Origin of the sequence: Nitrosomonas communis (genome assembly GCF_900114745.1) — a bacterium.
GTDB classification, from domain to species: domain Bacteria; phylum Pseudomonadota; class Gammaproteobacteria; order Burkholderiales; family Nitrosomonadaceae; genus Nitrosomonas; species Nitrosomonas communis_A.
Genome location: NZ_FOUB01000024.1, coordinates 1 through 56976, shown reverse-complemented (window position 1 = coordinate 56976; position 56976 = coordinate 1). Strand labels below are relative to the sequence as shown.

Annotated in this window: 64 protein-coding genes, 2 tRNA genes and 3 pseudogenes; 19 read left to right on the top strand and 50 right to left on the bottom strand. The window is 41.8% G+C overall.

Translation table 11 applies throughout. The annotated features are described in order from the left end of the window. From BM122_RS10430 to BM122_RS10410, 5 genes and pseudogenes are all read right to left on the bottom strand, one after another. Positions 1-794 (bottom strand): hypothetical protein (locus tag BM122_RS10430; protein WP_074905508.1); only part of this gene is annotated, 794 nt, incomplete at its 3' end. Continuing rightward, positions 794-2095: pseudogene (gene pglZ, locus BM122_RS10425) on the bottom strand (BREX-3 system phosphatase PglZ). The gene BM122_RS10430 and the pseudogene pglZ (BM122_RS10425), both read right to left, overlap by 1 nt. Positions 2096-2196: 101 nt before the next feature. Further along, complete coding sequence (gene pglZ, locus BM122_RS10420) at positions 2197-2868, bottom strand: BREX-3 system phosphatase PglZ (RefSeq protein WP_074905507.1); 672 nt, start codon at positions 2866-2868, stop codon at positions 2197-2199. 155 nt (positions 2869-3023) lie between these two features. Next, entirely contained in the window at positions 3024-3575 is a 552-nt protein-coding gene (locus tag BM122_RS10415; protein WP_074905506.1) for a type II toxin-antitoxin system VapC family toxin, read from the bottom strand. Further along, positions 3565-3783, bottom strand: coding sequence for a hypothetical protein (locus tag BM122_RS10410; protein WP_074905505.1), 219 nt, complete (start codon positions 3781-3783; stop codon positions 3565-3567). Before BM122_RS10410 ends, BM122_RS10415 begins: the two co-directional genes overlap by 11 nt. A gap of 21 nt (positions 3784-3804) precedes the next feature. On the opposite strand from BM122_RS10410, the gene BM122_RS25075 reads away from it, so the two are divergent. The 4 genes and pseudogenes from BM122_RS25075 (at position 3805) to BM122_RS10400 (ending at position 5289) form a co-directional block, all read left to right on the top strand. Continuing rightward, a complete protein-coding gene (locus tag BM122_RS25075; protein WP_371264916.1) occupies positions 3805-4044 on the top strand; it encodes an outer membrane beta-barrel protein in 240 nt (79 codons plus the stop codon). 19 nt (positions 4045-4063) lie between these two features. Beyond that, positions 4064-4834, top strand: a complete 771-nt coding sequence (locus BM122_RS10405) for a porin (RefSeq protein ID WP_256211990.1) — start codon at positions 4064-4066, stop codon at positions 4832-4834. Between the two features lie 180 nt (positions 4835-5014). Then, positions 5015-5164 (top strand): annotated as a pseudogene (locus tag BM122_RS26570) (IS982 family transposase); the annotation flags it as partial. After that, on the top strand, positions 5161-5289 hold the full coding sequence (locus BM122_RS10400) for a winged helix-turn-helix domain-containing protein (protein WP_371264915.1): 129 nt from the start codon (positions 5161-5163) through the stop codon (positions 5287-5289). The pseudogene BM122_RS26570 and the gene BM122_RS10400, both read left to right, overlap by 4 nt. 36 nt (positions 5290-5325) lie before the next feature. On the opposite strand, the gene BM122_RS10395 is transcribed toward BM122_RS10400, so the two are convergent. Beyond that, the gene (locus tag BM122_RS10395; protein ID WP_074905504.1) at positions 5326-5694 is read right to left on the bottom strand and encodes an Mth938-like domain-containing protein; all 369 of its coding nucleotides are present in this window, start codon (positions 5692-5694) and stop codon (positions 5326-5328) included. A 233-nt stretch (positions 5695-5927) separates the two neighbouring features. Between BM122_RS10395 and BM122_RS10390 the strand changes: the two genes are divergently transcribed. The 8 genes from BM122_RS10390 to odhB all read left to right on the top strand — a co-directional run bounded on the left by BM122_RS10390 (position 5928) and on the right by odhB (position 16799). Further along, positions 5928-7163 (top strand): pyridoxal phosphate-dependent aminotransferase, encoded by a 1236-nt coding sequence (locus BM122_RS10390; RefSeq protein WP_074905503.1) that lies wholly within the window; start codon positions 5928-5930, stop codon positions 7161-7163. 96 nt (positions 7164-7259) lie between these two features. Then, positions 7260-8573: a homoserine dehydrogenase gene (locus BM122_RS10385; RefSeq protein WP_074905502.1), complete on the top strand. Its 1314-nt coding sequence runs from the start codon at positions 7260-7262 to the stop codon at positions 8571-8573. Positions 8574-8671: 98 nt separating this feature from the next. Next, positions 8672-10093 (top strand): threonine synthase, encoded by a 1422-nt coding sequence (gene thrC, locus BM122_RS10380; protein ID WP_074905501.1) that lies wholly within the window; start codon positions 8672-8674, stop codon positions 10091-10093. 108 nt (positions 10094-10201) lie between these two features. Continuing rightward, positions 10202-10897: a succinate dehydrogenase iron-sulfur subunit gene (locus tag BM122_RS10375; protein WP_074905500.1), complete on the top strand. Its 696-nt coding sequence runs from the start codon at positions 10202-10204 to the stop codon at positions 10895-10897. Continuing rightward, complete coding sequence (locus BM122_RS10370; RefSeq protein WP_074905499.1) at positions 10894-11127, top strand: FAD assembly factor SdhE; 234 nt, start codon at positions 10894-10896, stop codon at positions 11125-11127. The genes BM122_RS10375 and BM122_RS10370 overlap by 4 nt, the downstream gene beginning before the upstream one ends. A 68-nt stretch (positions 11128-11195) precedes the next feature. Further along, a complete protein-coding gene (gene gltA, locus BM122_RS10365; protein ID WP_074905498.1) occupies positions 11196-12497 on the top strand; it encodes a citrate synthase in 1302 nt (433 codons plus the stop codon). Between the two features lie 180 nt (positions 12498-12677). Continuing rightward, positions 12678-15533, top strand: coding sequence for a 2-oxoglutarate dehydrogenase E1 component (locus tag BM122_RS10360; RefSeq protein ID WP_074905497.1), 2856 nt, complete (start codon positions 12678-12680; stop codon positions 15531-15533). 15 nt (positions 15534-15548) lie between these two features. Then, complete coding sequence (odhB, locus tag BM122_RS10355) at positions 15549-16799, top strand: 2-oxoglutarate dehydrogenase complex dihydrolipoyllysine-residue succinyltransferase (RefSeq protein ID WP_074905496.1); 1251 nt, start codon at positions 15549-15551, stop codon at positions 16797-16799. An 18-nt stretch (positions 16800-16817) separates the two neighbouring features. On the opposite strand, the gene dnaE is transcribed toward odhB, so the two are convergent. Further along, positions 16818-20357, bottom strand: coding sequence for a DNA polymerase III subunit alpha (dnaE, locus tag BM122_RS10350; RefSeq protein ID WP_074905495.1), 3540 nt, complete (start codon positions 20355-20357; stop codon positions 16818-16820). Positions 20358-20489: 132 nt separating this feature from the next. Between dnaE and trhP the strand changes: the two genes are divergently transcribed. After that, positions 20490-21845, top strand: coding sequence for a prephenate-dependent tRNA uridine(34) hydroxylase TrhP (gene trhP / locus BM122_RS10345; RefSeq protein ID WP_074905494.1), 1356 nt, complete (start codon positions 20490-20492; stop codon positions 21843-21845). Between the two features lie 36 nt (positions 21846-21881). Here trhP and BM122_RS10340 read toward each other — a convergent pair whose 3' ends face one another. Continuing rightward, positions 21882-22856: a hydrolase gene (locus tag BM122_RS10340; protein ID WP_074905510.1), complete on the bottom strand. Its 975-nt coding sequence runs from the start codon at positions 22854-22856 to the stop codon at positions 21882-21884. Positions 22857-23163: 307 nt separating this feature from the next. Between BM122_RS10340 and BM122_RS10335 the strand changes: the two genes are divergently transcribed. After that, positions 23164-23240, top strand: a tRNA-Val gene (locus BM122_RS10335). Positions 23241-23554: 314 nt separating this feature from the next. Here the strand turns inward: BM122_RS10335 and BM122_RS22400 are convergent. From BM122_RS22400 to BM122_RS10325, 3 genes are all read right to left on the bottom strand, one after another. After that, entirely contained in the window at positions 23555-23761 is a 207-nt protein-coding gene (locus BM122_RS22400) for a hypothetical protein (RefSeq protein ID WP_143083396.1), read from the bottom strand. Next, the gene (locus BM122_RS10330; RefSeq protein WP_074905493.1) at positions 23736-24434 is read right to left on the bottom strand and encodes a restriction endonuclease; all 699 of its coding nucleotides are present in this window, start codon (positions 24432-24434) and stop codon (positions 23736-23738) included. The genes BM122_RS22400 and BM122_RS10330 overlap by 26 nt, the downstream gene beginning before the upstream one ends. Before the next feature lie 128 nt (positions 24435-24562). Then, complete coding sequence (locus BM122_RS10325) at positions 24563-25492, bottom strand: HNH endonuclease (RefSeq protein WP_074905492.1); 930 nt, start codon at positions 25490-25492, stop codon at positions 24563-24565. A gap of 734 nt (positions 25493-26226) precedes the next feature. Here BM122_RS10325 and BM122_RS10320 point away from each other — a divergent pair. Both BM122_RS10320 and BM122_RS10315 read left to right on the top strand, forming a co-directional pair. Further along, positions 26227-26520, top strand: coding sequence for a GYD domain-containing protein (locus tag BM122_RS10320; protein WP_074905491.1), 294 nt, complete (start codon positions 26227-26229; stop codon positions 26518-26520). A 212-nt stretch (positions 26521-26732) separates the two neighbouring features. Continuing rightward, positions 26733-27224, top strand: a complete 492-nt coding sequence (locus BM122_RS10315) for an ATP-binding protein (RefSeq protein ID WP_218152058.1) — start codon at positions 26733-26735, stop codon at positions 27222-27224. 22 nt (positions 27225-27246) lie between these two features. Here BM122_RS10315 and BM122_RS10310 read toward each other — a convergent pair whose 3' ends face one another. The 8 genes from BM122_RS10310 to rnr all read right to left on the bottom strand — a co-directional run bounded on the left by BM122_RS10310 (position 27247) and on the right by rnr (position 38974). Continuing rightward, the gene (locus BM122_RS10310) at positions 27247-27582 is read right to left on the bottom strand and encodes an STAS domain-containing protein (RefSeq protein WP_074905489.1); all 336 of its coding nucleotides are present in this window, start codon (positions 27580-27582) and stop codon (positions 27247-27249) included. Positions 27583-27587: 5 nt separating this feature from the next. Next, a complete protein-coding gene (locus BM122_RS25070; protein WP_074905488.1) occupies positions 27588-28691 on the bottom strand; it encodes an amino acid ABC transporter ATP-binding protein in 1104 nt (367 codons plus the stop codon). Then, positions 28688-31690 carry an ABC transporter permease subunit gene (locus BM122_RS10300; RefSeq protein ID WP_074905487.1) on the bottom strand — a complete coding sequence of 1001 codons (3003 nt, stop codon included), beginning with the start codon at positions 31688-31690 and terminating at the stop codon, positions 28688-28690. Before BM122_RS10300 ends, BM122_RS25070 begins: the two co-directional genes overlap by 4 nt. Beyond that, positions 31687-33648: a SpoIIE family protein phosphatase gene (locus BM122_RS10295; RefSeq protein WP_074905486.1), complete on the bottom strand. Its 1962-nt coding sequence runs from the start codon at positions 33646-33648 to the stop codon at positions 31687-31689. The genes BM122_RS10300 and BM122_RS10295 overlap by 4 nt, the downstream gene beginning before the upstream one ends. After that, positions 33632-34666: an ABC transporter substrate-binding protein gene (locus tag BM122_RS10290; RefSeq protein WP_218152057.1), complete on the bottom strand. Its 1035-nt coding sequence runs from the start codon at positions 34664-34666 to the stop codon at positions 33632-33634. Before BM122_RS10290 ends, BM122_RS10295 begins: the two co-directional genes overlap by 17 nt. A gap of 835 nt (positions 34667-35501) precedes the next feature. Beyond that, a complete protein-coding gene (locus tag BM122_RS25065; RefSeq protein WP_256211989.1) occupies positions 35502-35786 on the bottom strand; it encodes a hypothetical protein in 285 nt (94 codons plus the stop codon). A gap of 76 nt (positions 35787-35862) precedes the next feature. Beyond that, entirely contained in the window at positions 35863-36606 is a 744-nt protein-coding gene (rlmB, locus tag BM122_RS10280) for a 23S rRNA (guanosine(2251)-2'-O)-methyltransferase RlmB (RefSeq protein WP_074905484.1), read from the bottom strand. 190 nt (positions 36607-36796) lie between these two features. Then, positions 36797-38974: a ribonuclease R gene (rnr, locus tag BM122_RS10275; protein ID WP_074905483.1), complete on the bottom strand. Its 2178-nt coding sequence runs from the start codon at positions 38972-38974 to the stop codon at positions 36797-36799. A gap of 56 nt (positions 38975-39030) precedes the next feature. Here rnr and BM122_RS10270 point away from each other — a divergent pair. Continuing rightward, a tRNA-Leu gene (locus BM122_RS10270) sits at positions 39031-39115 on the top strand. Positions 39116-39724: 609 nt separating this feature from the next. Here the strand turns inward: BM122_RS10270 and BM122_RS23275 are convergent. Beyond that, positions 39725-39868 (bottom strand): hypothetical protein, encoded by a 144-nt coding sequence (locus BM122_RS23275; protein ID WP_177198096.1) that lies wholly within the window; start codon positions 39866-39868, stop codon positions 39725-39727. 214 nt (positions 39869-40082) lie between these two features. On the opposite strand from BM122_RS23275, the gene BM122_RS10265 reads away from it, so the two are divergent. Together BM122_RS10265 and BM122_RS22395 are read left to right on the top strand one after the other, a co-directional pair. Beyond that, positions 40083-41066, top strand: a complete 984-nt coding sequence (locus tag BM122_RS10265; protein ID WP_177198095.1) for a BRO-N domain-containing protein — start codon at positions 40083-40085, stop codon at positions 41064-41066. A 411-nt stretch (positions 41067-41477) separates the two neighbouring features. After that, positions 41478-41747: a hypothetical protein gene (locus tag BM122_RS22395; RefSeq protein WP_143083394.1), complete on the top strand. Its 270-nt coding sequence runs from the start codon at positions 41478-41480 to the stop codon at positions 41745-41747. An 873-nt stretch (positions 41748-42620) separates the two neighbouring features. On the opposite strand, the gene rplQ is transcribed toward BM122_RS22395, so the two are convergent. The 30 genes and pseudogenes from rplQ to tuf all read right to left on the bottom strand — a co-directional run. Beyond that, positions 42621-43016, bottom strand: coding sequence for a 50S ribosomal protein L17 (gene rplQ, locus BM122_RS10255; protein WP_074905481.1), 396 nt, complete (start codon positions 43014-43016; stop codon positions 42621-42623). Then, positions 43006-44007: a DNA-directed RNA polymerase subunit alpha gene (locus tag BM122_RS10250; protein ID WP_074905480.1), complete on the bottom strand. Its 1002-nt coding sequence runs from the start codon at positions 44005-44007 to the stop codon at positions 43006-43008. The genes rplQ and BM122_RS10250 overlap by 11 nt, the downstream gene beginning before the upstream one ends. A gap of 34 nt (positions 44008-44041) precedes the next feature. Further along, the gene (gene rpsD / locus BM122_RS10245; protein ID WP_074905479.1) at positions 44042-44668 is read right to left on the bottom strand and encodes a 30S ribosomal protein S4; all 627 of its coding nucleotides are present in this window, start codon (positions 44666-44668) and stop codon (positions 44042-44044) included. A gap of 12 nt (positions 44669-44680) precedes the next feature. After that, positions 44681-45070 (bottom strand): 30S ribosomal protein S11, encoded by a 390-nt coding sequence (gene rpsK, locus BM122_RS10240; protein WP_074905478.1) that lies wholly within the window; start codon positions 45068-45070, stop codon positions 44681-44683. Between the two features lie 35 nt (positions 45071-45105). After that, entirely contained in the window at positions 45106-45465 is a 360-nt protein-coding gene (gene rpsM, locus BM122_RS10235) for a 30S ribosomal protein S13 (protein ID WP_074905477.1), read from the bottom strand. A gap of 41 nt (positions 45466-45506) precedes the next feature. Continuing rightward, a complete protein-coding gene (gene rpmJ / locus BM122_RS10230; protein WP_074905476.1) occupies positions 45507-45620 on the bottom strand; it encodes a 50S ribosomal protein L36 in 114 nt (37 codons plus the stop codon). A gap of 47 nt (positions 45621-45667) precedes the next feature. Continuing rightward, the gene (gene infA, locus BM122_RS10225; protein WP_074905475.1) at positions 45668-45886 is read right to left on the bottom strand and encodes a translation initiation factor IF-1; all 219 of its coding nucleotides are present in this window, start codon (positions 45884-45886) and stop codon (positions 45668-45670) included. Between the two features lie 15 nt (positions 45887-45901). Next, positions 45902-47224 carry a preprotein translocase subunit SecY gene (secY, locus tag BM122_RS10220; RefSeq protein ID WP_074905474.1) on the bottom strand — a complete coding sequence of 441 codons (1323 nt, stop codon included), beginning with the start codon at positions 47222-47224 and terminating at the stop codon, positions 45902-45904. Positions 47225-47238: 14 nt separating this feature from the next. After that, a complete protein-coding gene (rplO, locus tag BM122_RS10215) occupies positions 47239-47670 on the bottom strand; it encodes a 50S ribosomal protein L15 (RefSeq protein ID WP_074905473.1) in 432 nt (143 codons plus the stop codon). Further along, on the bottom strand, positions 47671-47862 hold the full coding sequence (rpmD, locus tag BM122_RS10210) for a 50S ribosomal protein L30 (protein WP_074905472.1): 192 nt from the start codon (positions 47860-47862) through the stop codon (positions 47671-47673). It lies immediately after the preceding gene. Further along, entirely contained in the window at positions 47859-48398 is a 540-nt protein-coding gene (gene rpsE, locus BM122_RS10205) for a 30S ribosomal protein S5 (protein ID WP_074905471.1), read from the bottom strand. The genes rpmD and rpsE overlap by 4 nt, the downstream gene beginning before the upstream one ends. 14 nt (positions 48399-48412) lie before the next feature. Further along, positions 48413-48769, bottom strand: coding sequence for a 50S ribosomal protein L18 (gene rplR / locus BM122_RS10200; RefSeq protein WP_074905470.1), 357 nt, complete (start codon positions 48767-48769; stop codon positions 48413-48415). A 14-nt stretch (positions 48770-48783) separates the two neighbouring features. Next, positions 48784-49320: a 50S ribosomal protein L6 gene (rplF, locus tag BM122_RS10195; RefSeq protein ID WP_074905469.1), complete on the bottom strand. Its 537-nt coding sequence runs from the start codon at positions 49318-49320 to the stop codon at positions 48784-48786. 12 nt (positions 49321-49332) lie between these two features. Further along, entirely contained in the window at positions 49333-49728 is a 396-nt protein-coding gene (gene rpsH / locus BM122_RS10190; RefSeq protein ID WP_074905468.1) for a 30S ribosomal protein S8, read from the bottom strand. 88 nt (positions 49729-49816) lie between these two features. Continuing rightward, a complete protein-coding gene (gene rpsN, locus BM122_RS10185) occupies positions 49817-50122 on the bottom strand; it encodes a 30S ribosomal protein S14 (protein WP_074905467.1) in 306 nt (101 codons plus the stop codon). A 7-nt stretch (positions 50123-50129) separates the two neighbouring features. Next, positions 50130-50669 carry a 50S ribosomal protein L5 gene (gene rplE / locus BM122_RS10180; protein WP_074905466.1) on the bottom strand — a complete coding sequence of 180 codons (540 nt, stop codon included), beginning with the start codon at positions 50667-50669 and terminating at the stop codon, positions 50130-50132. A 15-nt stretch (positions 50670-50684) separates the two neighbouring features. After that, positions 50685-50999, bottom strand: coding sequence for a 50S ribosomal protein L24 (gene rplX / locus BM122_RS10175; protein WP_074905465.1), 315 nt, complete (start codon positions 50997-50999; stop codon positions 50685-50687). A gap of 18 nt (positions 51000-51017) precedes the next feature. Continuing rightward, positions 51018-51386, bottom strand: coding sequence for a 50S ribosomal protein L14 (gene rplN, locus BM122_RS10170; protein WP_074667399.1), 369 nt, complete (start codon positions 51384-51386; stop codon positions 51018-51020). Positions 51387-51515: 129 nt separating this feature from the next. Beyond that, positions 51516-51770, bottom strand: coding sequence for a 30S ribosomal protein S17 (gene rpsQ, locus BM122_RS10165; RefSeq protein ID WP_074905464.1), 255 nt, complete (start codon positions 51768-51770; stop codon positions 51516-51518). Further along, complete coding sequence (gene rpmC, locus BM122_RS10160) at positions 51767-51961, bottom strand: 50S ribosomal protein L29 (RefSeq protein ID WP_074905463.1); 195 nt, start codon at positions 51959-51961, stop codon at positions 51767-51769. The genes rpsQ and rpmC overlap by 4 nt, the downstream gene beginning before the upstream one ends. Positions 51962-51965: 4 nt before the next feature. Next, entirely contained in the window at positions 51966-52382 is a 417-nt protein-coding gene (rplP, locus tag BM122_RS10155; RefSeq protein WP_046851100.1) for a 50S ribosomal protein L16, read from the bottom strand. Positions 52383-52460: 78 nt separating this feature from the next. After that, complete coding sequence (gene rpsC / locus BM122_RS10150; RefSeq protein WP_083398442.1) at positions 52461-53186, bottom strand: 30S ribosomal protein S3; 726 nt, start codon at positions 53184-53186, stop codon at positions 52461-52463. 31 nt (positions 53187-53217) lie between these two features. Continuing rightward, positions 53218-53547, bottom strand: a complete 330-nt coding sequence (rplV, locus tag BM122_RS10145; protein ID WP_074905462.1) for a 50S ribosomal protein L22 — start codon at positions 53545-53547, stop codon at positions 53218-53220. 11 nt (positions 53548-53558) lie between these two features. Further along, positions 53559-53843 (bottom strand): 30S ribosomal protein S19, encoded by a 285-nt coding sequence (rpsS, locus tag BM122_RS10140; protein ID WP_074905461.1) that lies wholly within the window; start codon positions 53841-53843, stop codon positions 53559-53561. 5 nt (positions 53844-53848) lie between these two features. Next, positions 53849-54682: a 50S ribosomal protein L2 gene (gene rplB, locus BM122_RS10135; protein ID WP_074905460.1), complete on the bottom strand. Its 834-nt coding sequence runs from the start codon at positions 54680-54682 to the stop codon at positions 53849-53851. A gap of 3 nt (positions 54683-54685) precedes the next feature. Continuing rightward, positions 54686-55018, bottom strand: coding sequence for a 50S ribosomal protein L23 (rplW, locus tag BM122_RS10130; RefSeq protein ID WP_074905459.1), 333 nt, complete (start codon positions 55016-55018; stop codon positions 54686-54688). Continuing rightward, the gene (rplD, locus tag BM122_RS10125; RefSeq protein WP_074905458.1) at positions 55015-55632 is read right to left on the bottom strand and encodes a 50S ribosomal protein L4; all 618 of its coding nucleotides are present in this window, start codon (positions 55630-55632) and stop codon (positions 55015-55017) included. The genes rplW and rplD overlap by 4 nt, the downstream gene beginning before the upstream one ends. A gap of 53 nt (positions 55633-55685) precedes the next feature. Continuing rightward, a complete protein-coding gene (gene rplC, locus BM122_RS10120) occupies positions 55686-56339 on the bottom strand; it encodes a 50S ribosomal protein L3 (protein WP_074905457.1) in 654 nt (217 codons plus the stop codon). Positions 56340-56411: 72 nt separating this feature from the next. Next, the gene (gene rpsJ, locus BM122_RS10115; RefSeq protein ID WP_074905456.1) at positions 56412-56720 is read right to left on the bottom strand and encodes a 30S ribosomal protein S10; all 309 of its coding nucleotides are present in this window, start codon (positions 56718-56720) and stop codon (positions 56412-56414) included. Between the two features lie 70 nt (positions 56721-56790). Next, positions 56791-56976 (bottom strand): annotated as a pseudogene (gene tuf / locus BM122_RS10110) (elongation factor Tu); the annotation flags it as partial.

Sequence of the window (56976 nt, the reverse complement as noted above, 5' to 3'; positions counted from 1 at the left end):
GCATTGCAGAGATGAATGCTGCACCAGTTATCTACCGATGGCGCAACTTCGATTTTGCCGCATAATGTATCTATTTTTGTGAAACGATATACTAGTCGATCATTGCATTGAGAAACGTAATCCCCGCTTATGAGCGGGAGCTGGAATGGAAAAAATGCTGGGTTATTTAACAACGAGCCTAGTGCCACCTTGCCTTCTGGGGTAGCATGAAGTACGGACTCAAACATCAGAATGGCTAGATCAGGATCAGCAACACTGATTGGCACCGATTTCTCATAACAACCTTTGTTCTCAGCGTCCTTAAGTATTCCCCAAGCCACAAAGGAGCGCACGGTATAACGTGCATTTCTAGCAACGGTTTCTCTATCTCCATATTGTTCCTTGATGCGCTCAAACACTTGAACCTGGGTTATCTGATCTTGAAGATTAAAAAGCCTTCCCACCTGCTTAGCGACATTAAACCAGAAAGGGTATGAAGCAGATATTATTATCCAGTGAAGCGGAAGCCACTCCTCAGTTGATAAACTTCTTGCAAACATTAGTGCTTCATCACGAAATGGAACTAAATCAGAATCGGGAACAAACCAGGAAGCCAAAATACCGATTGCCATTCCGTAGGTTTTTTCGCCTCTCTGACCTGTACCACCACTTTGCTTTTGCGTTTTCAGAAATTCATCCAATTCCGCTCGTATTTCTTTTTCGGACATCCCGGCTAGCATCATCTGAACAGTACGATCCATCCAGTATTTTTGAATCGTCTGTTTGACACCTAATTTCTCATGCCTTTTGTCCATCACCGTATCCTCCTTTCAAACTTCACCAGGGGCACGATGACTTCTTCAATAGCTATACCGCCATGACCTACCATGGCCTCTGCAGGATTCACGAAGGCATCGCGGCCACCAGCCACCAGGGGAAAATATTCTGCTGGCAATCCGACCGGCTGCCACTCATGGGCAAATGGGAAGATTCCTGCGACCTGAGAACGGAGCTCCGGCGTGGGATACACACGAACCCGCTCACCGCGAGTTTCGGCAATCACACCTTCAGATGGGCGGCCTTTACCATCGCATTCGATGTTACCGTGATCGGACGTCAGCCAGACCTCATACCCATAGTCCAGCAGGTAGCTGACCAGCGCCGCAAGGAATCCACCTTGGCACCACTGCTTGATCTGATTGTGCATCCCAGCCGAGCCGAGTTGCATGCCGTGCATGATCTTGTCGACCTTGCCCACAACGAGACCCGCCACTTTGGTCTTACCGGGATGGATTACAGAGTCGAGTATACTGGACACATCGCCGTCTCCCAGGTTGCGTTGGTAGGCGATATCCAATCGAGACAAGCCATAATCTTCCCAGAATTGCTTTCAGAGCTTCTCTTCGCTGTTGGTCGAGTTGATAGATACCGGGAAATAGAATGGTAGCTTGCCTGAGAAGATGGCTTGTCTCGATACCGTGGTCAACGTTGGTATCCAAGCAAAAATCGCGGATTCACGCACGACCAAATCAACATCCTGCTTTTGCAGAAACTGACGGATGGTCACCCACTGATCCAGGGCAAGGCCGTCTATCACGATCAGGCCCACACGATTGCCCCTCAACTCCTCTATATCCCGAGCCAAGCGGCGGGGCACATGGTGCACCATAGCCGGATTTGTTGGCGGCAGGTTGATCAGGCTGGAATAGTGTTCGGCTAGCCAATCGGTAAAAATCGTATTCAAAGTATCACCGATTCCTCTTAGCCGGTTCTGATGCACGGTGTTGTTGCCGCAGTGGACCAGTGAAGAGAGCTCGGCCCATTTTAGCGCAAAGGCGGTCCAGTCAGAGTAACGCGCTTCTGCTGTCGGTAGCTCCTTTTCGACAAAGTCAAGCAGGCGGGAGATACGAAGCTCTTCATCATCCACACCGGCCATGGCGATGCCACTTCGAACCCAGGACCCAGCATCCACCTCGATGCCAGCGGCCTCGACAGGTATGAGTTTTCCCTCCAGGAACAAGTTGTCGACGTAAACCTTAATATCATGATGATCGAACGGCAAGAGATTAGGCCCTAAATACTTGAGACCATATTGAGGCTGACGCCCATCATGCATGGTTCGCACTGGCTGGGTACTGCTTTGCGGTAACCAAATCTGCTGCCCTACTGATTTGTTAGGTGAATCTTCTATGAGCTGATTAATCTTTCTCAAGCTATTCAGGAAAGGGGCCACCGCTCCTGCAGAAAGGCAAAAAATGCCTTCTCATTGGGAACAATTTCTTCCAAGGGCCAAACCTTGAATCCATCATGGCTTTTGAGAACCTGAACGAACCGCTGAGCCAGCATGAGCGGAATCTGAAGTTTCCCATAATGCAAATGAAGCAAAGCCCGCAGCAGCTCCACCTCGTTAACGATCAGCTCTGCGGCGATGCCGAACACATGGCGGAGAATGAAATCCTTGGTAGCGTTGTCGCCCATACGATCCAGCGGCGACTTGCGCTGTGCCTCAAAGAGCGCATCGAGCAGGCTCCGGTCGAGCTTCTCGATGACGGAATAGCTCAGATTAGGAAAGAGATCCCCCAGATTGAAGGAGAGCTTGCGTCCTGCCTGGAGCAGGTCGTAAGGCAAGGATTCCAGCTCGGTATCCTGCAAATGGAGGATCACCGCCAGATCGGTGTGCTCGCCCCGGTCCAAGATTGAGCGGTATAGGGACTCATAGGCGTATCTAAATTCGATCGGGTCATTGAACTCGATCAGGTCGAATCCGCGTCCGCGAAGCTCCAACGCCAGTTTCTCCTCGGTCAACAGACCGTCAGGGTCTGCGACCAGAGTCAGTTTGCTAACGTTGGGTACAAACTCGTTAAGGATGGCGTCTCGCCAACTACTCATTAAGCGCTTCCTGGTTGAACCACGAATAAACACGAACGGATATCACCTGAAATCACCCTGGTTAAGGCATGGATCTGGTGCGGCAAAGGGATGACATTGGATTCCACAAAACTCAGCATACCTCAAGCCAAGACGTTTTTTTCGAAGCGAATGCTTTATGGACACGCTCTCAGTAATCGGGGATTGGTGGTCAGTACTTCAATACCGCCATGTTGAAAGTCTGCATCGTTGGTCATCAGTTTCAGGTTTCGCTTTTTACAGAGATCTACGAGAAGTGCATCTTTGAAATCAACCAGCCCGGATTTAAAATCTGTTAGAGCCTGATTCAGATCCAGTTCATTAGCTGATATCGAGTGCATGTGGCAAAAGCTTAGAATTTTTGATGCAAACGTATAAGCCGAAGAAGCCACCGCATGAAAATCCGTAGACCGCCTAAAATTCTTGTATTTTGAATATTGGGATCTGAAATTGCCTTCCCATTCTAAACGACAATAACGGTTCAAATACTCGCTCAAAACAATCGGGTCCAGTATCAGCCGAGCCTTTGCCTGAATAAGTTTTGCAAAGGCTGAGGAATACTGATTTGCAAAATCATATTGTGGATTCCCCGGAGCTGGGAATAGATAGAGCCAAATGTTGGCGTCTAATAAAATCTCTTCTCCAGTTGTAAAAGAGTAGGAAGCGAGGTTATAAGCTTTATTGTTCATCTTCGTTATCCTCTTCCTGCCAAGCTGCATCATAACTCTTCGGGTTCGCGTAATATTTCTTGGCATTGTCCACTACGCGCTTCAGAAGCTCCATGTCTTCCCCGGAAAGCCCCTCAACCTGAATGGTAGAGATGAAAAAAGTTGTGAAAGTTGTATTAGCTGCTTGTTTGCTGACGAGCGTAAATGCTTTCGCGCAGGTTAACGCCAAAAATATAATTAACGCGATTGAATCTTTATCACCTTAACTCTTGGTCCATTCACCTTTGGTCTCTATGTCGAAAGCTATTATAGCTACGATTTCAATAACCTGATAAATAACACCAAGCCTTCATTTCTTTATAGTTTCAATAAAAATAATGAAGTTTCGGTAAATCTGGCTTCTATCAAGGCCTCTTACGCCGCAAGCAGGTTCAGGGCCAACCTGGCGTTGGCAGAAGGTACCTACATGAAAAACCAATTATGCAGCTGAACCCGGCATATTAGGAAATTTGTACGAAGGCAATGCCGGGGTAAAATTATCTGGTGAAAAGAACCTGTGGCTGGATGTTGGCGTATTTCCTTCACATATCGGCTTTGAAAGTGCTGTAGGGAAAGACAATTGGACTTTAACTAGAAGCCTGGGAGCGGATAACACGCCATATTTTGAATCCGGCACCAAAATCAGCTACGCTTCTAAGAATGACAAATGGTTTTTAAGCTCGCTAGTTCTGAATGGCTGGCAACACATTAAGCCAGTGGAAGGGAATACTCTTCCCTCATTCGGTACTCAAATTACTTATAAGTCTTCCCCAAGCGTAACCTTGAATAGCAGCACTTTTATCGGTAGTGACAAGCCTGATAGTGATAGGAGAATGCGTTATTTCCATAATTTCTATGCAATTTTTAAATTAAATAATAAACTCTCCACCACTATTGGTTTTGATATTGGCGTTGAGCAAAAAAACAAAGACTCGTCAAATATGAATATCTGGTTCAATCCTACCACCATTTTGAGATATACACCTACCACAAAAACTGCTGTTGCAATTAGAGCAGAATATTATCAAGATAAGCACGGTGTGATCATTGCTACAGATACTCCTAACGGATTTAAGACATGGGGGTTCTCTGCTAATTTTGACTACAGCATTACCAATTTTCTACTATGGAGAATTGAAGCAAGAACGTTAAAGAGTAAAGATGATATTTTCATTGCAAATAATGGCCACACCAGTAACATTAATACGTTCATCACCACATCATTAGCCATTAGCTTCTGACGAAATTATCTAGGATTTTAGATTTTGGTGACATTTCATATACAATCACGAAAATCTCAAAACATTTTCTGTGAGAATGACATTATTTTCCAATAGAGAAATGAGTCTGAAAGAAAATCAGTGAATTTGAGTATTTGAAGTTGATTCTGTTTTGGTCTAGTAAAAAATATCTTAAATTCAAGGAACAGTTCGCAAATCGAGCATTCTCGCCATCGCAGTCCATTTAACTTTTTTAATCTGATAGCCGGGCTGGTGACTTATACGTTCTGCGAGAAGAAACCTTCCCTTAATATTATACACACTCAGGCTCTTCCAGCCGTGATGCTATGATCCTTATGTCGTACTCACGTTATCTACGCATCTACATGAGGCACTTGCGGCAAAAGCTAGAGCGTAACCTAGCTCAACCCGAATTTCTGCTTACTGAACCCGGGGTAGGCTATCGGCTGATATAAGATAAAAAACGCTTACTTTCCGATCCAATTTCTAAACTAGATTATCAAAGCAGCGGCAACCCGCCGCCCTTCTGTAGACAAAATATTATAAGTTCGACAAGTCGCATGTGTATCCATCACTTCTAATCCAATCCCTGAAGAAATCATTACCTTCATCAACTTAGGATCAGGAAAACGCAGTGTTGCCCCTGTTCCGAGTAAGACGATTTCTGGTTGAAATGGTCGTATGCAATCAAAATGAGCTGCTTCCAACTGTTCTATATTTTCAATTTGCCAGTTCTCGATAATGTGATCTGGCAGTACAATCAAATTATGCTCGTAACGGACTTGATTAATCGTGACATAGCCTTCTCCGTATCCGGAGAAAATATTGATTCCTTCATGCTGTGAAAGATGTAGCTTCAATGCGAAACCTCCTGCTTATTTATCGATAAGAGTCTGTTCTTTATCAAATAGAATATATTTAAAAATTATCTTCAGTTTATTGTGTTGCTGAACGGTTGTGCAGCAAGTAGTTATCAATAAAAAATTGAGACTTTTTTATTTTACTTTTTTGCAAAAATATATGGGTCAGGTAACATTATATTCTCTTTATTTTTTCAATATCTATCTACTACAGTGTAGTTTTCATATTAACCATGCAGCCCATCACGAAATCCAGCAAGCTTGCTAACGTCTGTTACGATATTCGGGGACCCGTACTTGATCGGGCCAGACAAATGGAAGAAGAAGGTCATCACATTATCAAACTCAATATCGGCAACCCTGCTTCATTCGGCTTTGAAGCACCCGAGGAAATATTACAGGATGTGATCCGGAATCTGTCCGCTGCCTCTGGCTATTGTGATTCAAAAGGCCTCTTCGCTGCACGCAAGGCCATCATGCATTACACCCAGGAAAAACATATTCCAAATGTGCAAATGGATGATATTTATATTGGTAATGGCGTTTCTGAACTGATCATGCTTGCCATGCAGGCGCTGCTGGAAAACAACGATGAGGTGCTCATTCCTGCGCCTGATTATCCGTTGTGGACAGCTGCCGTATCGTTAGCGGGGGGAACTGCACGCCATTATATTTGCGATGAGCAGTCTGATTGGTTCCCGGATCTGGATGATATTCGTGCTAAAATTACGCCTCGTACGCGCGCGATCGTCATCATCAACCCCAATAATCCAACAGGGGCGCTGTATCCGGTCGATTTATTGCTCGAAATCATAGAAATTGCCCGTCAGCATCACTTGATCATTTATGCGGACGAAATTTATGACAAAATACTTTATGATCAAGCTCTACATACCTCAATCGCCTCTTTAGCTGATGACATTTTGTTCGTGACATTCAATGGTTTGTCGAAGAATTACCGGGCAGCAGGTTTTCGCTCTGGTTGGATAGTAGTATCAGGTGATAAGCAACGCGCACAGGATTATATTGCGGGCTTAAATATGCTGGCTTCTATGCGCCTATGTGCAAACGTACCCGCGCAATTTGGTATCCAGACTGCATTAGGGGGCTATCAAAGCATATACGATCTTACGTTGCCTACTGGGAGACTCAAGCGACAACGTGATCTTGCCTGGCAACTTCTGACCGATATTCCAGGTGTAAGTTGCTTTCGGCCCCAATCCGCGTTGTATTTGTTTCCGCGCCTGGACCCAAAAATTTATCCTATTCAGGATGACGAGAAATTTGTGCTGGATATGTTACTGGAAGAAAAAGTGCTAGTAGTACAAGGAACGGGCTTTAATTGGCTCTATCCAGATCATTTCCGTGTAGTGTTTTTACCCAATAGTGATGATCTATCTGAAGCAATCGATCGCATCGCACATTTTCTGGAACGTTATCGTAAACGTCATGGTACTCACGCCGTATAATCCCATAGCAAATCTCATTAAATATTCTCAGAAATTCTGAAAAATCCATAATTTAATTATTTTGTAATATGCTTTGCTTATTTTAAGAATTGGAATATGAAACCCATTAACGTTGGCTTATTAGGAATTGGTACAGTTGGCGGCGGTACCTACGCCGTACTGAAACGTAACCAGGAAGAAATTGCGCGCCGTGTCGGTCGCAATATTGTGATCCGTATTATTGCTGACCGTGATATCGAAAAAGCACGCCGCCTGGCTGATCGCGACACGACAGTAACTGCTGATGCATTCGAAGTCGTCTCACGCCCCGATATTGATATCGTAATCGAATTGATTGGCGGACAAACTATTGCCAAGGAGCTGATACTACAAGCTATTGCCAACGGCAAGCATGTGATTACGGCCAATAAAGCGCTTTTAGCATCTCATGGCAGTGAGATTTTTGCAGCCGCTCAGCAAAAAGGCGTCATTGTTGCCTTTGAGGCTGCAGTTGCAGGCGGGATACCCATTATTAAAGCATTGCGCGAGGGACTAGCCGCCAATCGAATAGAATGGATTGCTGGTATTATCAATGGCACCAGTAATTTTATTTTGTCGGAGATGCGTGAGAAAGGGCTTGCATTCGGTACAGTGTTGGCCCACGCACAAAAACTTGGCTACGCTGAAGCTGACCCTACTTACGATATAGAAGGAATCGACGCTGCCCATAAAATAACCATCATGGCAGCGATCGCTTTTGGTATCCCAGTCAGATTTGACAAGGCCTATATCGAAGGCATCACCAAACTCAGTAATGACGATATCCGCTATGCTGAAGAGCTCGGTTACCGCATCAAGCTACTCGGGATTACCAAACGTGTAACAAAGGGTATTGAATTACGTGTGCATCCTACCCTCATCCCTATTAAAAGATTGATCGCCAATGTGGAAGGCGTGATGAATGCGGTAGTCGTGAAAGGTGACGCCGTCGGACCGACGCTTTACTATGGGGCAGGGGCAGGCGCAGAACCTACAGCCAGCTCGGTGATAGCCGACTTGATCGATGTAGCACGTTTGCTTACTGCCGATCCGGAACATCGCGTGCCTTATCTCGCATTTCTCCCAGAATTATTATCAAATATTCCGATCGTGCCGATGGAAGAGGTTGAAACCGCTTACTATCTTCGATTACAGGTGATGGATCAACCCGGTGTTCTTGCCGATATTACACGTATCCTGGCTGATTCAGATATTTCGATCAACGCTATGGTGCAGAAAGAGCACGCTGAGGAAGAGGATAAAGTCAATATCATCATGCTCACTCATACAACGGTAGAAAAGAACATCATTGCAGCATTAGATAAAATTGAGAAGTTACCTACTATGGCAGGAAAGATAGTACGAATCCGTTTGGAAGAATTAAACAAATAAGCATGATTTAATTTGAGTCGAATTGATGCATTTTTTCAAAATCAGTCCAGGATAGTCGCTTATTTCTTCTCCTCCCTTATTATTTCAATCAGAATATTATGCGTTATATCTCAACTCGCGGCGGTATGTCGCCAAGAACTTTTACTGAAATACTGCTGAGCGGCCTTGCTCCAGACGGTGGGCTCGCTGTACCTGAAGTTTATCCAAAGATCAGTCCACCTGAACTTGAAGCATGGCGTCATCTTGATTATCAAGCGCTTGCATTTGAAGTACTTTCTCGTTTCATGGATGATATTCCTGCTAATGATTTGCGCAGCTTGATAGCGCGCACTTACACAGCGGAAGCATTTGGCAGCACAGACATTACACCGGTTAAAACCCTTGAACCTGGGTTGCACATTTTGTGTTTGTCAAATGGGCCAACCTTGGCATTCAAGGATATCGCCATGCAGTTATTGGGAAATTTGTTTGAATATACATTGGTCAAGACAAATGCTGAACTGAATATACTCGGAGCCACTTCAGGTGATACCGGTTCAAGTGCTGAGTATGCCATGCGCGGCAAACGTGGTATCCGTGTATTCATGCTTTCGCCACTTGGCAAAATGAGCCGTTTCCAAACCGCACAAATGTTTTCCTTACAAGATGACAATATTTTCAATATTGCTATTCGCGGTGTCTTTGACGACTGCCAGGATATTGTCAAAGCAGTCAGTAATGATCATACATTCAAAGAAAAACACCATATCGGCACGGTCAATTCGATCAACTGGGCGCGCATAGCTGCGCAGATCGTTTACTATTTCAAAGGGTATTTTGCAGTTACTCATTCTAATGATGAGCAAGTATCATTTTCTGTGCCATCGGGAAATTTTGGAAATATCTTCGCGGGTCATGTTGCGCGCATGATGGGGCTGCCAATCAAACAACTCATTCTAGCCACTAACGAAAATGACGTATTGGACGAGTTTTTTCGTACTGGACTGTATCGGCCGCGCACTACTACTGAAACACATCACACAAGCAGCCCCTCGATGGATATCTCCAAAGCTTCCAATTTTGAAAGATTTATTTTTGATCTGACAGACCGCAATGCTATGCGGGTTAAGGAATTATGGCAATCCATTGATAAAGGAAATGCCTTTGATCTATTTGGGACTGCGTTATGGGTCAAGACGAAAGAGTTTGGCTTTGTTTCCGGCACCAGTCATCACGCCGCACGCATTGATACGATTCGCCAACTCTATCATGAATACAAGGTTTTGATTGACACCCATACCGCGGATGGAGTAAAAGTTGGACTTGAATATCGCGAACCAGGCATTCCGCTTATTTGCCTGGAAACTGCGCTACCCACAAAGTTTGCCGAAAGTATCAAAGAAGCTGTGGGATTTGAGCCTGCACGGTCTGCAGGATTTAAAAATCTGGAGGACCTACCTCAACGTTTTGAGGTCATGGATAAAGATGTGGATGCGATCAAGACCTTTATCTCCCAGAAGATTAACAGACTTGATGATTAAGATTTCATTCTGAATAGATCAATCTTTTAAACTGCATCGATGCCATCACCCTGCCCTACAATCTTTATCGGTGAATATTAACTGTTAAGAAACGGAGGAGCTTCAATCATGCGATTCTCAATTAGCCGCTATAATCCTGACAAGGATGAGAAACCTTATATGCAGGATTACGATATTGAGTTAGAGCCAACTGACAAAATGCTGCTGGACGCCTTGATTCGAATTAAATCTCAGGATGACAGTCTTAGCTTGCGTCGCTCCTGCCGGGAAGGTGTATGTGGCTCAGATGCAATGAACATTAATGGCCGAAATGGATTAGCTTGTATCACTCCCTTAGTCAGCCTGAAAGAACCGGTAGAAATCCGCCCTCTGCCTGGTCTACCAATTATTCGTGATTTAATTGTGGATATGACACAATTTTTTAAGCAATATCACTCGATCAAGCCTTATTTGATCAATAATGATCCTCCCCCAGAGACCGAGCGATTGCAATCACCGGAAGAAAGGGCTGAATTGGATGGGCTTTATGAATGTATCCTGTGTGCTTGCTGTTCAACAGCATGTCCCTCGTTCTGGTGGAATCCAGATAAATTTGTCGGCCCTGCCGGCCTGCTGCAAGCCTACCGTTTTCTGGCTGACAGCCGTGATCAAGCTACTGCTGAACGATTGGATTATCTGGAAGATCCCTATCGCCTGTTTCGCTGCCATGAAATCATGAATTGTGTAGATGTCTGTCCAAAAGGATTAAATCCAACCAGTGCAATTGGTAAAATTAAAAATATATTGGTAAAGAGAACAGTATGAAACAGCGAGAACGCCTTTATTGGCGTTGTCGGCGCGGCTTACTAGAGCTGGATATTGTATTGCAGCGCTTCTTGGATAAACACTATGCGCAATTAGATGAAACGCAGTTAAAAACGTTTGAAACATTGCTCTTACTCCCTGATAATGATCTGTGGGATATAATTTCTTCAAAAAAGGAAGCAGCAAGCGAAAACTTGAAGTCATTGCTAAAGCTTCTTCAACAAAGTTAAGCAAACTTACGCTGCCAGTTATAATAAACTAAAGCGTGTAGATCCATCCTCAAACCATGGAGATAGATATGTCCGAACAACGTAAAGCAACCTTGCTGCTTGGCGAGAATAGAGAACCGGTTGAGCTACCGATTATATCAAGTACAATGGGTCCGGAGACGATTGATATCCATACCCTCTATGCCAAGAGTGGTATGTTTACTTATGACCCTGGTTTTCTTTCTACAGCTAGCACCAAATCTGCTATCACATTTATCGATGGGGATAAGGGGATACTCCTCTATCGTGGCTACCCTATTGAACAGTTAGCTACACAATGTGATTTCATGGAAGTCTGTTATTTGCTACTGAATGGCGAATTACCCTATGATGAACAAAAAAAGCAATTTGTTCATGCTATCAAGAGCCATACCATGCTGCATGAACAACTGGTCAGATTTTATAGTGGATTCCGAAGAGATGCTCACCCTATGGCAGTAATGGTGGGGGTAGTGGGTGCCTTGTCAGCCTTTTACCATGAAGCGATGGATATCTCAGATGCGGTTCATCGTGAGCAATCGGCCTTCCGGCTGATTGCCAAACTACCCACGATTGCGGCCATGGCTTATAAATACAATATTGGTCAACCTTTCATTTATCCACGCAACGATTTAAGCTATGCTGCAAATTTTCTGTACATGATGTTTGCCACACCAGCTGAACATTATGAGCCCAATCCGATTTTCGTAAAAGCGTTAGATCGTATTTTAATTCTTCACGCTGATCATGAACAAAACGCCTCAACTTCTACAGTTCGCCTGGCAGGTTCCAGTGGTGCTAATCCATTTGCCTGTATTTCTGCCGGCATCGCCTGTTTATGGGGCCCCGCGCATGGGGGCGCAAATGAAGCATGCCTTAACATGCTGGAAGAAATAGGCGATACTTCACGCATCAATGAATATATCAAACGGGCGAAAGACAAGAATGATCCTTTCCGCCTGATGGGCTTCGGTCATCGGGTATACAAAAATTTTGATCCACGTGCAAAACTGATGCGTGAAACCTGCCACGAGGTATTAGATGAAATGGGGCTCCATAATAACCGTCTTTTCAAGCTCGCCTTGGAGCTAGAGAGAATTGCTCTGGAGGATGATTATTTCATCACTAAAAAACTTTATCCCAATGTCGATTTTTACTCTGGCATCATACAACGTGCATTAGGCATACCAACTTCTATGTTTACTGCAATTTTTGCAATGGCACGAACGGTGGGCTGGGTAGCTCAATGGAATGAAATGATCGCTGATCCCGATCAAAAAATAGGACGCCCTCGTCAGCTCTACACCGGTGTAACCCAAAGAAACGTACCATTGAAAGAAGTTGACAAATAGTAAAATAGACCCTAAATTATAGAAATAAATTTTATATGTATATGGGCAAAAGAGAAAACTCATAAAATTAAATTAGCATTGTTGGAATACAGGTCGACCGGCAATATAAAATAAATCATGTTGTGCAGGTACTCGCTATTCCAATGTGCTTCTGTCTTTTAAAATAAAACGAGTCTGGTCATGATGAGACAATTCCTTGAGAATTCAATGTTATTTGGCACTAATGCTCCTTTTATCGAGGATCTCTATGAAAAATATCTCAGCAACCCGGATTCGATACCTCCTGAATGGCGTAGTTATTTTGATTCATTGCAACAGACCCTGACGATAACTGCACGAGATGTTCCCCATACTCCTATCATCGAATCATTTGTAAAGCTCGCACAAACTCCTCCATCTGAAAAACGTCTTGGTGGACCACAAATCACTCCTCCATTAGTCTCGGCTGAGGCTAATGAACGTAAACAAATAGCTGTTCTCCAGCTTATCAACATGTACCGTTTTCTTGGTGTGCGTCTGGCACGTCTCGATCCGCTCAATCATCAGCAAATATCGGATACACCAGAGCTCGATCCGGCTTTTTATGAATTGACTGAAGCCGATATGGAAACGGTTTTTAATACTGGTTCATTGGTAGGTCAGGAGCATGCGCCATTAAAGGAAATCTTACAGATACTGCGGCAAACTTACTGCGGCACCATTGGCACAGAATATATGTTTATTACTGATTTGAAGCAGAAGCGCTGGATTCAGAATCGCCTAGAGGGTCCGCGCTCCCAACCCAGCCTTACTGCTGATTACAAACGATATATCCTTGAACGCCTGACTGCCGCAGAAGGTCTGGAAAAATACCTTCACACTCGTTATGTTGGACAAAAGCGTTTCTCCGGTGAAGGAAACGAAAGCCTGATTCCTTTACTGGATAAATTGCTACAACATGCGGGCGAAGTCGGCGTACAAGAAATCGTGATCGGCATGGCACATCGAGGCAGACTAAATGTGCTGGTCAACACGCTAGGTAAAATGCCCTCAGATTTGTTTTTGGAATTCGAAGGAAAAAAAATGCAGACGCTCGCCGCTGGCGATGTCAAGTATCATCAGGGATTCTCCTCCGCTGTGATGACACCGGGTGGAATTGTATATCTTGCCCTTGCGTTTAATCCCTCCCACCTTGAAATTGTTAACCCTGTGGTGGAAGGCTCAGTTCTTGCCCGCCAGCATCGTTTACATGATAAAAATGGAGAGTTAGTCATTCCTGTGTTGCTGCATGGTGATGCAGCCTTCTCTGGGCAGGGGGTGGTAATGGAAACATTAAACTTGTCGCAAACACGAGGCTATGGTACAGGCGGTACCGTTCATATCATTATTAACAACCAGATCGGCTTTACTACCTCCGATCCTCGTGACAGCCGCTCCACCCTTTATTGCACCGATGTGGCAAAAATGATCGAAGCACCTATTTTCCATGTTAATGGCGATGATCCTGAAGCTGTTGTCATGGTGACAGAAATTGCATTGGATTATCGCATGCAGTTTCACAAGGATGTTGTCATTGATTTAGTGTGTTTTCGCAGGCAAGGTCACAATGAGCAAGACGAACCCATGGTCACACAGCCCTCCATGTACCACATCATTAATAAACATCCTGGAACACGCAAGCTTTACATGGACAAGCTGGTCGCAGCAGGTGTTATTACTGTGGCTGAGGCAGAAGCTATGGTCAAGGCTTATTATGATGCCATGGATGCAGGTAACAACCCCAATAAAACCATTCTCTATGATTATAAATCACCTCACGCAACTAATTGGGCGCCTTTCCTTAAACCAGGTAAATGGAATGAACCGGTAAAAACCGGAGTCCCCATTGATAAACTAAAATTCCTGGCAGAACGGCTAACGGATACTCCAGCGACCTTTAAATTGCATCCGAGGGTTGAAAAAATTATTGCTGATCGACGTGAAATGGGAAAAGGAAACTTGCCACTGGATTGGGGAATGGCTGAAAATCTGGCTTACGCCTCACTACTGAAAGAGGGTTATCCAATTCGCTTCTCTGGGCAAGATAGCGGGCGCGGCACCTTTTTCCATCGCCATGCGGTATTGCATGATCAGAACCGTGAGCAGGAACAAAGAGAAGATGGCATTTATGTACCGCTCCGTCATATTGCAGCCAAACAGCCTGATTTCACGATTATCGATTCAATGCTCTCGGAAGAAGCCGTGTTAGGTTGCGAGTATGGCTATGCGACGGCTCAACCGGATGCACTCGTTATTTGGGAGGCGCAGTTTGGTGATTTTGCTAATGTCGCACAAGTCGTAATTGACCAATTTATCACCTCGGGCGAAGCTAAATGGGGACGTTTATGCGGATTAGTCATGATGCTGCCGCATGGGTATGAGGGGCAAGGGCCTGAACATTCGTCGGCCCGGCTAGAACGGTTCTTGCAGTTATGCGCGGAATATAATATCCAGGTATGCGTTCCTTCCACACCCGCCCAGATCTTTCATTTGTTGCGGCGTCAGATGATCCGTCCCATTCGCAAGCCATTGATCATTATGATGCCCAAAAGCTTGCTTCGACATAAAGAATCAGTATCTTCATTAGAAGATCTGGCTAATGTTCAATTCCAAGCCGTCATTCCCGAAATAGAGCCTCTCAATACTGATAGGGTAAGACGGATCATTGGCTGCAGTGGCAAGATATATTATGAATTACTCGCCTATCGCCGCAAGCAAGGCATTACAGACATGGCCATCATTCGGCTCGAACAGCTCTATCCCTTCCCACACGAAGATTTTCAAGTAGAAATAGATCGTTACCACAATGCCAAGGAAATCATCTGGTGCCAGGAGGAACCAGGCAACCAGGGAGCTTGGCACCGTATTCAACATTACATCCTTAGGCATAAGCGACCTGATCAGATTCTCAGCTACGCTTTACGTTCTTCATCAGCATCGCCTGCTGTTGGTTATCTGGAGCTGGATCGATTCCAACAGAGGGAATTGGTTGAGGCGGCATTTCGGGATAAAATTTAAAAAGGAAAGCAGATTATGTTAATCGAAGTCAAAGTACCTCAATTGTCTGAATCGGTTGCTGAAGCCACTTTGATTTCCTGGCACAAGCAGCAAGGTGATCTGGTCAATCGCGGTGAAAATCTAATTGATGTTGAAACGGACAAAGTAGTTCTGGAGCTACCCGCCCCGCAGCAGGGTATTCTAGCTGAAATCATTAAGGGTGATGGTACTATAGTAAAAAGTGGTGAAGTGATCGCTAAAATAGAGACAGAGACTCGGGAAGCCGAAGAGCATCCTAAGGTTGAAGCCATTACTGAAAAAAGAATCACATCGACTGAAGCCTCGGGAAGTGAGGAAACCCATCCCGTAGAAGAAACTGAGCAGGTAACGCCAAAGCTGATGCCCGCAGCTAAAAAGGTGGCTGAAGAAAACAATCTCAGCTTGGATGAACTCAATGCTATCACAGGAACAGGACGTGAGGGTCGCATCACTAAGGAAGATATCCTAGCCTATGTGAAAAATAAAACCATTACCTCTCAAGCAAAAACCAAAATACCTGAGACAGGTGTCATGCCTGCAACCGGAGCTCGACCTGAACAACGCGTGCCTATGACCAGATTACGAATGCGTATTGCTGAGCGATTGGTACAGTCTCAAGCGACAACTGCCACCCTGACGACATTCAATGAAGTCAATATGCAGGCGATTATTGATTTACGTACGCGTTACAAAGATACCTTTGAAAAAGAGCACGGGGTTAAACTCGGGATTACCTCGTTCTTCGTCAAAGCGGCTGTTGCCGCGCTGAAGAAATTTCCTATTATCAACGCTTCGGTAGATGGTAATGACATTGTTTATCATGGTTATTACGATATCGGTATCGCAGTGGCAAGTCCACGCGGATTGGTGGTACCGATTATCCGTAACGCTGATCAGTTATCACTGGCAGAGATAGAAAAGCAAATTGCTGATTTCTCAAAAAGAGCACAAGAGGGTAAATTAACCATTGAAGAATTAATGGGTGGTACCTTTTCCATCACTAATGGGGGCATCTTTGGGTCCATACTTTCGACGCCAATTATCAATCCGCCGCAAAGTGCGATTTTAGGTATTCACGCGACTAAGCAACGCCCTGTAGTTGAAAATGGTCAAATCATTATACGCCCTATCAATTATCTTGCGCTCTCTTATGATCATCGCATTATTGATGGTCGTGAAGCCGTGCTATCGCTCGTTGCTATCAAGGAAGCCTTAGAATATCCTGTCAGTCCGTTATTTGAGCAATGAGCCATTAAAAATAACTCATTAATAAATGATCTCTACGTTCTCTGGCTGTAGATAGGTAGATAGCGATTCAATCAATGTGTCATCTAGATGAATATACCATGTATTACCTAATTCAATCTCGCAGGTTGCATACTGGTTCCGGTAAATGACCGTTACAGGGCAGTAGGAATAAAGGTGGCTCTCTGCACCTTTATTTCTGGTTATGCTATCTTGCCGATAAGGCATGAACAACTCTCTAAGTCTGGCCACAGTGGCTATATCAGAGGTTACAGAGCCGTTGAGCACGAACCTTAATTTTTTTGCATAGCAGGAGCGGGCACTCGCAAGATCATAAAGTTTATCGGCAATAATGCGAAGTTCATCGTTGCTTCCAAAAGCATTATTAATAGTAACTTCAGCAATCAGAAGCTGATCTTCTTTTAGAAGATCAGTGTGATGACAAAATAATTCGTTATAAACGACTACCTCTACTTGGGCATGGCCATCGTCTAACACGATGATGGCCATTTTCCCTCGGCGCGTCATTTGTGTGCGGACAGAATGAATCACACCAGCAATTAGCTGAGGCTCTCGTCGTGAACTAAGTCGGTCTAGGCGGGTCTGGACAAATTGGCTAAGCTCTTTTACGTAGGTAGAAAAAGGATGCCCGCTGAAATAAAACCCTAATCCCAGCTTCTCATTCTGCAGTATTTCTTTATCTGACCATTGGGAAACGTTGACTAAAGCCGGATGTTGAAAACTGTTCTCAATTTCCGTAAATAAACTCGTCTGATGAATTGACAAACTACGTTGCTCGGCAAATTCGATTGCGATACCTACAGAAGCTAATAAGCCTGCCCGGTTAGGATCGATACTATCAAATGCACCGACACGAATAAGTGATTCTATAACGCGACGATTGACTACTCGCCGATCAATCCGACAACAAAAATCAAATAAATCAGTAAACCATCCACCTTGATTGCGTGCTTCAATAATGGCTGAGATAGCCCCTTCCCCGGTGCCTTTCACTGCTCCCAGGCCATAACGGATAGTTCTTTCATCAACTGGATTAAAATGATACTCGGATCGATTAATATCTGGCGGTAAAATAGTAAGCCGATTGGCCAGACAGTCCCCGTAAAAAACATTGATCTTATCGGTATCATTCATTTCTGCCGACAAACACGCAGCCATAAACTCGGCAGGAAAGTGTGCTTTAAGATAAGCTGTCTGAAACGCGATCAAAGCATAAGCGGCAGCATGCGATTTATTGAAACCATAACCAGCAAATTTCTCCATCAAATTAAAGAGCGTAATCGCATCCTGTTCAGTCAAACCATTCTTGACGGCACCCGCTACAAAAATATCGCGTTGCTGCGCCATTTCTTCCACCTTTTTTTTGCCCATCGCACGCCGTAATAAATCAGCGCCCCCCAGGCTATACCCGCCTATCACCTGAGCAATTTGCATCACTTGTTCCTGATAAATCATGACGCCATATGTTGGTCCAAGAATAGGTTCCAGACGCGGATCCAGATATTCCACACGTTTTCCGTGTTTACGTTCTATAAATTCGGGAATCAGATCCATTGGTCCAGGTCGATAAAGTGCTACCAGAGCAATCAGATCTTCAAACCGATCAGGCTTCGCTTTTTGCAGCAGATCTTTCATGCCGCGTGATTCAAATTGAAAAATACCGATTGCGTTGCCTTGTCTCATTAACGCATAGGTCGCAGCATCCTCTAAAGGAATATGATTTAAAGAAAAGGGTAGATTCAGTAGAGGCGTCGACTGTCCAGCTTGCTGATCGGCTGCCTGTGTACCTAATTCAGCATAACGCTGCCGAATATCACAGACTGCCCTGTCAAGAATAGTCAGAGTACGCAATCCAAGAAAATCAAACTTCACCAGACCAATTTTCTCGACATCATCCTTATCAAACTGACTAACGACCGAATCTCCCGCATCAGCACAATACACAGGGCAAAAATCGGTAATCTTCCCAGGAGCAATCAGCACACCACCCGCATGCATTCCCACGTTGCGCGTCAGCCCCTCTAGGCGTTCTGCCAGTTCCAGCAAATTACGCACATCTTCTTCCTCTTGTGCACGCTGCTCCAGCTGAGGTTCAACAGCACGTGCCTTTTTTAGCGTCATACCGATCTCGAATGGCACTAATTTGGCTAGTTGATCGACAAAGTTATACGGTAAATCGAGCACACGGCCCACATCTCGCACGACTGCTTTTGCTGCCATCGTGCCAAAAGTGACAATCTGCGAAACACTCTCAGCACCATAGCGCTGCTTCACATATTCAATGACGCGTTCACGCCTATCCTGACAGAAATCGATATCAAAATCTGGCATAGATATCCGTTCGGGATTCAGGAAACGCTCGAACAGCAAATCATAGCGCATCGGGTCAAGATCAGTGATCCCAAGTGAATAAGCAACTAGAGAGCCTGCACCTGACCCACGCCCTGGACCTACCGGCACATCGTTCTGCTTGGCCCAGTTGATAAAATCAGCGACGATCAAAAAATAGCCTGCAAAACCCATCTGGATGATAGTATCAACTTCGAAATCCAGTCTGTTCTGATACGTTGGCAACTTCGAAGCATATACCCCGATCTCTGGAAACAGAACAAGCAGGCGTTTTTCTAACCCAGCTTCGGCCTGCTCACGCAAATATTGCTCAATACTAACCGTACCTGGTGTTGGAAAGCGTGGTAAGCGGTTAACGCCCAGCTCGAGTACAAGTGAGCAGCGCTTGGCAATTTCTACACTGTTGGCAAGAGCGGCTGGTATATCCGCAAAAAGAGCCTGCATTTCTGCTTGCGTTTTAAAATATTGCTGCTCGGTAAAGCGATGCGGACGCCGGCGGTCACCTAGCACATATCCTTCTGCAATGCATACCCTCGCCTCATGGGCTTTATAATCTTCAGGTTCTAAAAATTGCACTGGATGGGTTGCTACAACAGGTAATTGCAATTTGGAAGCCAGCTGCAGAGAATTGCGTACACAGCTTTCCTCGTTCGCATAGCCGATCCGCTGTACCTCGATATAGAATCGTTCTGGAAATAAGTTTGCCCATTCTTGAGCTAGAGTTTCAGCCGCACTCAAATTATTTTGTGATAGTTGCGACCCTATTTCGCTATGATGGGCACCTGACAGCAGAATCAATCCATCTGTTCCACTTTCATCAGCATGAAACCAGGATTTGCGGAATTCAGCCCGGCCACGGTATAAATTCTCACGATAAGCTCGTGATAGCAAACGACATAATAACAAGTAACCAGTAAAAGATTGGCATAACAATAAAACGCGGGTGGGCTTATCACGATCTGCCTCATTAGTAACCCAGGTATCACACCCAATGATGGGTTTGATACCTTTTTTATAAGCGCTTTGGTAGAATTTGATCAATCCAAAAAGATTGGCAAGATCCGTTAACGCCACTGCTGGCATATTATCTGAAGCTGCTTTTGATAAAACTTCATCGATACGAACGATGCTATCAACGATGGAGTATTCACTATGCAGTCGAAGGTGGATAAAAGCAGGATCAGTCAGCATAATGCTACAATTAAAAAATTAACTATTTGGCTTTCAGGATTATTTCTGGGAATGATTCACTATTAATCGGCGTAGTTTTTCGTATGCGTACCAAACTGCCCATCGATTTAACATTACTGCTCATTTTACACTATGCTAAACACCCTTGAACTTTTACTCCCAGCTGGCTCACTGGAAAAAATGCGTATTGCTTATGCTTATGGCGCTGATGCAGTTTATGCTGGCCAACCACGGTATTCTCTACGAGCCCGTAATAATGAGTTTTCTCTGGAGCAATTACGTAACGGCATTACAGAAGCCCATGCACTAAACAAAAAGTTCTTTGTTACCAGCAACCTTATGCCGCATAACGCCAAGGTAAAAACTTATATGGCTGATATGGCACCCGTCATTGAGCTCAAACCCGATGCACTGATTATGGCAGACCCCGGTCTCATTATGTTAGTCAGAGAGAAATGGCCAGATATTCCAATCCATCTCTCTGTTCAAGCCAATACTGTCAATTATGCTGCGGTTAAATTCTGGCAGAAAATCGGATTAACACGCGTCATCCTCTCCAGAGAACTATCACTCGATGAAATTAGCGAAATTCGTCAACTTTGCCCAGATATGGAATTGGAAGTGTTTGTTCATGGGGCCTTATGTATTGCTTACTCAGGGCGATGCCTGTTATCAGGCTACTTTAATCATCGCGATCCAAACCAGGGTACCTGCACCAATTCCTGTCGATGGGATTATAAAGTGAAATCAGCCGAAGAAAATGCAACCGGTGACATTGAGCCTTTGCATAAAATTGACTTCGACTTCAACCAGGCATTAATGCAACAACCTACCCCTCAGGATAATATCAAACGGCATCCGGCTGCAGATCAGGTTTATCTGATTGAGGAAGGAGAACGACCAGGCCAGCTCATGCCCATCATGGAAGATGAACATGGCACCTATATTATGAATTCTAAAGATCTGCGCGCAGTGGAACATATCGGACGACTCGCTAAGATCGGGGTCAATTCGCTCAAAATCGAAGGGCGAACCAAATCAGCCTACTATGTTGCGCGCACAGCCCAAGTCTACCGTAAAGCGATAGATGATGCGATAGCCAACCGCCCCTTCGATCCTGCCCTGCTTGGTCAATTGGAAGGACTTGCCAATCGTGGCTATACCACCGGCTTCTACCAGCGACATCATAGTCACGAAACTCAGAACTATCTGCGTGGCCATTCGGAGTCAAACCGTAGTCAATATGTGGGTGATGTTACTGCTATTGATAAAATCAGTGGCATGGCTGAAATTCTAGTTAAGAATCGCTTTGAGATAGGAGATCGCTTGGAGATCATTCACCCCTCTGGTAATCAAGTGATTGAACTGGAACAGATGCAAAACATTGATGGACTAGCGATTCATATCGCTCCAGGTAGCGGACACCGGGTAAGAATTCCACTTAAAGGAAATGTTGAAAAAGCTTTTGTAGCGAGATTTTTATCTTGATCCAGGCAAATCTTCTAAAAAGAACAATCCAAACGTTCACACTGATTCAAAGAAACTGATAAGCCGCTGAGGCAGCCAACTATGCTGACCAGGGAAGGTTCCCTGCATAAATCCAACATGTCCGCCTTGCTCAGGAAATTCAAGCAAAACCATAGATGAAACTTTGCCTCTTGTCGGCAATACATCAGCCGGCATGAATGGATCATTTTGCGCATTGATAACAAAAGTGGGAGTCTGGATATGTTGAAGCCAAGGCTTGCTGCTGGATTTACTCCAGTACTCCTCCGTGTTACGGAAGCCATGCAAGGGTGCTGTGACATAGTTATCGAATTCATATAGCGAACTCGTTGCAGCGATCGCCCCCCTATCGAGCAAACCTGGAAAGCGCTTATGTTTTTCTAATGCTTTACGCTTTAAAGAACCTAGAAAATGCCGGGTATAGACTTGGTTAAAACCTAAATCAAGCGCCTTTCCAGCAGCAGCTAAATCAAGTGGGGCTGAAACTGCAGCAGCGGCTGTAATTAGTCTGCTTGCCTGACTACCTTGTTCACCTAACCATTTCAATAAAGCATTTCCACCCAGTGAAATACCGATTACATAAAGTGGCAAACCTGATTTCTGCAACTCACATTGATGCGCTATTCGTCTTAGCATCCAATCTATTTCCAATGAATCACCTGCATGGTAAGCACGTGGTAGTCTATTAGGCTCCCCAGAGCACCCACGAAAATGAATAATCGCACCCCGCCAATTCTGCTCTCGCAAATGATTCAAAATACTGAGTGAATAATGACTGCGTGAGCTTCCTTCCAGCCCATGGAACATGACCACCAGCGGCTTATCCAAAGGGCCTTCAAGCCAATCAACATCTACAAAATCACCATCTTCAAGTTCCCAGCGCTCACGTTGCAAAACTACCTGCAATGATGGCCTTAAAAAATAAGGATAAATAGTTTGTGCATTACCACCTGGTAGCCATTTGGGCGCAATATACTTAAATTTAGCGTTCATATAATCTCGGAAATCCAACAATGAGTTTCTCAAAAATGACAAAAAATAATCGTTATTTTCTTGCCATGCCAATAAATTAATTCTTGTTAGATTCTCATTCACCCAACTTAAAGTAATGGAAAATGTCGCTAACTATATATAGTGAAAAATTTATTTTTTATTTTAAAAGCAATAAATATTACCTTGCTTCTCATCATGCTGCTTACTCTAAGCAAAATAAAATATAAATTTCAAAAGCTCAAAAAATCATTTTTTTTAACTTATATTTGAACCTATACAGTGTTTCAGTTAGAATGTCGCATTACCCAGGCGCGTAGCTCAGCTGGTTAGAGCATCACCTTGACATGGTGGGGGTCGTTGGTTCGAGTCCAATCGCGCCTACCAAAATACATATAGAAATAAAAACTAATACCCAATTTTAGTTTTTCTATTTATTGCATAAGCAAGATTATGACATTTGAGCAAAAAGCGAGTTTCATGCTGACTGCAATAATGTCATTTTTATAAATCATATATTCCCTGCCTATCGTACTGTAGCACATTATACTTCAGTACCACATACAGATTAAACTTGGTAAACAAACTTTCCTAAAAAGAGACTGTGGTGCTATTTGGTGACAGTTCAACGCCATCAGCATTGATGCCTGTAACATGCCCTTATATACCTTAAGGAAACAACAAATTCCCGTAAAAATCATTTACTCCAGAATTTGAGCCGTTACTGTGCCAGAGGGTTTGGCTACCGAGTGATAGTGATTGGTCATCAGACAATAGACATGACAAACGGAATTAAAGTCTTCAATTATCTGTCGAAAAATTTCAAGAAATCTTTCTCGATCAATATCAGCGACGTGGCACCGCGTCAACTCGACCACTTCGTTAGGCTTTCTTGGCTTCGCTTTCATAATGGTCCAGTTTATCCTCCAGCTCTGATACCAAGTGCTCGATCAGTCCCACAACCTCCTGTGGTGATTCGAAAGTCTTATCTTTACCAAACATAATCAACGCATGGATGTCTTCGCTCTGGAATGGATATATTCCGCGAAATGCTCTAGTTAGTAGATCAACGCACATATCAATAACTCTCGCTCCAGAGTAACCGTCGGCTCCAACTTCTGGCCTTAACCCATAGTCAATTCTTTCTTTTTTAGGGATATCCCGGTACCTGTCTTTGCATATCCCAACGCGATCATATAAGTCTCTGAGTCGCATCGCGTAAATACTACTACCCGTGCTGTCACGCATGTTAGCTAGTGACGTAACTTGTATATTTGTTAGATTTGCCGCCTCTATTGCTCCACTTTGAAAACCGGATTCAGAGAGCAAAATTCCTCTGTCCGCTCCTACATCTGACACAATTTCACGAAGCCCCAAAACATGTAGTTTATTTACCGGGTTTTTCCATTGTTTACACTCTACAACCCATGTTATTTCGAAACCAACGTAGTATGAGGTGACTAGCACATCTACATCGTGGCTAGTTCGCACACCTTTTATTGTGACATCAGTAGAAGCATTTAGACCTATTGACCGGAAATACTCGGCCGTGTCTTCTTGATATTTTTTCCATGCTTTCATCAAAAACCTACGTATGTATATGAGCCTAACGCCAACCCCAGCGGAAAACGGAGAAATCAATTTGCGGTAAAGTGGGCGCAGCAACTCGCAAATTAATGTCGCGTATTTTTTTCCGCTACTGGTTATTGTTATAAGACATTTTCTCTGGCAACTTTTAAAATTTGGGGATCTACAATACCATTCAATTCGCCGTACTCTAAAAATACCTCTTGTTCACCAATAGCGTAACACCCGATCTGATATTCAGGAAAAGTAAAAGTCATTCCCCAATCACGGAAATTGAAATGGCAAAAATTTTCACCTAACGGATGAGTCCCGCGCTCTACATAACTGGAATCTAGATCATTTTCTAAAAGCAGTTTCTCGCGAACAAGCAATGAAAGATCAACCAATTTGTCTTCGATTAGCAAATTTTCAATCGTTACCGGCTGAAAAGGGTTTAGTATAAAGTTTTGGACACGCGTACATTGTCCACGATGAGCTGCCCCTGAAGAATACTGTATCAAGGTATACTTAATTAGCCCAGCATCACGTCTCACTACTTCGTATTTTCCTCTCAGCCAGTTCAACGTATAAAAATGCATTTCTTCAGGATTCTTTCGAACCAACTCATCGTGAAATTGCCGCATATCTACTAAAAGCTCGTTACCCCACGCTTCCAGGTTTTTTGAGACAATCCTCTCCGATGGATCTTCGAAATCTGGAAACTCGAATTTGAAATCATATCCTGGCTGACGCTCATCAATTTCTGAAATGCACCGCTTAATTTCAATTATTTTTTCACCAAACTGATTAGGATCATATTTCATCGCCTCTTGAATCAATCTCGCTTTGTATTCCTTTAGCGATTTTCTATCAATTTCATCTTTGTGCGCCCGCCTATGACATATGGGACATAAAGCAATGAGGTTTTCGTACTCATGCTTTTTACATGTTTCCCAAGGAACTATGTGATGAATGTCGATTTCAGTTTGTCCACATCTAGGAATTGCACACCTGTGACCAACTTCTACTAAAACCGCTCTTTTTAATTCGCTAGGAATTGGAGGCCTACTCATTGTTCACCTACTGTCTTATAACGTTTGCCATAACCGGCTGGAAATATCTATGGGGTCTACCATTGAATTTGTGGATGACACCCGTTATCAAGAAGCGTAGCATAACTTGTTGATGGGGGTATGGCTCAAGGGGATCCGTTGTGAATAATTCCGACTAACTCGGCTCTGAAATGCCGCCCCTTCCTTCCGCATCATTCAACACTCCTTCTGGGATGGTGCCAGTCAAATGAGCGAGTCACCTCAGGGTCAGGCCCACACGGAACAGGATCAGGTCTAGATCCGCAGCGCGCAGTAACCTATTAACACAAATGAAACATCTATTCTAGACCCTGTGTGCCCAAATTTTAATTCTGTAAAAATGAATGCCTTTGCATTATTGCCTGCCTATTTGATTACTCCTAGCATGTACCACATAAAATGTTGAACCCATTGATACTGCTCTGTTGGGAGTGTCAATCTCTTTCTAATAGCCTTTTTTATATATTGATTCAGCCAAGTGAAGTATGAAGTCACCAGCTATTGCCGTATTCTTTATGTGTCAAATATATTTCATAAATTAATTTGTAATGGATAGAACATCTTCAGCTTCATTTCGTATTAGAAGAGACCAGATATTGACAACAGGCGCTGAGCCAATTAGTCAATAGAAATATAAAGAATAACGGGCACGATTAGAGGCCAGTGCCATCCAATAGCCTTTCCAGTGGCCTCAAATACTGCTAAGGAGGTTCATCATGGCGATTTACATTGTTCTAGTTAATTATACCGATCAGGGAATTCGCAATGTCAAGGACACGACCAAGCGGGTGGATGCTATAAAAGAAATGGCAAAGAAGTTTGGTGTTACTACCAAGGAATTCTATTGGACATTAGGAAGTTACGACGTCGTTAATATATTCGAGGCATCTGACGACGCATCCATGGCAGCGCTGGTGGCGAGTATCGGTGCAGCAGGCAATGTTCGAACCATAACTATGCGAGCTTTTGTCCAGAAAGACATGGAGGGCATACTTGCAAAGCTGGGATAGGGCAAATGGCTTACCAGCCCAATCTGGCGTTCTTGGGGTGATAGCAATTGGTTTTACGAATCCCTGTGACCTGCCTGGGAGCATCACCCCCTCTCTAGCACCTGATGTCTTTGCCTGCTACTTATTCATGGGGTTTTGCGGAAGGATTAGAAATGGATAAAAACTGATGATTACTCGTTAAAATACTATTTTGAGATTCAAATGGTAATATAGTGAAATCTAACAAACCTCCCCAGATTAAGGAAAGCAAACCCAAGGAATCCCACGTTTGCGAGAATAATAAAGAGGTATTGCTGGATTGCCGAGTGCCTGCACGGCTCGAAGAAATTGAAAAGCTTGCTGATGCTGTTAACAAAGCTCTATCTGACCCTGATCTGGCTTTCTCGGTTAACCTTTGTTTAGAAGAATTGATAACAAATACCATTCTGCATGGCCTCAAGTGTGCCAATAATCGGTTCATTCATGTCCGAATGAGTGTATCGAATGAATGGCTGGAAATTCTGCTCAAGGATGATGCCCCCCAGTATGACCCCTTTAAGCAGGCTCCTAAACCTAACCTGGATCTGGATATTAACGAACGCCCTGTCGGTGGCCTTGGTGTGCATATTGTGAAAAAACTGATGGATGATGTTCAGGCTTACTATGATGGTACTGGTAATTTAATTATATTACTCAAGAAATTACATCAACTTTCACCGGAATAATGGTGTTCCAGAAAATCTTTGATCAGGCAATCACGGCAAGCGCTTCCGCAACAGAATTTCCTATTTTGAAAACGGTATTAAAACCGCACATACCGAATACCGATCGTACGTTTCCCTTGACATTCGCCAAACACAGCCGACCACCTTTTGCATTCAGTAGCTTGGCCATAAGCAAGAGGCCACGCAAACCGGCGCTGCTGATATAGTCGACTTGGTCAAAGTCAACCACAAAGTAAATATCTCCACTATCGATCAGTTCTCGAATTTTTTTTTCATACTCAGGTGTAGTCACTGCATCCAGTCGGCCGCTAATCGTTACAACGATGGCATTATTTTCTTTTTTAGTTTGTAAATCCATGGAGGTTATCCCTCAAGGGGAGTTTTTTTAATCACAAATTGTAATCTGTTTTTACCATCCGACCACTTATAGTCAATGCTTTCACTCAAATTCTTAATGATCATCAACCCCAAATCATCGACTAAATTCTCTCTGACAAGGGGATTAACCTTCTCCCCTGCGCTTTCACAAATAAGCTCAAGGCATTCGTTCTTTTCCGAATAGGCTATGGTCATTTCCAGAGCCACCCTGCTCAGATATGGCCTATAGATTTGCAGCAATTCTTCAACCAATAGGAGTAAGTTGTACCGGGTTTGCTTCGATAGGATCCGCTTATCACAAAAAGCTTCAATTTCAGCATTCATGGCATACAGGTCATAATCAGGTGAAGTGATGCGACAGGTGTAACTGAGTATCCTATTGATAAAAGCCTTGGTTTTTTCTTTTTGTGGGTGCTCGAAAATTTGCTCTGGCGTCCCTTCTTCGTAGATTAACCCTTCATCCATATACAACACTCTGTTTGATACATCACGGGCAAAATCCATTTCATGGGTAACTATCGCCATGGTCATACCTTCTTTAGCGAGGCGACGGATGACCGACAGCACTTCCCTGACCATAGTTGGATCCAACGCTGAAGTCGGCTCGTCAAAAAGAATGATCTCCGGCTCCATAGCCAGGCAACGAGCAATAGCCACGCGCTGTTGTTGCCCGCCTGAAAGCTCGTCCGGGTAATTGCCAGTTTTCTCGGCTAAACCAACCAGCCGCAGCAGCTCAAGCGCTTTTGCCCGGGCTACCTCTTTACTCATTCCCCGCAGCTTGATCGGACCGATAGTTAAATTTTCCAACACAGACAGGTGGGAAAAAAGATTAAATGATTGGAATACCATGTTCATCTTCTGGCGTATTTTTGCCACATCGACCTTTTTATCCAGAATGTCTATGCCATTGATATAAATTGATCCACTAGTCGGATATTCGAGCAAATTGAGGCAGCGTAATAAAGTACTCTTACCGGTACCGGAAGGTCCAATGATGGAGACAATCTCTCCTTTTTTTATTTCAGTAGTAATGTCCTTCAATACCATCAAATCTCCGTATTTCTTTGTGAGATGCTCGATTTTGATCACGCTTTAACCGCCTTGCGCCGTTTATATCTTGGATCAGTCACCCGTTCAAGATATCCCAGTGACTGCATGAGTAGCCAGGCTATCAGGAAATACAGAATTGACACCATTATCAGCGGAAAAAAGGCATCGAAGGTACGGCTACGAATGATGTCGCTGGCCTTGGTGAGATCCTGGACGGCAATGTATCCAACAATGGACGTCATTTTGACCAATGAGATGAATTCTCCTTTGTAAACCGGCAAAATGCGTTGCACGGTCTGAGGTAAAACAATGAACACAAATGTCTTGAACTTGGTGAAGCCCATGGCGATACCGGCTTCTATCTGCCCTCTGTTAACTCCTTCAATGCCAGATCTGAAGATTTCAGAGACATAAGCAGCAAAATTCATACCGAAAGCAATAATCGCAACCAGTACCGGGTTGATACTGACCGATGCAAAAACCACATAAAAGATCAGCATCAACAGAATCAAAACCGGCATGCCGCGGATGAGGTTGATATAAACTTTGGCAGGCAGATTAAGGATAGTCCTGTGGGACATGCGCATAAAACACACGGATGCACCAAGCAGTGTTCCTAAAATCGTCGAAAATATCGAGATGATTACAGTGGTTTTCAAGCCATCCCAAATCAAGAGATAACGGTCCTCCTGGATAATATTGCTGTAAAAGCTGCTGATTATCCCTGTGAGGAACGTAGGAGGCTCGATTACAGGAGTTGATTCGATATCATAGTCTGAAATATTCCTTTTAAGGGCGAAAACTTCAGTGGCTATCTCATAATAGGGATCGGAAAAATCAATCTGTTTTTTCCTTTCTTCCGTTATATAGAGAGTGCTCGCAATCATATCGACTTTGCCACTAGACACGGCCGCGATCAGGCTGCCAAAATCCATATCGGCAAATTTGACCTCTTTCCTGAGATAGGCGGCAAATCTTTTTGCAAGTTCGATATCGAATCCAATCAACTTGTTTTCTTTGAGTACCGTAAAGGGAAGCCCCTTGTCGCTGACTATACCCACAACCAAGGTGCCGTTTAATTTCGGATTAACAATCTCAGGCATGTGTATATCGCCCTTTTCCACCCAGCGATATACCATATCGTTGTAAAGACCATCTGACTTGATACGTTGGAGAAATTCGTTGAATTTTGCACGTAATGCATCATTGTCCTTATTGAAACCAATACCGATAGGATAGGAAAGCAAAGCTCCCACTGGCCCTAGTTCACTGTCTTTGCTAAGTATTTCAACCAAGCTTTCTCGATTGTATATCGCGGCATCGACCTTACCTGATTTTACCGCCAGCAGCAGATCAGACAAATTTTTGTATTGCAGGATAGTTGCGTTTGGATAGTGTTCCATTGCATAGGTGTCATGAACGGAACCGAGCAACACGCCGATGCGTTTGTCTTGGAGATCCGTAACTGATGTAATTTTTTTCTGCTTAACTTGATCAAATCCAGCTTGGCTCACGTTCAAAATATTTTTCTTTAAGGCAAAAACACGAGTGCCGATTTCATAATACGGCTCAGAAAAATTGATTTGTTTTTTTCTTTCTTCCGTTACATAGATGGCGCTGGCAATCATGTCGACTTTACCAGTAGAAACAGCAGCGATCAGGCTACCGAAATCCATATTGGCAAGCTTTAACTCTTTGCCAAGATAAGCCGCAAATCTCTCTAAGAGCTCTATATCGAACCCAACCAGCTGGTTATCTTTAACCGCTGTAAAGGGTAGGCCGGCATCGCTGATCCCAGCAATAAGTACACCATCCGGTTTTATGTTTTCAATGATGGGCATATGTGTCTCGCCCTGTTCCATCCAGCGATGGATCATGTCGTGGTAAATGCCGCTTTGTTTGATCTCTGATAAAAATTGATTAAATTGATCCCTTAGGGTCTCAATATCTTTGTTAAAGCCGACCCCTATCGGGAATGTGAATAGCGGATCTCCTAATAATCCAAAAGAATCGTCCTGGCGCATGATTTCGCGTAAGGGCTCGGCATCGTACAAGGCGGCATCGACCTTGCCTGATTTGACTGCCAAGGCAACATCGGCAGGAGATTTATATTGAAGAATGGTGGCATCAGGATAATTTTTCGTCGCATAAATATCGTGAGCTGAACCGACCAGCACAGCAATGCGCTTATTTTTCAGGTTTGTAACGGTAGTAAGCTTTGAGCCTGTTGCTAGTAATGGTTGTGTCTTAGCTGTAGGGGTTTCTCTGACGAGCATAACCTGAGCATTAGCATAGTATGGCTGTGTAAAATCTACAAATTTTCGGCGTTCCTCTGTTGCAGTCATGCCGGTTACAATCAAATCAACCTTGCCGGATTGCAGTGCTGGTATTAGCGCCATGAATTTCATATTGTAAAATTCAACTGGTCTCTGCAGCTTGACGCCGATAATACGCGCTAGCTCACCGTCATGCCCGGTTACTCTGCCGTTTTTGTCGACAAAACTGAATGGTTCTCGTGTGGCACTTACCCCTATTTTTAACGGCTTCCCTTCTATAGGGAGGGTGATGTTTATTTCTTCATAAGGGCTCAAATCTAGTTTAAACCAGCGCTTCTTCATCGATTCCAATGTACCGTCGCTCTTCAGCTCAGAGATTATTCTATTCAATGTGGACAGTAGCTCGTCATTACCTTTCTTGAGAGCAATCGCAGTGTCCTCATAGGCAAGCGGCTCGGCTAACAATCCCAATTCTGGATTCTTCTTTGAGACTTGAAGCGCAGCGGGATATGCCGTTACGATCGTGTCAAGTTGACCCGAATTCATGGCGGCCACAGCATCCATGATATCGTCGAAACTTTTGACCTGCGCCTGCGGGAATCTGGCACGGGTGATCGCTTCACCGGTTGAACCAGTCATCACGCCGATTCTTGCATTTTTTGCTTGATCAAGCCTAGTAATAACAATTTCACTTTTCTTGCAACCTGCAAGCGGAGCAAATGCTACCAGAATAATCAGCGCCAATAGCGCCGGTATTTTCATGCCTTCTTCCTTATATCTTTTGTGCAAACTTTATGCGGTGTCATTTTTATCGCCAGCATGGTGATATCGTCCGATTGAGGGGCACCATTGGCATGATGTGCCACTTCAGAGTTGATATAATGAATCAAATTTGCAAGATCCTCTCGGGGGGCATTTTGCAGCACATTGAGCAACCGCTCCTCTCCATACAGTGTATCTTCCGGATTCTTTGCTTCGGTCACACCATCGGTATAGAGAAAGAAAATGTCTTCCGGCCCTAGCATAAGATGCTCGGTCACAAAAATTGTATCAGTCATAGCGCCCAGCATTAACCCCGGTTTCGGGCTAAGATAGCGTACCCCTTGCGAGTCAATGATCAGTGGAGGATTGTGGCCAGCATTGGCAAAACGTACATTGCCATTCGTAATATCCAGAATAGCGCAGAACACTGTAGTAAACATACAATTGTCATTGTCCGCCGCGAGAATCTTATTAACAGAAGTAAGCATCTTGTCTGGTTCCCCAAGCCGCTGGCCCTCGGTCTTCAACAGGGTCTTGGCCACCATCATGTACAACGCAGCGGGAACGCCTTTATCGGAGACGTCCGCAATCAGGAAACACAGATTGGTTTCGTTAATGAAAAAGAAGTCGTAAAAGTCACCCCCCACCTCTTTGGCAGGAATCATCGATGCATAGATTTCAAACTCGGTATGTTCAGGAAACGGGGGGAAAGTGCGCGGTAGCAGGCTGACCTGGATTTGGGTTGCCATTCTTAGTTCGCTCTGGATCCTTTCTTTGGCCGCAGTCATCTCGGTTAGGTTTTTGATGTATTCTTTGAGCGACTGTTTCATAACTTGAAAGTTATGCGTGAGCACACCCACCTCATCGTTCATGTGCACTGTTGGCAATGGCACATCAAAGTTGCCGGAAGCGATTTCATCGGTCGCAGCGGTCAGCAATTGGAGTGGTTTTATAATAGCCTTGGCAATGTAGGCCACTGCTACGATTAACATGAGGATCCCACCAAAACCCATCACCGCCATGGTCATGCTCAACTTTTTGACATTCTCCAGCAGCTCTGTCTCCGGAAAAACAACTGCAAGCGTCCATCCTGTCGAAGGGATTGGTGTATAATACATCCAGCTCATGAACCCTGCCAAGCTCTGGTAGTGGATAAAGCCTGTCTCACCCCTGATCATTTTCTTGCCGAGTTCCCGCAGGGAGGGGTCATTGCGCGCTTCTGCAATGCTGAAGAATGTTTCGTTCATAATGGCATCCTTCATTGGATGAGCAAGTATCGTCCCATTACGGGAAAGTAAAGCCGCATAGCCAGTTCTGAGTATTTTGACTGAAGAGACGAGTTCTGTTAGGGCTTCCAGGGAAACGTCTGCGCCTACAATCCCCTGTAGTTGTTTCTTACCATTGATTTCATTATAGAAAGGAATCGAACAGGTCGACATCACAATATTGCCAGCGCCTTCATCGAAATAAGGTTCGCTCCATTCGAGTTTGCCTAGTTCGCGCGGAATCTGGTACCAATCCCAGTACAGATACGGAAAATCCATATACGAGTCCTCCAGGTGGCTAAAAGCAATCTTTCCTTTTTTCCAGAAATAATAAGGTGCGTACAAACGTAAATCAGCGTTGAAGGCGTAGGGCTCAAAGGCAGCAAACGAGCCGTAAATTTCTGGATTACTTTCGACAGTTATTCTAAGCAAGGAAAGGAGCTGCTGCTCTGTAAGCTTGCTTGTCTCCAATGAGCGCGCTAACCCTTCCGTCACTTTGGTAACCGCCATAAGCTGTGTCTCTACCTTATTAATCAATGACATGGCGAGGTTACGCGCATTGCTTTCCAGCTCGCTTTGTAGAATGGTCCGGGACTGATGATAGTTATAGCCGAGCGTCACAACGAAGATGGCTACACTAGAGAGCGTTATAACCAGAACGAGTCTGATAACAATACTATTTTTCCCCGGCATCAGCCCTCCAGACAAAATCGTTGTATTCCGGGTATTTGTGAATCAGACCTTGTTTTTGCAGCGCATGGGCTACGGCCTCGAAATCCTGTTGCATAAGATGGCCTAGGGTTCCTTTAGAATTGACAGGCACCATCAGGTCCCGCATCCGCTCTAGCATCCATTTCTGATGCATCCGGTTGGCTGGTAGATGGGCTTCACGCATATATTTGATGACAATATCCAGTGTCTCGCCTGGATGAGCAAAAGCATAGCGCCATCCCTCCAACGATGCCTTGACAAAAGCTACTGCCAGGGCAGGGTCTTTATGCAAAGTCCTTTCCATCATGTAGATGCCATCCTCCAGAAAATTCATCCCCTCATCTCTCAGGAAAATAACATTCAATTCCTCAGGATCAATTCCGGAATTGAGAATGGTGTGGTACTCATTGAACCACATGGCCGATGTCACATCGATACCACCACGCAGAAAGAGATTGACGGTGTGAGACTGACGCACTTCTCTGACCTTGATACGGTGCTGGGCGAAAAGAGTGCGCGGCGGTATAGACACGTCGCCTTCCCACAACCCGATTTTTTTGCCATCCATATCATCAATGGTCTTGATACCGGCAGTTTTTTTTGAAATCAACATCATTGAAGACTGCTGTGTGATTTGGGCCAGGTTAACAAGTCTGGTCCCTGCAGAACGATGCTGCAGGGCGGTTGTTAACCAAAGAATGGCAAAGTCAGTAGTGCCTTTTTCTAGATCTTCAGCAGGAGAATGCCCAGGTCCAGCTCTGAGAATTTTAAGGTCAATCCCATGCCGAGCATAGATTCCCTTGTCGAGAGCCACGTAATAGCCGGCAAACTGAGCTTGTGGGCTCCACAGAGGCATGAGAGAAGCGATTTTCAATGGAGTTTCAGTGGCGCCAAGAGGGAACGCAACAATCCATGCTATGAACAGCACAGGCATCGCTAGTATGATGGTATACTTCTTTCCTTGGAGACAGCTGTTATGCCATATTTTGCTTATGCTCACTTCTGTTTGATCCTTCTAGACAAAGAGGAGACACACCAAAAGTCTTCACATAACCGACCAATCTAGTGAGTTATAGTGATTTTTAGAGTATGCAATTGGAAATAAAAATTAGGTTGCCTATTGTCTACTTCCACCGAAAATCACAATCCACAAACTAAATCACACTAACATACGCCTTCCTCTTAAAGTGTCGCATGTAAACCGGCTTAATTATTGTTCAGAAAGATATAGAAAAACAGGAAGTGAATAAATACGGGTAAATACGTAAAAGTTAAGCCTCTTATTGATAAGTTATAAGAAAATGCAGGATTATCAAGCTTTCTTCATGTTACTAACTGTAAAGACTACAGTTGTTCAAATTCAGAAAATAATCAGTGGATTACTTTGAACCAATCTGTCACTAGCTATCATTGGAGAATCTTTTTATTCCATTTCCAAATCACAACTGACTTTGTCGGCTTCACCTTGCCGTATTATTTATACTATCTGCGGCTCGCCTTCGCGTCATGTTTGATTTGGAAATGGAATTAGAGAGCTATCTAAACTTCACCATTTCTGCTTTTTTTGCTTTAATTATCAATTAACAAGTGCCCGAAAAAAGCAAAAATACCGATTGCGATACCCGTTACAAACTGGGCATGTACAAAATAAGAAAACTTTTTCAGTTCGGTAGATAAAAAATGCCAGGTGAGGAATAAACCAAATAATCCTTGCCAGATAATTAACGCTAAAACCAGTGGAAAAAAACAATATACATAGGCATTCCCATCATCACAATTTGAAGCAAGATAATTGCGATCGTGAAAATACCTATATAAGGATGAGTTCGATCTATCTATCCTAGTAGATGCGTAAAATGGGAAGAATCAATGGGCGGTGCATATTCTGGTAATAAGCGTTGCGCCATCACCCTTTTTTTTAACACAAGTTTAAGCAAAGTTCGGGAATAAATAACGAACAGCGCTATTAAAACAATATTGCCCAAGCCCTCACCCATCTCGCTCAAAAATGTTTCTCTTTCTTCAATAGTCGGATAAACCGAATAGGCATACACAAAATAAATGAAAGAAGCAAAAAATACGATCAGTGTATAAATCAAGATGCCTTTAACGCGTCTCAAGAGATATCAACCTCCTAATCAAAATTAAACCTAGGTGCTTGAGAAAAACAAAAAAATTATCACCTTTGCCTATTAATCAAACTTTTCTTGATCGCTGGCGGAAAGTCTCGAATAAGCAAATCCCTGCACTCACTGATACATTCAGGCTTTCAACACTGCCGACCATTGGAATACGTACCAGTTGATCACAGGTTTCCTTTGTCAGGCGACGCATGCCCTCGTGTTCTGCACCTAATACCCAAGCTATAGGACCATCAAGTGAAATACTCTCAAGGCGATCAGTCGCTTCAGCCGCAGTGCCGATAACCCAGATACCTTCTTCTTTGAGTTCACGTAAAGTTCGAGCTAAGTTGGTGACAGTAACAAAAGGTACAGTATCAGCGGCACCGCTAGCAACCTTATGTACAGTAGCCGTCAATCCTACGGAGCGATCTTTAGGTGCAATGACAGCATGCGCACCTAATGCATCAGCAACGCGCAAGCATGCTCCTAGATTGTGTGGATCCTTGATGCCATCTAATATTAGGAGCAAATGGAGTTCATTTACTGCCTCCAAGATGTCTTCAATGGTGGCGTAACTCTGAGTAGCCATGATGTTAGCCACTACTCCTTGATGGTGAGTGGTCCCCACCATTCCAGCAAGCCTTGTGTTATCGCAATGTATTAACCGGATATTTTTGGTTTCAGCAAGTTTACATAGATCGCGCGCACGGTGATCATGTCGCGCTGAATCGATATAGATTTCTTTGATACTGTCCGGATTCTGCCGTAAACGGCTCATAATGGCATGAAATCCAAAAATATGTCGTGTCTGAGACATGTTTGTCGCTCGCTTAGGAGGATTGTTAAAAATACTGCATCCTAAACAATTATCTAAAAGAATTGTACGTTCTAGTTAGCGTTTGCGAAGCAGCTAAGATAGTCTCAATTAATCACTGGGTGTTCCTTGCTCGTACCCACTAAAATTCATATAGAGCCAGAAAATTTGAGTTTTATGATTTTTTTGGTTTTCAAGCAAGAACAAAGTCTATTTTGCGAGTTTCCAAGTCAACCCTTACAAGTTTGACATGTAAACGGTCACCCAAGCGATATTTTTTTCCAGTGCGTTCACCATACAACATGTGTTTAGTGCTATCAAAATGGAAGTAATCGCTGGGTAGCTCTGATATATGGATTAATCCTTCTACATAAATTTGATCGAGTGCAACAAATAAACCGAATGCAGTGACACCACTGATAACACCATCGAAGCAATCATTAATTTTATCCTGTATATAGAAACATTTAAGCCACGATTCAACATCACGTGTCGCTTCATCAGCGCGACGCTCTGTCATTGAGCAATGCTTACCCAGCTCATGCCAGCCGCCAACCGATGGTGAATAAGTATCGATACTTAGAACTGCTTTGATGGCGCGATGCACTAGTAAATCAGGGTAGCGCCGAATGGGTGAAGTGAAATGAGTATATGTTTCATAAGCCAATCCGAAATGGCCAATATTTTCAGGATTATATATCGCTTGTCGCAACGATCTCAACATCACAGTCTGTAATAATTGGGCATCGGCTCTACCATTGATTTTAGTTAAAACTTTAGCATAATCTTTGGCGTGCGGTTCACTCCCTCCCCCTAACTGCAAGCCAAATTCCTTAAGAAAATCTCGCAGTGCCTCTAATTTTTCTGGTGCTGGCCCCTCATGGATACGATACAACACTGGATGCCTATGCTTCTGCAAAAAATCTGAGGCACAGACATTAGCTGCCAGCATACATTCTTCTATCAGGCGATGTGCTACATTACGTTGCAACGGCAGTATCTCCTCAATCTTGTCCTGATCGTTAAAGATCATTTGGGTTTCAATTGTTTCAAAATCAATGGCTCCACGTTTCTTGCGTGCTTTCTGTAAAATTTGATATATCTTATAGAGTAACTGAATGTGCGGCAGTAGTTCGGTATATGGCTTGGTACTAGTATCTTTGGGTTTTTCCAGCATTGCTGCGACCTGGTTGTACGTAAGGCGAGCTTGTGAATGCATGACTGCTGGATAAAATTGATAATCTAAATATTCACCATTTGTAGTTAATTGTATTTCGCATACCATACTAAGACGATCCGTATGCGGATTAAGCGAACATAAACCATTGGAGAGTACTTCTGGCAACATCGGAATCACTCGTTGTGGAAAATATACTGAATTGCCTCGTTTGTATGCTTCTTTGTCTAGCGCATCAGCATCATGCACGTAATGACTGACATCAGCGATAGCAACATATAACCGATAATCTTTTCCATCCCGTTCACAGTAAACTGCATCATCAAAATCACGCGCAGTTTCACCATCAATTGTAACAAAAGGGAAATGACGGATATCTTTTCGCTTGATAAGCTCCTTTTTTAGTACTTTTTTGGGAAATTTAGCAGAGATCTTCTCTATCTCAGATGAAAACTCATAGGGTAAGTCATGTGTACGCAATGCGATTTCGATTTCCATGCCAGGTGAAGTGTATTCACCCAGAATTTCAATAACATGGCCAATAGGCTGGGTATGGATATCAGGTTGTTGTACAATTTGGACCATTACAACCTGGCCAGTCTTAGCCTTCATAGTAGCTTCACGAGGAATCAGTATTTCTTGGCTAATACGCTTGTTTTCAGCAACCACAAAAAAAATACCACACTCGGTATTAAATCTTCCTATTAGTTGTGTGTTGACATGTTCAAGCACTTCCACGATTTCACATTCACTACGACCACGACGGTCTACACCAATTTCTCGCGCGATGACACGATCACCATCAAGCACCTTATGCATTTCTTTAGCACTAAGATATAAATCAGGCCCGCCATTATCGGTAATCAAGAAACCATAGCCATCACTATGTCCTTGTACCGTTCCTCTGATCAGTTCAAGTTTTTCAATGACACAAATATCCCCCTTGCGATTGCGCATGATTTGGCCGGCACGAATCATAGCCGCCAATCGTCGATTAAAAAATTCGGTTTCTGTTGGGGTTATATCCAACAGCTTACGTAATTTTGTTTCGCTTATCGGTATGCCTTGTTCTTCGAGTACTTGTAATATGAACTCTCGACTTGGCAAAGGTGTGCCATATCGCTCGCTTTCGCGCTCGAAAAAAGGATCATGTTTACGTAGCTGACTCTTCTTACTTTTCTTCTTAATTGACAAAACAATTGTTTCCTATAGAATCACGAGTTGCTCCTAATCACCAGGTTAGGAGTATTGCCCAGATGGCGGAATTGGTAGACGCGCATGGTTCAGGTCCATGTGCCTTCGGGTGTGGAGGTTCGAGTCCTCTTCTGGGCACCACTATTTATAATCAATATCTTGATTATAATAGAAAATTATTGATTAAATAAATTTTCTATGCCAAGAATATGCCTAAAAAATTTTACTGGCTAAAAATTAGACAATCCATTTAACCCCCAGTTTATCCAATTTTTAATCATGTGGATTCAAAATTGATGTGCAACTTTTGCTGACTGTTTGGTATAACTTACCGACATTCCGAAGAATACCTCATGCGGTGTTCTAAATTCAGGTACTGTATGGTCGGTGAGCAATACAATCAACTGCCCGCTATACTTGTTCTTCGGAAACACCCAGTCAATTTCATATTCCTGCGGAAATATTGTCGTAGTAGACCATTGCTGTTTTCATTCCATCCTCCCTCCCGTGAATGGTCGGGATGTGCAAGGTAGATGGGTGCTTCCAGCTCTGAGGCGATAGTTTCATGCCCTGCAAATTCCTTGCCATTGTCAAATGTTACAGTATGACATTTGTGCTGGTGGGGACGGAGCAGAATTGTTGATCTTTGCTGTTACCCTTCGGCATATTTGGCTGGTAATCGGCCAGCCAGAATATAGCGCGATTTCCGCTCTGCCAAGGTGACCAGTATCTGCTGATGGTGCTTGCCGCTCATGCTATCGCCTCCCAATCACCTATATGCGCGCTCTGCTCAACCATCCGGGGCCAGTCATCGATGCTGACCTGGCTGCGTATTCTACCACGCTGTTCCTGCCCGCTTGCATAGCGCTTGCGTCGCAGTTTCTGACAGCGCATCGGTTGCCACCAATCACCCCCTGTCAGTTTATCTGCATAAAGGTACTGATTAAACAGGAAAGATTGTTCTCATCTGATAATTAAAAGCGTGATCATATTTTAATCTTGTACAATCTTCTCATTGACTTAATGACTTGATAAACAAGATGAAGGTGAAAAAGTTAATAGACTTTTATCACATACAAACGGGTGCATTATATAAGGAGTTGATCCAATGAACGAGGATAAGAAGATATATGAAAAATCTTTCAGTCTTGATATGCCAATGGATGAGGCAATAAAGCGTATCGCAAAAGTTACAAAAAAAGAGGCTACTAAAAATGAAGAAAATACGGAGATTATTAAAGAGGGAGAGGAGCAGTTAGCTTTTTTTAAAAACAAAGAAATTAGACAAGTATTTCATAAAAATGAGTGGTATTTTTCTATAGTTGATGTAATCGAAGCCATCACAGAAACAGATAGACCGAGTAAATATTGGGCAAATTTAAAATCAAAACTTATTAAAAAAGAAGAGTTTTATGAGCTTTCCAATAAAATCAGAAAACTGAAAATGAAGGCATCTGATGGGAAGTATTACTCTACAGAAGTAGTTAATGTTGAAGCCCTTTTTAGAATAGCACAGTCAATTCCATCAAAAAAAGCCGAACCTTTTAAAAAGTGGCTGGCTAAAGTTGGATATGAGCGAATACAAGAAATACAAAATCCGGAAATTGGGGTCAAAAGAGCTATTCTCCAATGGCAAATAGAAGGGCGAACAGAAGATTGGATTGATGCTAGGATTAGATCAATAGTAACTCGCAAAGAATTAACTAATGAATGGAAGAATAGAGGTGTTCAGGATAAGGAATACGGGTACTTAACCAATATTATTTCCTGCGAGACTTTTGGTATTGACGTTTCTACACACAAGAAAGTAAAAGGTCTAAAAAATCATAGTTTACGAGATCATATGACTGATTTAGAATTAATATTTACTATGCTTGGTGAAAAATCAACTACCGCTATTGCCATTTCCTCAGATGCACAAGGGTTAAATGGAAACGCAGAAGCGGCTAAAGCTGGTGGCAAAATTGCTGGAGATGCTGCCAGAACGTTAGAAAAGAAACTTGGCAAGAGGATCGTGAGTTCAGATAACTTTTTATCAGGCGGTAAACGTATAAATGACCCTGAACAATTGACCATGATAAAGAGTAAATAAGACTGTTCGCATAACCCGTTTATCAAACCGGGATCTTTCCAGCGGAAACGGTCAAGAGCAAGGTATAGTAAAAGACATTCCGACATACCACTGACGGGAGACCTTATGGCTTATGCACAACTTACCCTTGAAAAGAAATTATTTGAAATACATCTGAAACAGGAGAATTCGCTGAATCGGATAGCACGGGAATGAACCATGTAATCCACCGTTAGCTAAGAACTTATACGAAACACGGGGATGCGCGGCTATCGTCATACGCAAGCGAACAGGAAGGCCAAACAACGCCAGACAAACAAACCCAAAGCCATCAAAATGGCAATGGAGCAAGTGGGAATGATATTAATGTGATGCCTGGGCAGTGGAGCCCGGAGCAGATCAGTGGCAGGTTGAAACGGGAAGTTGAGATTAGTGTCTGCCATAAACTATGTATCACAGCATATCCTGAAGGATAAGCGGTCACGCGCTATGGCAGCATTAACGGGCAGCAGTAAGGGCATCCCCAATGCGGTAGACATTCATAGACGCCCTGAGGTAGCAAACCGACGAGAACGGTTAGGTGACTGGGAAGCCAACAGCAGACACCATGATTGGCCAAGAACACAAGGGCGCGCTAGTCACGGCGGACGAAAACAAATCCAAGCTACGTCTTACCGCTACCAGCGGCAAACAGAACTGTAATGGCGATGACATGCAGTACATCACTCTGCTGGGTGTATTCAAAAATTGGGTGCATGTTTTTTCACTTTTGATAATGGGAAGAAGTTTGCTAGGCATGAACAGGTGGAGAATAGTATTGAAAGAAAAAAATACTTGGTAAATCCTACCACTCTTCAGAGAGTGGCCAGAATGAGAATGCCAGGAGGCTGTTACGCCAATACTTCCCTAAAGTAATGGGCGTGCTGCATGTAACTAATCGGCAGATGTTTGAGGCTGTCCACCAATTTGATAACAGGCCAAGAAAATACTTGGGGTTTAGGACGCCTTATTCTATTTCTAAATCAAAACTGACTTTGTCGACTTCACATTGCCGTAGATTTATACTATCTGCGACTCGCCTTCGCGTCATTGTTGATTTGGAAATGAAATTACGAAGTGCTCCGCGGATTATCAGGCATAGATGCTGATAAATTGATCGGTAAGGCACTTATTACTTGAATTAAAGTTCTATTTGCCTGAGGATATCCATTTGTTATTCCTACCACAGTATTTACCTGAATTGAATCCCTAGGAATGTCTTTCGGAAAAACTGCGCGGTAAATATTTTCATAACCGCGTATTTGACAGCGTCGATACGCTCGAGAATCATTTGATTAGTGCATGATATGATCTCAAAAACACCTCCTCTTTAATCAAAAGAATTATTGGATGGAGTTTGATTATTAATGCAGTTTCTTGTGCAAACAACAATTGCTTGACTAGCAGGATTTTTCTACTAATTTAGAGCCCCATATATATATAAAAAGGCTACTTTGTTGTAGTAGCCTAATCATATTCTAATAATATGTATATAAATATTAAAATTTAATCTAACATTTTAGATTTGAATGAGTTTTATTCCTCTGTTGGACTAGCAGATATATCGATATCGTGAGGTCGATCTACGAGCTCGACTATCGCCATAGGTGCATTATCGCCTTTCCTAAATCCATATCTTAAGATTCGAAGATACCCACCATTTCTAAGCTTATAACGAGTTCCCAGATCAGAAAATAATTTAACAACAATGTCGCGGTCCCGCAACCGGTTGAAAGCTAACCTTTTATTTATAACAGTAGGGTCTTTACCTATTGTTATAAGCGGTTCAACAACTCTTCGCAATTCTTTTGCTTTTGGCAAAGTAGTCTTAATTATTTCATGGCGTAATAATGAATTAGCCATATTTCTAAACATCGCCAATCTATGACTACTGGTGCGATTTAATTTTCTAAGCCCATTTTTATGACGCATGACCAGTTTCCTTTCCCTGATTTTCAAGATTAGCCGGTGGCCAATTTTCTAATTTCATTCCTAAAGATAAATTTCGAGCTGCTAAGACTTCTTTAATTTCATTAAGTGATTTTCTTCCCAAATTCGGAGTTCTTAATAATTCGGCTTCAGTACGTTGTATTAAATCTCCGATATAGTAAATATTTTCTACTTTCAAGCAATTTGCTGAACGTACGGTAAGTTCTAAATCATCAACTGGACGCAAAAGTATCGGATCAATTTGCGGTATTTTAGGCTGCTCCTTAGGAAGAGGAGTGGTTTCAAGCTCAGCAAAAACAGACAATTGATCGACAAGTACTCTTGCAGCATATCGAATCGCTTCTTCAGGATCGACGGATCCATTTGTTTCAATATCAATTATTAATTTATCTAAATCAGTACGCTGTTCTACTCGTGCATTTTCAACAGAATAGCTAATCTTTTTAATTGGACTGAAAGAAGCATCTAATAATATGCTGCCAACTTGTGTATCCATATCTGCCGTACGTCTTACGTTAGCCGGAACATAACCACGTCCTTTTTCAACTATAATTTGCATATCAATATTTCCACCTTTTACGATATGCGCAATGACGTGATCAGGATTCACAATCTCAACATCATGGGTACTTTCAATATCTGCAGCAGTAACTGGTCCATCTATATTCTTTTTTAATGTTAATATAGATTTTGTATTACTATGCTGTTTAAAAACGATATTTTTTAGATTCAGAAGAATGTCAATAACATCTTCTTGTACGCCTTCAAGCGTAGAATACTCATGTACCACCCCAGCTATTCGAATTTCTGTAGCTGCAGACCCAGGCATTGATGACAATAAAACTCTACGCAATGCATTACCTAATGTATAACCATACCCTCGCTCGAATGGCTCCATTATCACTCTAGCCAAGACAGGAGTAATATTCTGAACCTCTATTATTCTAGGTATAAGATACGGGCTACTCGACATGTATAAATCCTTAACTAGAAAGATATAAAATTAATTATTTTGAATATAACTCAACTATCAAAGACTCATTAATAGTAGATGATAATTCAGATCTTTCCGGTGTCATTTTGTATGTACCTTTCATAGCTTTGGCATCTACGTCCAACCATGCAGGAAAGCCGCGTTGTTCAGCAGATTGAAGAGATGATTTGATTCTAAGATAATTCTTAGCTTTATCAGCTACTTCAATAATATCTCCAGGCGAAACTTGATAGGACGGAATATTAACTCGACGCCCATTCACTAAAATACAATTATGTCGCACAACTTGTCTAGATTCAGATCTTGAAGATCCAAATCCCATTTGATAGGCCACATTATCTAATCTACTCTCTATCATTTGTAACAAATTTTCACCTGTTACACCACGCATTCTGTCGGCATTTTTGTAAATAATTCGGAATTGCCGTTCAAGCAATCCATAAATCCGACGAACCTTTTGTTTTTCTCTTAATTGCAATCCATAATCCGAAATTCTACTCTTTTTCTGACCATGTTGGCCTGGAGGGTAATTTCTTCTTTCGATTCCACATTTACTTGAAAAACATTTATCGCCTTTCAAGAACAATTTTTCACCTTCTCGACGACATTGCCGACATTTTGGTTCAAGAATTCTAGCCACTAAATATTCCTCTCAAATTCGACGTTTTTTTGGTGGTCGACATCCATTATGGGGTACAGGGGTAACATCGGAGATACTAGTAATTTTAAAGCCAGCAGCATTTAATGATCTGACTGCTGAATCCCTACCCGGTCCAGGTCCTTTAATACGTACTTCTAAATTTTTAATTCCATATTCATGTGCAATTTTGCTAGCTTGTTCAGCAGCAATTTGAGCAGCAAAAGGAGTACTTTTTCGTGAACCTTTAAATCCAGCTCCCCCTGAAGTTGCCCACGATAAAGCATTACCTTGTCTATCGGAAATCGTAACTATTGTATTATTAAATGAAGCATGTATATGCGCGATTCCTTCAACAATATTTTTCTTAACTTTTTTTCGTAATCTAGATTGAATCTTTGCCATTAAATTATTACCTTAGAATCAATATTTATAGATGATTATCGTGTACTAGCAGATCTTCTTGGTCCCTTCCTTGTACGAGCATTCGTTCTCGTACGCTGTCCTCTTACAGGCAAGCCTCTTCTATGTCGCAACCCGCGATAACAGCCAAGATCCATTAATCTTTTAATATTCATCGATATTTCACGTCGAAGATCACCCTCAACAGTATATTTGGCAACTTTTTCGCGTATTTGCTCTAATTGTGCTTCTGATATATCTTTTAATTTAATGGAATTTTCAATTCCCAATTCATTACATATTTTTTGTGAAGTTGAATTGCCAATTCCATAAATTGCCGTTAAAGCAATTTTGACGTGCTGATGATTAGGTATATTAACTCCGGCTATACGCGCCATTTACTCACCTTGAATATTATTTATTAGCCAATGCTTAAATATTAACCTTGTCGTTGCTTGTGTCTGGGATCGATACAAACAACTCTTACAACCCTTTGGCGTCTAATTATTTTACAATTTCTGCATATTTTCTTTACAGAAGCAAGTACTTTCAATTGATGTTTCCTTTTTAATTGAATAATATTTATTTAAAAGCTTGAATTTATTTAGATCTAAAGGTAATTCTAGCTTTAGTTAAATCATAGGGAGTCAAATCTACAGTCACTTTGTCTCCAGGCAATATACGTATATAATTCATGCGCATTTTCCCTGATATATGGCCTAACACAATATGACCATTCTCCAGTTTAACTTTAAATGTAGCATTTGGCAGCGTTTCGAGTATCTCGCCTTGCATTTGAATTGTTTCTTCTTTTGCCATTATTATGACTACAATCTAACGTGATATATAAGGGGTAGTTTTAAAACTAGTTTTCTTAAGTAAGCTTTCATACTGGGTTGACATAACATGTGATTGAACCTGTGCCATAAAATCCATTGTTACTACAACTATTATAAGTAAAGAAGTACCACCAAAATAAAAAGGTACGTTCCATTTCAATATCAAAAATTCTGGCAATAAGCAGACAAGAGTCACATACATAGATCCAACAAGTGTAAGTCTAAGCATTATTTTTTCAATATAACGCGTCGTCTGCTCTCCTGGACGAATACCAGGTATAAACGCTCCGCTCTTTTTAAGATTATCTGCAGTTTCTTTTGGATTAAAAACAAGCGCCGTATAGAAAAAACAAAAAAACACAATCATCGCAGCATATAGAATAACATACATCGGCTGACCTGGAGATAAAGCTCCGCTTATATCTTTTAACCAAGTCATTGATTCATTAGTTGACAACCAACCCGCCATCGTAGCGGGAAATAAAATGATACTAGAGGCAAATATTGGAGGTATTACACCCGCCAGATTCAATTTTAAAGGCAAGTGCGAACTTTGTCCTCCAAATACTTGTTTTCCTACTTGCCTTTTTGCATAGTTTACCAAAATCTTTCTTTGGCCACGTTCCACAAAAACTACGAATCCTGTTACAGCAATGACCGCAATAAATATTCCCAAAGCAACTAGAAAATGCATGGCACCTGTTCGAACTAATTCGAGCGTACCACCAATAGCTGCTGGTAAGCCAGCCGCTATTCCAGCAAAGATGATCAGTGATATTCCATTTCCGATTCCGCGTTCAGTAATCTGCTCGCCAAGCCACATTAGGAAAATTGTACCTGTCACCAATGTAGTAACAGTCGTTATCACGAAAAATATGCCTGGTTCTATTACTAACCCTGCCTGAGACTGTAAAGCCATTGATATTCCATAACTTTGCACCAATGCAAGAACAACTGTACCGTAGCGAGTGTATTGTGTTATTTTTCTCCTTCCAGATTCACCCTCTTTTTTAAGAGACTCAAGGTGTGGAATAGCAATCGTACCTAATTGCATTATAATAGATGCTGAAATATAAGGCATTATTCCTAATGCAAATATTGAAAAACGTGATAAGGCTCCGCCGGAAAACATATTAAACATACCCAATATGCCACCTTCTTGGGTATCGAATAAATCTTTCAGAACAATTGGATCTATTCCAGGAACAGGTACATGAGCTCCAATTCGGTAAACGATGAGTGCAAACAACAAAAACCAGAGCCTTCGTTTTAAATCCGAATATTTATTCACATCTTTATTAAATTTATTTGCAGCCAAAACTATTCCTTTAATTAATCAACATTACCACCAGCATTAACTATAGCTTCTTTTGCATTTTTTGATACAGCCAATCCTTTAATCACTAGTGCTGTATTTATTTTCTTATCAAATAATACTTTTACCGTTTGTATGGAATTAGCTATTAATCGAGCCTTTTTCAAGTCGTCTATTCCATTAATCTCATTAAAGGATTGAGCAAGGACTGATAATTTGATTTCTTTAACTTGTGTGTTATCAAGTGATGTAAATCCACGCTTAGGTAAACGTCGATGTAAAGGCATTTGTCCACCTTCAAAGCCTACTTTATGAAAGCCGCCAGCTCGAGATTTCTGGCCTTTATGACCTCTTCCTGCTGTTTTACCCAGGCCTGAACCTATACCTCTACCGGCTCTTTTTCTTGCTTTCCGCGATTCTTTATTTGATTTTATATTACTTAAATCCATTTATTGCTCAACCTTAACCATATATGAGACTTTATTTATCATACCTCTTATTGAGGGGCTATCTTGTAATATCGCAATACTATTTATTCGTTTTAGCCCTAATCCTGCAATTATTCTACGATGTTCGTTTTTTTTACCTATCAAGCTCTTAACTAATTTAACACTCAATTTCTTATTATTATCTTTTGTCATTTTAGCTTTCCTAAAATCTCTTCAAGATTTTTACTTCTTTTAGAAGCTATCATTGAAGGCGTGCGTATTGATTCAAGCCCTTGTATCGTTGCGCGCACAACATTATAAGGATTAGTTGATCCAATACACTTAGCAAGTATATTAGTAATGCCCATAACTTCAAATATTGCTCTCATTGGCCCACCTGCTATTATACCGGTTCCTTCAGAAGCAGGTTGCATGAATACTTTGGCAGCACCATGTTTTCCAACAACAGCATGTTGAAGAGTGCCATTTTTTAACTCAATTTTAACCATTTTGCGTCGCGCTTCGTCCATTGCTTTTTGAACGGCAACAGGTACTTCTCTGGATTTACCTTTACCCATACCAATTCTGCCTTTACCATCACCTACTACTGTCAACGCAGCAAAGGCCAGGATACGTCCACCCTTCACAACTTTAGTAACACGGTTAATCGAGACCATTTTTTCTTTAAGTTCATCGGTCTGCGCATCATTTACCGAGGTAATGTTTTGTGATCTTGAAGCTTTAGACATTAATATTCCTTATCTCAAAATTTAATTCCACCATTTCGAGCACCCTCAGCTAATGCTCTGACTCGCCCGTGGTACTTATAGCCGGATCGATCAAAGGCAACGGTGTCAATTCCTAAGTTTTTAGATTTTTCAGCTATTCTTTGACCAATAAATTCTGCAGCTTGCACTGTAGCACCATTCGTTATGATATTTCTAACATCGCTCTCAAGCGTTGATGCACTTACTAATACTTTACTATTTTCATCATCTATAATTTGCGCATAAATATGTTTATTACTCCGATGCACTGAAAGTCGGTAATTTTTTAGCAATGCAATTTTAACTCGTGTTCTGCGAGCTCTTCTTATGCGAGATAGCTTAAGGTTTTTCATGAGCTTCCTATTTACTATTTTTTCTTAGTTTCTTTAAGGGTTATCACTTCATCAGCATAACGTACACCCTTCCCCTTGTAAGGCTCAGGACGTCGAAATGCGCGAATTTCTGCTGCTATTTGTCCAACTTGCTGTTTATTAATTCCTTTAATCACGACTTCTGTTTGAGTAGGTGTTTCAACTGTAATGCCAGTCGGCATTTTGTAAGCAATCGGATGGGAGAATCCTAAACTCAAATTTAATGTATCACCACTAGCCTGTGCACGATAACCTACACCGACAATATTTAATCGTTTCACAAAACCAGCAGTTACTCCAATTATCATATTATTAATTAAAGATCGCATTGTTCCTGATAAAGAATGCGATTGTTTTGTCGAATTTGTTGATGTAACAAATAATTCATTATTTTCACTTGTGATGGTAATATGATCAGCAGAGAGGCGTTGATGAAGAGAGCCTAACGGGCCTTTAATGATTATTTCACTATTTGAAATAGTGAAATTAACATCATTCGGTATTTGAATTGGTTTCTTGCTAATTCGCGACATTAAATTAATCCCTTAAGCTACAATACATAAAACTTCGCCACCGATTCCATTCAGTCGCGCTTTTTCTTCTGTCATAACACCTTGAGAAGTAGATATTATTGCAATACCTAACCCATTCATCACATTGGGCAATTCAGAACAAGATTTATATACTCTTAATCCAGGACGACTAACCCTAGATATTTTCTCTATAACAGGATGGCCAGCATGATATTTTAGCTTGATTTCCAGATTTATTTTTTCTTTTTCTGAGTATATTTGAAAATCTTCAATATAACCTTCATCTTTAAGTACCTCAGCGATAGCTTTTTTTAATCGAGAGGAACTCATGAGCACTGAGGATTTTTGAGATAATTGCCCATTTCTTATGCGGGTTAACATATCAGCTACTGGATCCGTTAGACTCATATTTTTTACCTATAAAAACTTTTCTGAATTAATATTTAATTTATTGGTTACTATTTTTAGTATTAATTATCGTTATAGTTTCAATCATTCACCAACTAGCTTTAATCATTCCAGGGATTTGACCACTCATAGCGAGTTCTCTTAGTTTATTTCGGCCTAATCCGAATCTCCGATAATACCCTCTTGGTCTACCAGTAAGTTCACATCTATTCCGTAATCGTGTAAAGCTAGAATTTCTTGGTAAATTTTGCAATTTTTTTCTAGCCTCATCCTTTTCTTCAAAGCTCGCTTGACTGCTAGCAAGGATCTCTAATAAAGATTGTCTAACATTAGCGTATTTCTTTACTGTTGCTTGTCTTTTCAAGTTTCTATTTATAAGAGCTTTTTTTGCCATTCCAGTCTCAATTTTTAAATGGGAATTTAAAAGCTGATAATAATGCTTTTGCTTCTAAATCAGTCTTAGCTGTAGTTGTTAGCGTAATATTCATGCCTCTTAATGCATCAATTTTTTCATATTCAATTTCAGGAAAAATGATCTGCTCTTTAATTCCGAGGTTATAGTTCCCTCTCCCATCAAATCCTTTTCCAGAAATTCCACGAAAATCCCTAATCCGAGGAATAGCTACACTAATTAATCGATCAAGAAATTCAAACATTCTTCTACCGCGCAAAGTGACTTTACATCCAATAGGATAGCCAACTCTCACTTTAAATGTAGCTATTGATTTCCTTGCTTTTGTAGTAATAGGTTTTTGTCCACTAATATTCTCAAGATCGCTCATCGCATTTTCAATTTTTTTCTTATCCGATGTTGCTTCACCCACACCCATGTTGAGAGTTATTTTGGTAATTCGAGGCACTTCCATAACTGATTTATAACTAAATTGCTGCATTAATTGCTGCTTCACAGTTTGATTATAAAATTCCTGTAATCTGGCCATTTAGACTATACCTTGTTAAACACTAATCTGCTCTTTATTAGATTTAAAAATTCGTAACTTGTTATTATCACTTAATCTTATACCAACTCTATCAGCTTTTTTGGTGGTAGGATTAAAGATCGACACATTTGATATGTGTATTGGTTTTTCAAATTCAGTAATACCTCCCACAATGCCTTTTGTCGGATTAGGCTTTACATGTTTTTTAAGCATATTTAAACCTTGTACCACGATATAATTATCAGTTACATACCGCAATACTGTACCTCTTTTACCTTTGTCTTTACCACATCGAACTATAATCTCATCACCTTTTTTAATTTTCTTCATATTAATACCTGAATGCTTTTACATTACCTCGGGTGCAAGTGATACTATCTTCATGAATTGAGCCGTTCGGAGTTCTCTTGTAACTGGGCCGAAAATACGTGTGCCAATAGGCTCCAATTTGGTATTTAATATCACCGCGGCATTAGCATCAAATTTAATTAATGATCCATCTGATCGACGAACCCCCTTTGCTGTGCGGACGACTACTGCATTATAAACTTCACCTTTTTTAACTCTACCGCGGGGTGCTGCATCTTTTACAGCTACTTTGATAATATCGCCGATACCAGCATATTGCCGCTTAGATCCTCCTAGCACTTTAATGCACATTATAGATCGTGCACCTGTGTTATCTGCTACATTCAGTATCGTCTGAGGCTGAATCATTTTTTTAATCCGTGTATATAAATAAATTAATTTGTTTTATCTTTTTGAATTGATACAAATTAAATCTTTTCTCACTTCAAAAGACGTTAATATTGAGCATCCAATAAACGATTATTTTCAGTTTGTTAATTAATTATTGCTCAATAATTTGACTGCGCGCCAGGCTTTAGTTTTCGATAAGGGCCGTATTTCTTGTATTATCACTACATTACCCATACTAAATTGGTTATTTTCATCGTGAGCATGAATTTTCTTTGAACGTATAATAGTTTTACCATACAGTGGATGTTTTATTTTTCGTTCAACAAGCACCGTGATAGTTTTATCCATCTTATCACTTACTACTTTGCCTACTAGGGTATTAGGTTTTTTTTCATTATTCATGACATTCTAACTCTTTGATTAAGCTCCGTTTTAACCCTAGCAATATCGCGTCGTACATTTCTCAACTGAGATACATTTTCAAGTTGCTGAGTTGCGTGTCGAATTCTCAAATTAAAATGACTTCGTAACAAAGACATTACTTCACTTTTCAGTTCTTCATCAGTTTTTTTCTTAAGCTCACTTGCTTTCATTGCTTTAACTTCCTATATGACGAACCATAAATTGCGTTTTTATTGGCAATTTGGCAGCCGCAAGCTTAAACGCTTCTCTTGCTAATTGCTCATCAACACCATCCATTTCATATAGCATCTTACCTGGCTTTATTTCTGATACATAATATTCAGGATTGCCTTTTCCTTTACCCATTCTAACTTCAGCAGGCTTTTGCGAGATTGGCTTATCCGGAAATATTCTAATCCAAATTCTTCCCCCTCGCTTAATATGCCTTGTCATTGCTCTACGCGCTGCTTCGATCTGTCTAGCAGTTATTCGGCCTCGACCAACGGCCTTCAACCCATATTCACCGAAACTAATTTTGTTACCGCTAGTAGCAATTCCAGTATTCCGCCCCTTGTGCTGCTTGCGGTATTTTGTTCTTGCTGGCTGGAGCATTTTATTTATTAACCCTTAATGTGTTGAAAGAATTTGTATTTGCGACTAGATTAACATTCAGAATTATACACTTTATCTCTAAGCAGTCTTTTCTGGGCTTATTTTATCAGTACGTTTTTTATTTTCTTCTGCTGCTAAAGAATATGGAGTGCCAGAAGTTAGATCACGGTTCCTAGTTTCTAACTGCTCTCCCTTAAATATCCATACTTTTATCCCAATAATTCCATATGTTGTTTTAGCTTCTGAAGTAGCATAATCAAGATCTGCTCGCAATGTATGTAGCGGAACACGTCCTTCTCGATACCATTCAGTACGCGCTATTTCGATACCATTCAGACGCCCTGAACTCATAATCTTAATACCTTGAGCGCCTAATCTCATCGCGTTCTGTATTGCCCTTTTCATTGCCCTTCTAAACATAATTCTTTTTTCTAGTTGCTGAGCAATATTATCAGCAATAAGTTGCGCATCAATTTCTGGTTTTCTTATCTCTTCGATATTTATATGCACAGGAATACGAATCAATTTTTCGAGTTCTTTTCTTAGAATCTCAATATCTTCCCCTTTTTTGCCTATAACAACCCCTGGACGTGAACTAAAAATCGTTATACGTGCATTTTTAGAAGGACGTTCAATTACAATCTGGCCGACAGAAGCATGAGACAATTTCTTTCGAAGATATTCTCGAACCTTAATATCTTCATTTAATAATTTTGAGAAATTTTTCCCATGTGCAAACCATTTTGATGACCAATTCTTTAGTACAGAAAGTCGGAATCCTGTAGGATTTATTTTTTGTCCCATAATCTATCGCCAAGCTTTTCGTAAATAATTTTTAATCGCTAATTGTTAATAAAATACGACATGTTGGTTTCATTATGCGATTACCTCGTCCTTTTGCTCGAGTACTTAATCGCTTTAAGTATGTTCCACGATCCACCATAATTTCTGATATATGCAGTTCATCGATATCAGCACCTTCATTATGCTCAGCGTTAGCTATGGCTGTTTCTAGAAGTTTTAAAATAATAGCCGCCCCTTTTTTTGGGCTAAAAGTCAACAACTCAATTGCTGTAGCTACTTTTAAACCTCGTATTTGATTTGCCACCAAGCGCCCTTTCTGTTCTGACAATCTAATGCTTGGTAATATTGCAGTTGCTTGCATAATTGATATTCCTATTTTTTAGATCCGGCAGTCTTTTTATCGCCAGCATGGCCTTTAAAAGTTCGAGTAAGCGAAAACTCTCCTAGTTTGTGACCCACCATATTTTCAGTAATATAAATAGGTATATGTTGCCTGCCATTATGTACTGCTATAGTTAAACCAATAAAATCTGGAATTACAGTTGATCTACGAGACCATGTTTTAATTGGTCTCTTATCATTATTAGCTTTAGCGTTTAGTATTTTGTTATAAAGATTGGTATCTACAAACGGACCCTTTTTAACAGATCGTCCCATAAAACTTAACCCTTTTTAGAATGTCTGTGACGCACTATCATGTTTTCAGTACGTTTATTTTTTCTGGTTCGGAACCCCTTAGTAGGGAGTCCCCAAGGGCTTACAGGATGTCGACCTGCAGCCGTTTTCCCCTCACCACCACCATGTGGATGATCGATTGGATTCATTGCCACACCTCGTACTGTTGGCCTAATACCTCGCCATCGCTGCGCACCAGCTTTCCCAATCGATTTTAAATTTTGCTCATCATTACCTACGGCACCAATTGTAGCCCTACAATTTATATGTATTCTACGAATTTCCCCTGAACGCAATCGTATTTGTGTGTAACTCCCTTCACGCGCGAGTAATTGAGCTGAAGAACCAGCAGATCGTGCCAACTGTGCTCCTTTACCGGGTTGTAACTCTATACAATGCACTGTACTTCCAATTGGTATATGCCGCAGTTCCATTGCATTGCCAGTTTTGATAGGTGCCTTAACGCCACTCAGTATTTTCCCACCAATCTCTATATCCTTAGGCGCAATAATGTAGCGTCTTTCTCCATCGAGATAACATAACAAAGCTATATTAGCACTACGATTAGGATCGTATTCTATTCTCTCTACTTTAGCGATAATTCCGTCTTTGTTACGACGAAAATCAACCATTCGGTAATTTTGTTTGTGGCCACCGCCTTTGTGACGTAGAGTTATGCGCCCGGAATTATTACGGCCTGCAGTTTTCTGTTTGTTTTCTACGAGTGCAGAATAAGGCTTCCCTTTATATAATTCCTTATTTGCAATTTTGATAACAGCACGCTGTCCAGGAGAAGTTGGTCTAACTTTTACTAAAGCCATTACTTAATCCTCGCCCTTAATTATTTCAGAAAAATTAATTTCCTGGCCTTTTTTAATGCCAACGTATGCTTTTTTCCAATTTGCTCTTCGCCCCATATATCGGCCAAATCTTTTTTGTTTTCCTTTAATATTTGATATCTGTACTTTTGTCACTTCTATTTTTTGAGATTTCCACAGATACTCAACGGCAGCCTTAATCTCATTTTTATCTGCACTAGGTAGCACACGAAAAACTATTTGATTATTTTTTTCAGCGATTAAGGTTGCTTTTTCAGAAATTTGAGGAGCTAAAATAATTTGTAGAGCTCTTTCAGGACTGATACTAGAAGATTTCATTTTAACATTTCCTCAATTTTCACTAATGCCTCGCGACTCATTAGAATGTCATTGTGCTTTACTAAATTTATGGGATCTATGTGTGATGCATCAGTTACACTTACCATTGGCACATTTCTTGAAGACAAATAAAGATTATTATTAACCTGTTCTGTAATAATCAAGACATTATTAAAATTTAACGCTTCCAGTTTACTAATTAACTCCTTTGTTTTTGGAGTATCAACTGAAAACTCCTCAATTAAATGCAATCTATTTTCGCTTAGTAAGCGAGAAAGAATAGTACATATACCTGCTCGATACATTTTTTTATTGACTTTATGAGCAAAATTCTCCAGTGGGCTGCTGGGAAAAATTCTACCACCACCTCGCCACAATGGATTAGAAGCCGCGCCTACTCTGGCTCTACCTGTTCCTTTCTGTCTCCAAAGTTTATGAGTAGACTTCGTTACATCCGATCGGCCTTTCTGGGCACGAGTACCTTGTCTCGCATTCGACATATATGCTGTTATTATTTGATGGACTAGTGTTTCATTGTAATCTCTTCCGAACACTGACTCCGAAACTGATATATTACTCGTTGTCCCATCAGATCCAATACATTTAGCTTCCACTGCTGGCCCCTATTCTTTGGCGATTTATTTTTTACTACAAGTTGCTGAATTTATTATTTGTTTTTTGGTTTACTCTTAATACCCGACCGCAATACAACAATTGCTTCCTTGGCTCCTGGAACAGCCCCTTTTACATGAATGAGCTCTCTATCAAAATCTATACGCAAAATCTCAAGATTCTGAATTGTACATTTTTCACCACCAAGTCTTCCTGACATTTTTTTTCCTGGAAATACACGCCCTGGATCCTGTGCCATACCTATCGAACCGGGAACGTTATGCGATCTTGAATTACCGTGACTCGCTCTGTTTGAGGAAAAGTTATGCCGCTTAATTGTTCCAGCGAATCCTTTACCTATACTTTTACTAGTTACATCTACAATCTGTCCAACCTGAAACATGTTCAATTCAAGCTTCATCCCTGCCTTAACTTCATCTAGCTCTTCTGCGCTTACACGAAATTCCTTGATAACACGCCCAGCTTCCACTCCAGCATTTGCAAAGTGTCCTTGAGTCGGTTTAGTTAACCGATTAGCATGCTGTATTCCATAAGTTACTTGTAACGCGCAGTAACCATCAGTCTCAAATTTTTTAATCTGAGTAATACGATTATTTGATACATCCAGCACTGTTACAGGAAAACTATCTCCATTATCAGTAAAAATCCTGGTCATACCTACTTTTTTACCGATTAAACCTATGCTCATTAATTTATTCCTTTGCAAACATCTTCATTAAAAGCTAGCACTAACGTTATGCTCAACATTACTTTTATAAAGTTACAACTTGATCTCCACATCAACACCAGCGGGTAAATCAAGCTTCATCAAAGCATCTACCGTTTTATCCGTAGGATCTAAAATATCCATTAAGCGTAAATGTGTCCGAATTTCAAATTGATCGCGCGAAGTTTTATTCACGTGCGGAGAACGCAATACATCAAATCGCTCAATTCGCGTTGGTAGCGGAACAGGGCCTCTAACAACAGCGCCTGTACGCTTCGCTGTCTCTACAATTTCCATTGCCGACTTATCAATAAGTCGATAATCAAATGCTTTTAAACGAATACGTATTTTTTGATTTTGCATATTAATCCTGAGATTAGCCGATCCGTATTCTAATTCCAGAATTAGATCACTATTTTAATTGGCAATAATTCTACTCAATAATTTTAGCTACAACGCCTGCCCCAACAGTTCTGCCACCTTCACGAATGGCAAACCGCAGGCCTTCTTCCATCGCAATAGGAGCAATAAGATTGACAACCACCGAAATATTATCTCCAGGCATGACCATCTCAGTGCCTGCTGGAAGCTCTATCGATCCCGTAACGTCTGTTGTCCT

What these genes read in the sequence shown, in the direction of transcription:
- pglZ (WP_074905507.1), bottom strand. Translation starts at nt 2,868, where the DNA reads ATGAGTAGTTGGCGAGACGCCATCCTTAACGAGTTTGTACCCAACGTT.
- BM122_RS10415 (WP_074905506.1), bottom strand. Translation starts at nt 3,575, where the DNA reads ATGAACAATAAAGCTTATAACCTCGCTTCCTACTCTTTTACAACTGGA.
- BM122_RS10400 (WP_371264915.1), top strand. Translation starts at nt 5,161, where the DNA reads ATGATCCTTATGTCGTACTCACGTTATCTACGCATCTACATGAGGCAC.
- BM122_RS10390 (WP_074905503.1), top strand. Translation starts at nt 5,928, where the DNA reads ATGCAGCCCATCACGAAATCCAGCAAGCTTGCTAACGTCTGTTACGAT.
- BM122_RS10385 (WP_074905502.1), top strand. Translation starts at nt 7,260, where the DNA reads ATGAAACCCATTAACGTTGGCTTATTAGGAATTGGTACAGTTGGCGGC.
- thrC (WP_074905501.1), top strand. Translation starts at nt 8,672, where the DNA reads ATGCGTTATATCTCAACTCGCGGCGGTATGTCGCCAAGAACTTTTACT.
- BM122_RS10375 (WP_074905500.1), top strand. Translation starts at nt 10,202, where the DNA reads ATGCGATTCTCAATTAGCCGCTATAATCCTGACAAGGATGAGAAACCT.
- BM122_RS10370 (WP_074905499.1), top strand. Translation starts at nt 10,894, where the DNA reads ATGAAACAGCGAGAACGCCTTTATTGGCGTTGTCGGCGCGGCTTACTA.
- gltA (WP_074905498.1), top strand. Translation starts at nt 11,196, where the DNA reads ATGTCCGAACAACGTAAAGCAACCTTGCTGCTTGGCGAGAATAGAGAA.
- BM122_RS10360 (WP_074905497.1), top strand. Translation starts at nt 12,678, where the DNA reads ATGATGAGACAATTCCTTGAGAATTCAATGTTATTTGGCACTAATGCT.
- odhB (WP_074905496.1), top strand. Translation starts at nt 15,549, where the DNA reads ATGTTAATCGAAGTCAAAGTACCTCAATTGTCTGAATCGGTTGCTGAA.
- dnaE (WP_074905495.1), bottom strand. Translation starts at nt 20,357, where the DNA reads ATGCTGACTGATCCTGCTTTTATCCACCTTCGACTGCATAGTGAATAC.
- trhP (WP_074905494.1), top strand. Translation starts at nt 20,490, where the DNA reads ATGCTAAACACCCTTGAACTTTTACTCCCAGCTGGCTCACTGGAAAAA.
- BM122_RS10340 (WP_074905510.1), bottom strand. Translation starts at nt 22,856, where the DNA reads ATGAACGCTAAATTTAAGTATATTGCGCCCAAATGGCTACCAGGTGGT.
- BM122_RS22400 (WP_143083396.1), bottom strand. Translation starts at nt 23,761, where the DNA reads ATGAAAGCGAAGCCAAGAAAGCCTAACGAAGTGGTCGAGTTGACGCGG.
- BM122_RS10330 (WP_074905493.1), bottom strand. Translation starts at nt 24,434, where the DNA reads ATGAAAGCATGGAAAAAATATCAAGAAGACACGGCCGAGTATTTCCGG.
- BM122_RS10325 (WP_074905492.1), bottom strand. Translation starts at nt 25,492, where the DNA reads ATGAGTAGGCCTCCAATTCCTAGCGAATTAAAAAGAGCGGTTTTAGTA.
- BM122_RS10320 (WP_074905491.1), top strand. Translation starts at nt 26,227, where the DNA reads ATGGCGATTTACATTGTTCTAGTTAATTATACCGATCAGGGAATTCGC.
- BM122_RS10310 (WP_074905489.1), bottom strand. Translation starts at nt 27,582, where the DNA reads ATGGATTTACAAACTAAAAAAGAAAATAATGCCATCGTTGTAACGATT.
- BM122_RS10300 (WP_074905487.1), bottom strand. Translation starts at nt 31,690, where the DNA reads ATGAAAATACCGGCGCTATTGGCGCTGATTATTCTGGTAGCATTTGCT.
- BM122_RS10295 (WP_074905486.1), bottom strand. Translation starts at nt 33,648, where the DNA reads ATGCCGGGGAAAAATAGTATTGTTATCAGACTCGTTCTGGTTATAACG.
- rlmB (WP_074905484.1), bottom strand. Translation starts at nt 36,606, where the DNA reads ATGTCTCAGACACGACATATTTTTGGATTTCATGCCATTATGAGCCGT.
- BM122_RS23275 (WP_177198096.1), bottom strand. Translation starts at nt 39,868, where the DNA reads ATGCGCTGTCAGAAACTGCGACGCAAGCGCTATGCAAGCGGGCAGGAA.
- BM122_RS10265 (WP_177198095.1), top strand. Translation starts at nt 40,083, where the DNA reads ATGAACGAGGATAAGAAGATATATGAAAAATCTTTCAGTCTTGATATG.
- rplQ (WP_074905481.1), bottom strand. Translation starts at nt 43,016, where the DNA reads ATGCGTCATAAAAATGGGCTTAGAAAATTAAATCGCACCAGTAGTCAT.
- BM122_RS10250 (WP_074905480.1), bottom strand. Translation starts at nt 44,007, where the DNA reads ATGTCGAGTAGCCCGTATCTTATACCTAGAATAATAGAGGTTCAGAAT.
- rpsK (WP_074905478.1), bottom strand. Translation starts at nt 45,070, where the DNA reads ATGGCAAAGATTCAATCTAGATTACGAAAAAAAGTTAAGAAAAATATT.
- rpsM (WP_074905477.1), bottom strand. Translation starts at nt 45,465, where the DNA reads ATGGCGCGTATAGCCGGAGTTAATATACCTAATCATCAGCACGTCAAA.
- infA (WP_074905475.1), bottom strand. Translation starts at nt 45,886, where the DNA reads ATGGCAAAAGAAGAAACAATTCAAATGCAAGGCGAGATACTCGAAACG.
- rplO (WP_074905473.1), bottom strand. Translation starts at nt 47,670, where the DNA reads ATGGATTTAAGTAATATAAAATCAAATAAAGAATCGCGGAAAGCAAGA.
- rpmD (WP_074905472.1), bottom strand. Translation starts at nt 47,862, where the DNA reads ATGACAAAAGATAATAATAAGAAATTGAGTGTTAAATTAGTTAAGAGC.
- rpsE (WP_074905471.1), bottom strand. Translation starts at nt 48,398, where the DNA reads ATGTCTAAAGCTTCAAGATCACAAAACATTACCTCGGTAAATGATGCG.
- rplR (WP_074905470.1), bottom strand. Translation starts at nt 48,769, where the DNA reads ATGAAAAACCTTAAGCTATCTCGCATAAGAAGAGCTCGCAGAACACGA.
- rplF (WP_074905469.1), bottom strand. Translation starts at nt 49,320, where the DNA reads ATGTCGCGAATTAGCAAGAAACCAATTCAAATACCGAATGATGTTAAT.
- rpsH (WP_074905468.1), bottom strand. Translation starts at nt 49,728, where the DNA reads ATGAGTCTAACGGATCCAGTAGCTGATATGTTAACCCGCATAAGAAAT.
- rpsN (WP_074905467.1), bottom strand. Translation starts at nt 50,122, where the DNA reads ATGGCAAAAAAAGCTCTTATAAATAGAAACTTGAAAAGACAAGCAACA.
- rplE (WP_074905466.1), bottom strand. Translation starts at nt 50,669, where the DNA reads ATGGCCAGATTACAGGAATTTTATAATCAAACTGTGAAGCAGCAATTA.
- rplX (WP_074905465.1), bottom strand. Translation starts at nt 50,999, where the DNA reads ATGAAGAAAATTAAAAAAGGTGATGAGATTATAGTTCGATGTGGTAAA.
- rplN (WP_074667399.1), bottom strand. Translation starts at nt 51,386, where the DNA reads ATGATTCAGCCTCAGACGATACTGAATGTAGCAGATAACACAGGTGCA.
- rpsQ (WP_074905464.1), bottom strand. Translation starts at nt 51,770, where the DNA reads ATGAATAATGAAAAAAAACCTAATACCCTAGTAGGCAAAGTAGTAAGT.
- rpmC (WP_074905463.1), bottom strand. Translation starts at nt 51,961, where the DNA reads ATGAAAGCAAGTGAGCTTAAGAAAAAAACTGATGAAGAACTGAAAAGT.
- rplP (WP_046851100.1), bottom strand. Translation starts at nt 52,382, where the DNA reads ATGCTCCAGCCAGCAAGAACAAAATACCGCAAGCAGCACAAGGGGCGG.
- rpsC (WP_083398442.1), bottom strand. Translation starts at nt 53,186, where the DNA reads ATGGGACAAAAAATAAATCCTACAGGATTCCGACTTTCTGTACTAAAG.
- rplV (WP_074905462.1), bottom strand. Translation starts at nt 53,547, where the DNA reads ATGCAAGCAACTGCAATATTACCAAGCATTAGATTGTCAGAACAGAAA.
- rpsS (WP_074905461.1), bottom strand. Translation starts at nt 53,843, where the DNA reads ATGGGACGATCTGTTAAAAAGGGTCCGTTTGTAGATACCAATCTTTAT.
- rplB (WP_074905460.1), bottom strand. Translation starts at nt 54,682, where the DNA reads ATGGCTTTAGTAAAAGTTAGACCAACTTCTCCTGGACAGCGTGCTGTT.
- rplW (WP_074905459.1), bottom strand. Translation starts at nt 55,018, where the DNA reads ATGAAATCTTCTAGTATCAGTCCTGAAAGAGCTCTACAAATTATTTTA.
- rplC (WP_074905457.1), bottom strand. Translation starts at nt 56,339, where the DNA reads ATGAGCATAGGTTTAATCGGTAAAAAAGTAGGTATGACCAGGATTTTT.
- rpsJ (WP_074905456.1), bottom strand. Translation starts at nt 56,720, where the DNA reads ATGCAAAATCAAAAAATACGTATTCGTTTAAAAGCATTTGATTATCGA.